This window comes from Acinetobacter shaoyimingii (assembly GCF_011578045.1).
In the GTDB taxonomy this organism is placed as follows: Bacteria; Pseudomonadota; Gammaproteobacteria; order Pseudomonadales; family Moraxellaceae; genus Acinetobacter; species Acinetobacter shaoyimingii.
The window spans coordinates 3,171,926-3,229,596 of sequence record NZ_CP049801.1; the positions used below are offsets into that span (position 1 = coordinate 3,171,926).

The window sequence follows — 57,671 nt, forward strand, 5'->3', positions numbered from 1 at the left end:
AATAAGCTGGTAATGGTCTGTAAATCATTCTGCATTAAATAGGCTTCAATATTTCCCATATTAAAGACGATTTGTGCCGCAATTGGATCCTGATTTACAAAACGTAATCGCTGATCCATCTGTATTTCACTATGCACGAGTATTTTTTCTAAATTATAAGAATGATTTTCAAATTTAATCGTTTTTACTTTTGCTTTTGGTGCAACATCCTTTCCAAAATCTAGTCCAAGTACATCATTTTTTTGAATCCAAGTCTTATCTTTTTGTTGATTTAACTGAGCATCCAAAATTTTGACATGAATCCATTCACTCCCTTGATGAATATTCGGGTCACGCTTCATTCCCTGCTGTATCCAATATTTCGCCTTTACAGAATCACCTTTAAGTTCATATGCCGTCCCTAAATTTGCCGCAGTTTTAGCTAAATTTGGATGTGAGTTTTCGATTGATTTAAAAGTCTGAATTGCTTTGTCGTATTGATGTGCATAGATGAGCAACACTCCATAATCATTTAATTCTTCATGTGTTTTAAATTTTTTAGATCGTTCTTTAATTTTATCTAGCGCCTGTTGTTTAGATAACCCTTCACTACCCAGATCAAAGACATAAGTATTGATACAAGCAGATGCAGAGGAAATATTCATAAACAACAAAAAGGAAATTAATAATGTATTGGTTTTCATATTTTGGATTTATTATGGATAAGTTTTGTCCAATTATAGTTTTAAATCATAAAAAAGCCACCCTCAGGTGGCTTTTTCAAAGATCAATCAATCTTCTTCTTTTTGCTCTGGCAAATCTTTGACCGCCTCAGCAATTAGACCAAACATATAGTTACCATATGCATTGGTTTTATCATAATGGAAACGTAAACGTGGTGTGATGCGTGTCTTAATACGACGGCTCAGCTCGTGACGTAAGAAACCAGATGCTTTATTTAAAACATCCAACGTGTCTTTGTTCGCAGCTTCACTTTGCTCATCACCGAGTTCACGTCCCATAATGGTGACATAAACTTCGGCATAGCCTAAATCAGGGCTAACTTTCACCGCAGAGATGGTCACAAGACCACCTAAGCGTGGATCTTTCAGCTCCTGACGGATCAGTTCAGACAACTCACGTTGTACTGTGTCCGCCATGCGCTTAAGACGTTGACTACCCGCCATTAAAGACTCCGTTTAATCAATTGAACGTCGTATACTTCAATCTTATCAAGTGCTTTGATGTCTTTATAGCCTTTAACTGCAAGACCACATTCCATACCAGCACGAACTTCTTCAACCACTTCTTTATAACGACGAAGAGATTCAAGTTCACCTTGGAACACAACCACGTCATCACGTAATACGCGAATCGGTTTGTTACGATGAAGAACACCCTCAAGAACCATACAGCCTGCAGCCGCACCGAATTTACTTGAGTGGAATACTTCACGAACTTGTGCAACACCAAGAATCGTTTCGCGATGTTCAGGTGCAAGCTTACCGCTCATTGCCGCTTTAACATCATCAATCAATTCATAGATGATTGAGTAGTAACGAATATCGATACCATCAGCATCAGATTTTTGACGGGCAGTAGTATCGGCACGTACGTTGAAACCTAGAAGTACAGCTTCTGAAGATTCAGCAAGCGTTACGTCAGATTCAGTAATCGCACCAACACCAGAACCAATCACACGCACGCCAACTTCGTCTGTAGACAAGCCGTTCAATGCAACTGTAAGTGCTTCCAAAGTACCACGTACGTCAGTTTTAAGAACCACGTTAATTACAGGCACATCTTTCTTGCCCATAGATGCCATCAAGTTCTCTAGACGCATTGCACTTTGACGTTCAAGACGTTGTTCACGTTCACGTGAAAGACGAGCATCAGCAACTTCACGGGCTTTCTTCTCATCATTGACAACAAGAACTTCATCACCTGCCATTGGCGCTTCAGGAAGACCTAAAATTTCAACTGGAATTGAAGGACCTGCAGATTTAATACGTTGACCGTTCTCATCTGTCATCGCACGTACGCGACCATAAGATGCACCAGCAAGGACTAAATCACCAACGTTCAATGTACCGTTTTGAACCAGAATAGACGTTACCGCACCACGGCTATTATCTACACGTGCTTCAATGACTACACCTTGAGCAGCACCTTCTTCAGACGCTTTAAGTTCAAGAAGTTCTGCTTGAATTAAGATCAAATCAAGAAGTTCATCAATACCTTGACCAGAATGCGCTGAAACCATCGCTACTGGAACGTCACCGCCCCATTGTTCAGGTACGATTTCTTTCGTCGTCAATTCATTCAATACGCGATCTGGATCTGCTGACTCTTTGTCCATCTTGTTTATTGCAACAATGATAGGCGTACCCGCAGCACGAGCATGGTCAATTGCTTCAGCAGTTTGTGGCATAACACCATCATCTGCAGCAACAACAAGAACCACGATATCAGTCGCTTTAGCACCACGTGAACGCATTGAAGTAAACGCAGCATGTCCCGGAGTATCAAGGAAAGTGATGATGCCTTTATCCGTTGTTACATGGTAAGCACCAATATGCTGTGTAATACCACCAGCTTCACCCGATGCCACTTTCGTGCGACGAATACGGTCAAGAAGCGATGTTTTACCATGGTCAACGTGACCCATGATTGTTACAACTGGCGCACGTGTTGTTTGTGCTCCACGCGCTTCTTCAGCCGCTACAAGCAAGTTATCTTCAGCTTGTGTATCCGATACAAGAACTGGGTTATGACCCATTTCTTCCACGATCAATGCAGCAATTTCTTGGTCAATGGCTTGGTTTTGAGTAACCAATTCACCCATTTTCATGAGTGATTTAATCACTTCGCGAACTTTAATCGCCATTTTTTGTGCAAGGTCAGCAACCACAATTGTAGAGCCGATTTCAACATCATACACTTGTTTTTTAACTGGTTTTTCAAAACCATGTTTGTTGCCTTGGCTGGTTTTTAAACCACGTTTAGGCTGTTTGCTGAAGCTTTGCTCTTCTTGACCACGACGTCCACCTTTTTTCGGTGCACGTGCAGTTGCTGTATTGGTACCACGTTTGATTTCGCGGTCTTCTTTCGCAAATGAATCTTCGTATGCTTGACCAACCAAACCAGCAGCGAGTGGAGAATCATCAACAACACGAATCGTCGCTGTTGCATCTTCGTTTGAATATTTAGATGCCATTTGACGCATTTGTTCAAGCGTTCGTTGTTGTGCTTCTTCAGCAGCTTTACGACGAGCCGCTTCTTCAACTGCTTTTAATTGTGCAGCTTGAGCTTCACGTGCTTTCTTTTGTTCAGCAGTTTCTGTTGCTTTAACAGTTTGCTTTACAATTGGTTTATTTGTCGATTTACGTTTTACAACCACCGCAGCTTTAGATACTTCTTGCTTTGCAGTTTCTTTGTTTTGAGCTGCACGCATTGCATCCAATGTTGCTTTAGCGTTATTCACGGGTTGTGATTTTTGCTCAGCAGGTGCTGCTTTTACCTCAACTTTAACTTCAGCTTTCGCTTTGTTTTCAGCTGCAGCTTTAGCGAGTGCTTCAGCTTTAATTTGTTCAGGGTCTGGCTTCGTAAATGTATGCTTCTTGCGAACTTCTACATTAATCGTTTTAGCTTTACCTGAAGTACTAGCCACTTTAGCCGTACTTGTAGTTTTACGTTTCAACGTGATTTTTCCTGCGCTGCCGTTGTCTTGTCCATGCACTTTTTTCAAGTGTGAAACTAAACGGTCTTGCTGTTCAACCGAGATTTTGTCTTCTGCCTTCGTTTGCGGCAACCCAGCTTCTCGCACTTGATCTAGTAGTTTTTCAACTGGAAGACCTACGCTGACTGCTAACTCTTTTATTGACTTATCCGTCATGTATTACCTCCTAGTTAAACCATGATTCACGTGCTTTCATGATAAATTGACCTGCTTTTTCAGCACCTAAACCTTCAATATCAGAGATATCGTCAGTCGCTTGATCTGCAAGATCATCTACCGTAATTACACCGCGAGCTGCTAAAGCATGTGCAAACTCAGATGTCATCCCTTCCATTGCGAGAAGTTCAGGACTTGGATCTTGAATATTTTCTTGCTGTTTTAACGCATCAGCTAAAGCAGCTTCTTTGGCACGACTTTGTAGTAACTCAACTAAGTCTGCCTCTAATTCGATTTCATCGAATGTTTCAGCTGGGACATAAGCGATTTCTTCTAAAGAAGTAAAGCCCATTTCCACAAGTGCCATTGCAAGATCTTCTTCAATATCTAAACGACTAACAAACATGTCTAAATATTGTTGAGCTTCATTTTGTTGACGAGCACGATACTCATCTTCAAGCATCATATCGAGTTTAAAACCCGTTAATTCAGATGCTAAACGTACGTTTTGACCTTGAGAGCCAATCGCACGTGCCAATTGATCGCTGGTTGCGAAAATGATATCTGCAGTTTTTGCATCTTCATCAATCACAATACCCGATACATCAGCAGGCTCTAAGGCACTTGCAATGTATTGAGCTGGATCATCTGACCATACAACAACATCAATACGTTCACCGTTCAATTCAGATTGCACTGCTTGGATACGTGTACCACGCATACCAATACATGCACCCACTGGATCAATACGATGGTCGTTTGTTTTCACAGCAATTTTAGCACGAACACCAGGCTGACGAGCAGCAGCTTTAATCTCAATGATTTCTTCAGAAATTTCAGGAATTTCTTTTTTCATTAGAGCGATGAGCATTTCAGGCTTAGCACGTGATAATTGTAATTGTGCGCCACGACCTTCACGGTTTACATTGAATAAAATTGCATTTACACGTTGTTTAGGACGCAAAATTTCTTTTGCAATCATTTCTTCACGTGCAAGATAAGCTTCAGCATTTTCACCTAAGTCAATGATAAAGCCATCTTTGGTTTGCTTTTTCACTTCACCGTAGATCAGTTCGCCAACTTTAGACTCGTAAGCATCAGCAATGAGTGCACGCTCTGCTTCACGAATCTTTTGAACAATCACTTGTTTCGCGATTTGAGCTGCAATACGACCAAATTCGATAGACGGTACTTCAAGCTCACGAATGTCACCGATTGACCACTGTGCTGGGTCAACGTCGCTAATCGCGTCTTGACAAGCTGGCATTTCATGATCTTCATCAGCCACAACAGTCCATTGACGGAATGTACGGTATTCACCAGTTTTACGGTCGATTTCAACACGTAATTGTGCTTCTTCAGAATTTGTGCCTTCGTAGAATTTTTTCTTCGTTGCAGCTACAAGTGCTTGTTCAAGCGCTTCGAAGATCGCTTCACGACTAACACCTTTTTCATTACTAACCGTTTCTGCAACGGTAAGAATTTCACGGCCCATAAGTCACCTACTATTCAAATTCTTTTTCGTTAAAATTAATTTAGTCCTGATAGATCAAATTGGCTTTGTCGATATTGTGACTATCGATTTCAAGCACTTGTTGCTTTTCAACTTCGACCTGAATCAATTCATTTTCTACATCTACAGATACTAATTTCGCTTGAAATTTGCGACGGTTTTCAACCGCAGAAATCAAACGTAGTGCCACTTGCTGACCCACGTATGCTTGCATTTGTTCAAGTTGGAAAAATGGACGATCCCAACCTGGTGATGATACTTCAAGTGCATATTCACCTGAAATAGGATCATGTACATCTAAAATCGCACCGACTTGCTGTGTTACACGTACGCAATCTTGAACACCAACACCACGTCCTAAATCTTCTTCACCCTCAACAAGTTCAGCAGGTTTCGCTGTTTCATCTACAGGTTTGTCAATAAAAATACGTAATAAAGAACGTTTACCTTGAGGTGTGAATTCAATTCCCCAAAGATCAACATTACAGGCTTGCACTGCAGGGGCAATTAACTCTTGGAGTGCTTGTGTTTTATTTGATAACTTCATTTACTCTCATCATTTCTGTGTGATTCAACCGATCATTCGATCGATACAAACTTACTATAGTGATAGCATGATATTTTGACCAAATGATGTCCACACTACACGATAGATAATAAAAAAGGGCGTAATCGCCCCTATTATTGCACAGAAAACCAATGTCCACTGTGCAAAAAGGCCCACCTAGTTGTGAGCCTCTTTTAAGAAACTTGGTAGCGGGAGCTGGATTTGAACCAACGACCTTCGGGTTATGAGCCCGACGAGCTACCAGACTGCTCCATCCCGCATCAACGTGCAAAATTATATCCAAATATGAATCATTTTTCAATCAAAACTCTCATATTTGCTGATTAAGTTGCACCTTAATCAAAATTGGTAGCGGGAGCTGGATTTGAACCAACAACCTTCGCCATATTATGAAGAGTTGAGCCCGACAAGCAAGCCACTAATCAATGAATATAACCACCAATAAAACTTGGTAGCGGGAGCTGGATTTGAACCAACGACCTTCGGGTTATGAGCCCGACGAGCTACCAGACTGCTCCATCCCGCAACAAATGCATTTAGTTTACAAAAAATTTCTTTCTTGTTTTGATAAAGTTGCTTCTTTATCAAATTGGTAGTGGGAGCTGGATTTGAACCAACAACCTTCGCCATATTATGAAGAGTTGAGCCCGACAAGCAAGCCACTAATCAATGAATATAACCACCAATAAAACTTGGTAGCGGGAGCTGGATTTGAACCAACGACCTTCGGGTTATGAGCCCGACGAGCTACCAGACTGCTCCATCCCGCATCAAAAAGCTGCTACACATCAACGACCTGGTTTGTCGTTGGTGCGGAAGGGGGGACTTGAACCCCCACGCCCGAAAGCACTACCACCTCAAGGTAGCGTGTCTACCAATTCCACCACCACCGCAGCTGTGTCGCATTCTAGTAGCATAACCACTAAATTGGAAGGAAAATATTCAATTATTCTGATGTTTTTGGTGCAGTTGTTGAAGTTTCATTCGATTGTTGCTGAACTTGACCTGTTGTGTTGACTGTTTTTAAGCCATAAGCATCAGAAGTTTGTTTTTTTGCAAACACAGCAAGGGTAATACTGGTCACAAAAAACAAAGCAGTCAAAATCGCTGTCACACGTGTTAAGAAGTTTCCAGAACCTGAAGCACCGAAAACAGTCGCCGCACCGCCCCCACCAAATGAAGCACCGGCATCTGCACCTTTACCATGCTGCACAAGAATCAACACAATCATTAAAATCGCTAATATGATATGTACTACCAGCACAAAAGTATGCATGCTGAACTCCTAATTATTTTGTTTGAGCAAATGCATGAGCAATTTGATAAAAAGACTCTGCATTCAATGATGCACCACCAACCAGCGCACCGTTAATATCTGGACAAGCCGCCAACTCTACTGCATTTTCAGGTTTTACACTACCACCATATAAAATTGCCATGCGAGCGCCAGCAGGCGTGATTTGGCTTAAACCTTCACGGATCTTGGCATGCATGTTTTGAGCATCTTCTGGTGAAGCAGTTTTACCTGTGCCAATCGCCCAGATCGGTTCATAAGCTACAGTAATATTGTGCCATTGGTCCGCATTTACAACTGCAGCAATATCACAAATCTGTTGCAATACCACAACTTCAGCCTGACCTTTTTCACGTTGCTCCAAGCTTTCTCCCACACAATAAATAATGTGTAGGCCCGCTGCTAAAGCATTTTTGACTTTTTCAGCAACAACTTGAGCATTATCTGCAAAAATTTCACGGCGTTCAGAATGCCCAATTAATACGTAGTCAATTTGACTGTCTTTTAAAAGATTGGCACTGACTTCACCAGTATAAGCACCTGTTCCAGCAATACGTGAAACATCTTGAGCAACAGTCATCACTTCGACTGATGCATCAGCTAATTGTTGTTGAACCGACAATAAAGCAATAGATATAGGTGCAATACCAATTCTGCAGCGCTCTTTTGAAATATGTTGATCTGCCAAACGTTGCTTCAATTCTTGAATCAATTTTTGAGCGTCAGCTTGCATTGGGTTCATTTTCCAATTGCCTACAACCCAAGGAGTAATTGCCGAACCCGACATACATCTAACCTTACTATCTAAATGCGCACATTCTACACGGATTTTTAATTTTTAAGTATATTTTCGCTAAGATGTTCTTTTGTAAACAATGTTTATGAAGTGCATAAAATGTCAAAAAACCATAAAAACAATCAAACTTTTAGATAAACTCTTCTTTTTATATGAAATCTATTTATATTATGTATTTAAAGTATATTATTTTAGAATGTGAACGTATAATTTTCGTATTCAAATTATAAATGATTTTAAGGCGTATTTGTAATGACCTTACTACAAAGTGGTATTAAATTTTCGGGGTACAATCGACGTCTCGTCGATGAAGGTATTTTAACAGCTGATCAAATGCAATCGGCCATTGAAAGTACCAAAAAAGCTAAAACTAAAATGGTCCCGCATTTGGTTGAACAGCTCAATATCAAACCATTAACACTTGCACAAACGATTGCGCAGGAGTTTGGGGAACCTCTATTTGATCTAGATGCCTACAATACGGACTTAGTTCCAAAAGAAGTTGTCGAAAGTAGCTTGGTCAATAAACACCACATTTTACCTTTGAATATTCGTGGTAGCACCCTCTATGTCGCAATGTGTGATCCAATTGACATGGAAGGTCTTGAAGCCATTCGCCTCAACAGTAAACTCAAAGTCGTTCCAGTTGTTGTTGAATACAACAAATTGGTCAAAATGATTGATAAGATTTTCGCTGAATCAGATAATTTTGATTTCGGTAGCGAAGATTTAGACGTTGATGTTGTTGATGAAGATGCTACTAACAATGATAAAAATGATTCAGAGCCATCGACCGATGACTCCCCTATCGTTAAATACATTAATAAATTATTGGTTGATGCGATTCGCATGGGGGCTTCAGATTTGCACTTTGAACCCTATGAAAAATCATACCGTGTACGTTACCGTGTCGACGGTGTTCTAAGACATATTGCCAATCCACCACTACAAATGGCGAATCGTCTTGCTTCTCGTTTAAAAGTCATGTCACAAATGGACATTTCAGAAAAACGTATGCCACAAGATGGTCGTATTAAATTAAAGCTTTCTAAAACAAAAGCCATCGACTTTCGTGTCAATGCCTTACCAACGCTGTTTGGTGAAAAGCTGGTACTGCGTATTTTAGATCCGTCAAGTGCCATGTTGGGTATTGATGCTTTAGGTTATGAACCAGAACAAAAAGCATTATTTATGGAGGCGCTAGAAAAACCTCAAGGGATGTTACTCATTACGGGTCCTACAGGTTCAGGTAAAACCGTGTCTCTGTATACTGGCTTGAATATTCTCAACACTGAAGACACCAATATTTCAACTGCGGAAGACCCTGTAGAGATTAACTTGGAAGGGATTAATCAGGTCAACGTAAACCCCAAAGTAGGCTTAACCTTCTCTGCCGCGCTAAAAGCATTCCTGCGTCAAGATCCAGATGTGATTATGGTCGGGGAGATTCGTGATTTAGAAACGGCTGAAATTGCGATTAAGGCAGCCCAAACAGGTCATATGGTGATGTCGACGCTACATACCAACAGCGCACCTGAAACATTAACGCGTCTCCGCAATATGGGCGTTCCTTCATTCAACATCGCAACTTCAGTCAATTTAGTCATTGCACAACGTCTGGCACGTCGTTTATGTACACATTGTAAAAGACCTGCCGATGTACCCAAAGAAAGTTTGATTGAGATGGGCTTTACTGAAGAAGATTTGGCCAGCCCAGATTTTCAAATGTTTGAGCCTGTAGGTTGTCCAGAATGTCGGGAAGGATATAAAGGACGTGTGGGGATTTATGAGGTGATGCGGATTACACCTGAAATTTCAAAAATTATTATGCAAGACGGTAATTCCTTAGAAATTGCTGAAGCATCACAGAAAGCAGGTTTTAATGATTTACGTCGTTCAGGATTAGTCAAAGTGATGAGCGGCTTAACTTCTCTACAGGAAGTGAATCGTGTAACCAGTGAATAATTAAAATATTAAATAAGGATAAAATCATGGCCGTAAAGAAAGGGCAAATGATGCCGGTTTATGCTTACGATGGGGTTGATCGTAAAGGGGCTAAAGTTAAAGGTGAAATGCCAGCACGTAATATGCAGTTGGCTAAAGTGACTTTGCGCAAACAAGGGATCACGATTAAATCGATTCGAGAGAAAAAGAAAAACCCTCTCGAGTCATTAATGAAAAAGAAAGTCACAACTTTAGATATCACCATCTTCACACGTCAGCTCGCGACCATGATGAAAGCTGGTGTACCCCTTGTACAAAGCTTTGAAATCGTAGCAGAAGGTTTAGAAAATCCTTCAATGCGAGATGTTGTATTGGGCATTAAAGGGGAAGTTGAAGGCGGTAATACCTTTGCGGGTGCTTTAAAAAAATATCCGCAATATTTTGATAAGCTGTTTTGTTCATTGGTTGAATCTGGTGAACAATCTGGTGCACTTGAGACCATGCTCGATCGTGTGGCGATCTACAAAGAAAAGAGTGAATTACTCAAACAAAAAATTAAGAAGGCACTAAAATATCCAATTTCAGTTATTGTTGTGGCATTCATTGTTACGATTATTTTGATGGTAAAAGTCGTTCCAGTCTTCCAAGAATTATTTAGTTCATTTGGAGCTGACTTACCAGCCTTTACACAATTGGTCGTAAACATGTCGAATTGGACCAAAAAATATTGGTTTGTATTAATTATAGCCATTGTTGCCATTATTTTTACTTTTTTGGAAACAAAGAAACGTAGTAAAAAATTCCGCGACTTGCTTGATAAAGCAGCACTTAAAGCACCTATTTTCGGTGACCTAATCTTTAAAGCGATTATTGCGCGTTATAGCCGTACCTTATCAACCACTTTTGCAGCTGGTGTGCCTTTGATTGATGCTTTAGAGTCAACAGCAGGTGCAACCAATAATGTCGTTTATGAAGAAGCAGTTATGAAGATTCGTGACGATATTGCAACAGGTCAACAACTTCAATTTGCAATGCGTGCTACTAACCTATTCCCCTCTATGGCAGTCCAGATGGTGGCGATCGGTGAAGAATCTGGTGCACTCGATGACATGTTAGATAAAGTTGCAACCTATTATGAAAATGAAGTGGATAACGCAGTCGATGGCTTAACTTCAATGATGGAGCCTTTAATCATGGCAGTACTGGGTGTTTTAGTCGGTGGTCTGGTGATTGCCATGTACCTTCCTATTTTCCAAATGGGTTCCGTGGTCGGTGCTTAAAGCTTAATTATTACCTAAGATAAAGAATTCTTTTATGCATGAACTAACTGCTTTATTTATTGAATACCCAATATATCTCTATATTACAGTCGGTATTATCAGCCTATGTATCGGCAGTTTTCTCAATGTCGTGATTTATCGTACGCCAAAAATGATGGAACAAGAGTGGAAACAAGACTGCCAAATGCTCTTGCATCCAGAACAAGCCATTATTGATGAATCTAAAATTACATTGAGCAAACCAGACTCAAGCTGTCCCAAATGCAAGCAACCGATTCGTTGGTATCAGAATATTCCAGTAATCAGTTGGCTTGCTTTACGTGGTAAATGCGGTTCATGCAAAAATCCGATTAGCATTCGTTATCCTTTGATCGAACTGCTAACTGCTATTTGTTCTTTAATTGTGGTTTGGGTTTACGGTCCTACCTTACAGGCATTTTTTGGTGTCATTTTGACTTGGGTTCTCATCGCATTAACCTTTATCGATTTTGACACTCAACTCCTGCCAGACCGTTATACCTTACCCTTAGCAGCACTGGGTTTAGGCATCAATAGCTATGCTATCTATACCACGCCTACATCAGCTATTTGGGGCTATATTATTGGTTTCTTATGTCTTTGGATTGTCTATTACCTGTTTAAAATCATCACTGGTAAAGAAGGTATGGGCTATGGAGATTTCAAACTCTTAGCGGCATTGGGTGCTTGGATGGGACCCATGCTGTTGCCATTGATCATCTTGCTATCTTCTTGTGTTGGTGCAATGATTGGCATCATCCTGCTCAAGGTTAAAAAAGAAAACCAACCTTTTGCTTTTGGTCCATATATTGCCATTGCAGGATGGATTGCTTTTCTATGGGGCGATCAAATCATGAAAGCCTATTTAGGAGGCTAAATTCAATTGAATCGGTAAGGAATCGACATGACATTCATCTTGGGTCTAACAGGTGGCATTGGAAGTGGAAAATCAGCTGCAAGCCAATGGTTTGAAACCCAAGGAATCACTGTTATCGATGCTGATATTGTGGCACGTGAGATCGTTGAACCTGGTCAACCTGCACTCGCTCAGATTCAAGAATGTTTCGGGGATTGGGTGATTCAGTCCAATGGTGAATTAGACCGACGTGCTTTAAGAGAATACATTTTTAAAGAACCAGAAGCTCGACAACAGTTAGAGGCTATCACCCATCCTGCAATTCGAACATCTATAATTCAACAGCTTTCAGCAGCGACTAGCCCTTATGTCATTTTAGTTTCACCGCTTTTATTTGAAACCAATCAACATCAATTGACACATCGTAACTTACTGATTGATGCATCTGAAGCCTTGCAAATCCAAAGAGCCAGTCACCGTGATGGTCAATCTATTGAGCAAATTCAAAAGATTATTAGTGTGCAAATGCCACGAGAAAAAAAACAGGCATTGGCTGATGATGTAGTTCTCAATGATGGTCATATCGATCATTTATATCATCAGCTTGAAAACTTACATCAGCATTATTTAAACATTGCCAAAGAAAAAAAGCAGTCTTAGATTGACTGCTTTTTTTGTGCTGTTAATTGCTTTTCTAAACTGTCTTTTCTCAACCAGCGCCAAGGCTGCAAAGCTCCTATCCCCATTCCAATCAATCCACACACAATCGCTAGACTCAATGGCTCACCCAATAAAGGTACGGCAATAATTGCCGCAATAAAGGGAGCCAATGTGACAATACTACCTGCTTTAAATGCACCTAATCGTTTAATCGCTTCAACATAAGTAAGCGTGGCAACGATGACCACAAAAATACCGTGAAACATGGTTTGAATGGCCAAATGCTGGATTGTCGGTTCATTTAAATGTTTTGGGAAAAACAGCAAATACAAAGGCACATAAACAATTGCTGACCAAATCGCGACCCCTGCCATGGCATGCCAAGCAGACAGTTTCCACTGTTTAAGAAGAACAGTGAAAATCCCCCACCAAATAGCGCTGATAAAAAACAGTCCATCCCCCAAACTAAAAGCAACACCAGTCGCTTGATACATGAGATAACTCATGGCCAAGATTGAACACAGCATAATGGCAAGACTTGCCCAAATATGCTTATCGAAGGGTTGCTTAAATAACACAAAGGCGGCTATGGCAGTACATAGAGGCAAACAACCATTTAAGAAAATCGCAGCATGTGCAGCTGGTACATAATGAAAGGCGCTGTAGCATGTTAAGCAATATGCGACACCGCCCAGCATGGCTAAAATGAAAGGTTCTTTCTTCCATAAAAAAGCGGTGTCTTTTTTATAAATCAGAATTGGCATCAATATACAGAATGCCAATAAAAATCTGAGTGCAGTAATATCCCAAGGACTGATATGCCAGAGCGCACTTAAACGAGAGCTAATGGTGAAGCCTCCCCAAATACACATGGTGATCGCAACAAATGCGTAACCTTGGTAGCGTGCAGGCATCATGAATTAAATCTCGTTAAGCAATGTTTGAATATCAATGTTTTAACATAAAGTTTCTATTTGAATGTTTATGCTTTGCGTTGACGGCATGCTTCATACAATGCCATACCTGTCGCTACACTCACATTTAAACTTTGCAAATTACCATCCATCGGAATATACACTTTATGGTCACACTGTGATTGTGTGATTGGGCGTAAACCCGTGTCTTCAGCACCCATAATAATCGCAATGGGTCCAGTCAAATCACATTCTTGAATAGGTAAGGCATGTTCGTCAAGCATCGTACCTACAACACGCACATTGAATTCATCTTTGATTTTTGCCAAAGTCCTAGCCAGATTCGTGACTTGAATAAATTTCACTTTTTCAGCACCACCCGCTGCCACTTTACGTGCAGTCGGCGTTAAACTTGCTGAACGGTCACGAGGCACCACAACGGCATGAACACCCATCGCTGCTGCAGTACGAATACATGCACCTAAGTTATGCGGATCAGTAATTTGATCAAGTGCCAACAAAAATACGTCTTTGGTATTTTGGATCAATTTTTCTAGATCATTTTCATTGAGCGTTGGATGTGGACGAACTGCTGCAACAACACCTTGATGGAAAGGTTGTCCTGCCAGTTTTTCTAAACTATCACGACTGGCTTTTTGAATACTAATGCCGAACGGATCAGCCAGTTCGAAAATACGTTTTAAACGCTGGTCTTCACGTCCCTTTAAAGCAAACAAAGTTAAAACACGTTCAGGTTCTAACTCCAATAATGACTCCACAGAATGAATGCCATAATAATATTCGGGCTTCGCCATGAACGACCTCAATTTGCTTAATTTTAAATCAGAAAAGAAAAATCCCGCAAAGCCAACTTTACAGGATTTTATTTAAACATTAGTTTAACCGATTTATAGCCAAATTTCTTTGCCTAATTCAGTCTTAGGTCATTAACCTTCAAAATGACATACATAGTCCAATACGTCATCTGTTTCAATTTTGAACTTACTACCACCTGGTACGTAGAAAGATTGACCTGCACGGAACAACTCATGTTCTTCGTTGTCTGCAATCTTTACACGGCATTCACCTGAAATAATTTCCATACGTTCAGGAACATGCGTTTCAAACGTCAAAGGCTGTTCAGTTGGAAGAATCACCCCTAATGTTTTTTTTGTGCCGTCTTCAAATTGGACAGTATGACTAATACATGTACCACCAAAATAAACATTAGATTTTTTTACAACAGATACATGATCAAATTGTGATTGCATGCGTATTCTCCAAATAATGCGCATTTTATAAATTTTAATGGACGTAGTTTAATTGTGCTGGTTCAACTAATCAATCCGTGTTTTAAGCCAGATAATAATGTCTTTTTGACTATTCTAAATGAATTTTATGACATCTAAATACGACATCTCAACACATCGCCAATACATCCAAAACTTCTGAAGTATAGCAACAAATTATCGTTTTACACCTTTATTCAGATGCTAATCCAGAACTTTTTTATATCGAATGATGCTGATATCCAATTCACTTCTGATTTTTATTGAAAAAGAATATTTTTCATCAAAATAATCACGTCTAATCTGGGATCGTTGTGGTCTCTATGCGAGATTTATGAAGAAATTTGCACAAAACATCTGTTATGGATGCTCAATACTTTGTTATAGCGAATTAAAGTTACACATTTTTATGACTTTTTTCAGTTAAAATGTACATCAATACTTTTAAAATAAAGATGAAGTCTCTTGTGACGAAAACAAAACTTCACTATCTTAGAAAGACACTTTTCGCAGCTTGGATGCGTTTATGCTGACACACTTAAATCTGATTAACTTTGCTTTAGCTGACAATTTAGCCATTGATATTGAACAAGGTTTTAATGTCCTGACAGGTGAAACTGGTGCAGGTAAATCTTTACTTTTAGATGCATTGTCTGCATGTCTAGGTGAAAGAACCGATACCAACTATGTCCGCTATGGCTCAGATAAAGCAGATGTGACAGCCGTCTTTAGCTATCAAGCGCAAAGCCCTGAAGCCGATTGGTTAACAGCACATGAATTGGCGGATGAATCTGGTGAGATTCATTTACGCCGTGTGATTTTTGCCACTGGACGAAGTAAAGCATGGATTAACGGTCGACCAAGCAGCTTATCCGAACTGAAAGAAATTGGACGTTTACTGGTTCAGCTCTATAGTCAACACAGCCAGCAACAATTACTAGAACCCCCTTACCCAAAACATTGGTTAGACCGTTATAGTAATTTTGGTGATCATACACAGGCAGTCAAAGACAGCTACAACACGTGGCAAAAAAATATCCGTCAACATCAAGCTGCTCTCGATGCTCAGACGACACGCTTAAAACGGATTGAAACTTTAGAATCGCAACTTGAAGAACTCGAAGATGTACTACAGGTTGATTATAAAGACATTGAGCAAGAATTTGATCGTTTAAGTCATCATGAGCACATCATGTTGGACTGTGGTTATGCCCTAAATGCCTTAGAAGAATCTGAACAAAATATTAATCAGGAAATCTCTTCCATCATTCGTCGTCTTGAATCACATGCTGGACGTAGCGAGCAACTGTCCACGATTTATAATTCTTTAGTCAATGCACAAAGTGAATTGGATGATGCGAGCTCAAGCTTAAAACAATATATTGATCGTCAAAGTTTTGATCCTGATCGAATGGAAGAACTCAATGCTCAACTGGAAGTTTTCCATCGACTTGCGCGTAAGTATCGTGTTCAACCTGATGAACTAAAACAACAATATGAAACGTGGCAAAATGAGTTACAGCAACTGCATCAGTTAGAAGACCCTGAAGCCTTAGCTGAACAAGTTGAGCAAGCACATCAAGTCTTCATAGAAAAAGCGCAATATCTAGATGATATTCGTCGTGAAGCAGCCACCCCATTAGCAATAAAACTCACTGAACAAGTAAAGCAGTTAGCGCTACCTGAAGCCCATTTCGAATTTAAATTCGAACCCTTAGAACAACCATCTTCTGAAGGCTTTAGCTTTATTCAACTCCTGTTCACTGCCAACAAAGGCATTCCACCACAACCTTTAGGTCGAATCGCATCAGGTGGTGAATTGTCTCGTATAGCCTTAGTGATGCAAGTGATGAATGCAGAAAAAACCGAAGCTGAAGTTTTGGTGTTTGATGAAATTGATGTGGGAATTAGTGGTGGTACGGCGGAGATTGTCGGGCGTTTACTTGCCGGACTTGGTCAACATGTACAAATTCTATGTATCACCCACCAAGCGCAAGTTGCTGCACAGTCTGATCAACATTTGTTGGTGAAAAAATTACAGACCGACCCTGCCAGCAGTACTATTTTTGAATTAGACGAAGATGAGCGGATTCAAGAATTAGCACGCATGACGGGTGGCGTAGAAATTAGTGAAACCACGTTGCAACACGCGAAGCAGTTAAGACAATTGAAGTTTCAGACGACTTAAACTAAGGACGATTTAAGTTTTAATGAACTGATACAGATCACATTGAGCAAGAGCTTATGGGACTGTTCATATTGCAGCCCATGCATTGCGTTATAGGCTCAGACAACATAAATAAAGCAGGAATAGAAGATAGCTATTCTTTTTTCGGCTATTCCTTTTTCGACAATTCCCTTGTCGGCTATTCCTTTGTCATGGTTCAGTGAATCATTTCACAATACCTGAGTAGATAAAACCATTTTGCCTTAAGGTATAACGCAAATATTTATTTTGTGGTTTGCTCTCTTGATTCAACAACATCACATCTACCGTTTTGGGTGTGATTCTAAAAAACTTTGGCAACTTTGAGCGATCAATGTGATTACAGTCGAACTCTACTTCAATCTCATGATTTGTTTTGGATTTAGATTTAAACACATAGGACTTAAGTAGTTGTTTTGAGCCTATCTCTACAGCCCTTAAATGATAAGTCCCATGACAACTGTCACCTTTATAATAACTTTCCACCAGATAAATGGTTTTTTGAGCGATATTTGCTTGGTAAATTTTTAGAATTCTACCTGCTTTAAATGCATCAAGCTTGAGTTGGTTGTCTGTTTGATATTGAACATGGTTAGACCATTGCCCCATGGTTCCACCCCCTGAAACATCAAAAGTGTAAAATTTCAATTTTCGATCGGGTGAATAATCTAGATGGACATAACCTGCATGTTGTAATTTAGAGAATGGATATTGAAAACTTGATGGCATATTTTCGATCTTCAGTCGAATTTCATTTTCAATATCATTGTTCACTTCAAAAAAATTTTGATCTTGATATGTCTGGATCAGTTGGTGTTCAAATTGACTTAGCGATTGAGACTGAGCCACACTCATGTTTGCTGTGCTCAACACCCACCCAATCATCAGAAATTTTATAAGATTGTGTCGCATTTCACATTGACCTGTATGAATATTTTTATCATTGATTTAATATTTAACAAGAATAGAATCTATTCGTACAAAAATAAAAGAATATTTTATAATCAATACATTATAAAAAAATGATTATTCAGCTTTGAAATGCTCTGATCTAGTCAGAATATTCATTTAAACAAATATTCGTTGTTCAAAGTAACTTAGTCTAGTATTTTGATAGATAGCGTATGAAATAAATTTATTATTTTAATAAGGAGAAGCCATTTAGTGAGCAAACAATTTCTGACACATCGCTGTCTTATTGCCCCACCAGATTTGGCAGATGAATTCTTTGCCAATACAGTGGTTTATATTGCTCGACATGATTCAGAAGGCGCTCAAGGCATTATTATTAATCGGCCAACAGGAATTCAAGTCAAAGAATTACTCAACGATTTAGAAATCGAAGCTGACTTTGTTCGACCACACGAAGTATTACAAGGTGGTCCTCTTCGTCCAGAAGCAGGTTTTGTTTTGCACACAGGTCAACCCACTTGGCATGCATCCATTGCGGTAGGTGAAAATCTGTGTATTACCACCAGTAAAGATATTTTAGATGCAATTGCTCATAATGAAGGCGTAGGTTCTTATCAAATTGCGTTAGGCTATACCAGTTGGGGTAAAAACCAACTCGAAGATGAAATGTCACGTGGTGACTGGCTCATCTGCGATTCTGATATGGATTTAATTTTTAACCTACCTTATGACGATCGCTGGGACGCTGCCTATAAAAAAATAGGCATAGATCGTACTTGGTTATCTTCAGAGATTGGACATGCCTGACGCATCACAGCCACAATTGATTATGGCTTTTGATTTTGGAACGCAAAAAACAGGAATGGCTGTGGGGTCATCGATTATTGAAAGTGCCACCCCACTGCCTTTATTGCCCATGAAAGATGGCATCCCGAATTGGGATGAGCTTCTTAGGATCGTGAAACAACATCAACCGAACTTATTTTTAGTCGGCTTACCTTTGAATATGGATGATTCAGAATCTGAATTGTCTACACGTGCACGTAAGTTTGCTCGTCGCTTACGTCACCAAACCAATATTCAAACTTGGATGGTGGATGAACGCCTCACGACCCGTGAAGCTCGTGATGAGTTAGATCATTACCAAGCCCAAGGGCGAGCTAAAAAACTGTCTGCAGATAGTTTAGCCGCCGCACTGTTTATAGAAAGTTGGTATCGCAACCCTCAAGGGATTCAACCTTAACAGGTGGATCATCACAACTATACGTGAGATATCAACAGAGCCTAATAAAAAAGCATCCATAAGTATGCTTTTTTTGAATCGAGGTTGCTATTATTTTTTACCCAGTACACGAACGGTAGCCGTACGACCTGCGACAAAAGCCAACTCATTTTTAGGACGTTCATCAAGCACAATACGGACAGGTACACGTTGTGCTAAACGTACCCAGTTAAATGTTGGGTTAACATTGGCAAGTACCCCGTTGGTAGATGCACGTTCACGGTCTTCAATACCAGGTGCAATACCTTGAACATGGCCTTGAATCACATCAGAATCACCCATTAAACGGATACTGACTTTATCACCAACTTGAATACGATTCAGTTTAGTTTCTTCGAAATATCCTACAACGTAAAGTTTTTTACGATCCAAGATACCTGCAACAGACTGACCCACTTGTACGTAGTTACCAACACGCAATTCAAAGTTTGACAAAGTGCCGTCTTCTGGTGCAACTACTTCAGCACGGTGCTTGTTTAACTCAGCCAAATGTAACTGACTGGTTGCAGCTTTAATTAGTGCTTGCTGTTCAACAATATTCGCTTTGGCTTGTTCAACGGCTGCTACTAATTCGTGATGTTGAGCATGTTCTTCATCACGCGCAGAATTGGCTTGGTCTTGCTCTTGTTTCGAAATCGAACCATCGTTGAATTTAGAATAACGCTCAGCTGTTCGTTCAGCAAACTCACTCGCTACATGTGATTTTTCAACATTTGCTTCGGCTGCAGCCAGTGTCGCTTTAGCCGCTGCTAAAGCAGATTGGGCTTTGGCCAAATCAGATTTTGCATGTTCAACCGCTAAATCTTGACGGGCTAAATCAACCTTGAAAAGCACCTGACCTTTTTTGACCGTTTGGTTATCTTGAACTAGAACTTCAGTCACCAAACCTGCAATATCAGATGAAATTTTCATCACATCACCACGTACTCGGGCATCACGTGTCCAAGGTACAGAGTTGTAATAGTTCCATAAATTAAAGATCGCAAATATTGCAATGAGTGCAGTCACCAGTAAGACCAATGGCCGAATCATTTTACGTGAATCGATAAGTTTCATACTGTTACTCATTCATACTCAAAAATTTACGCGTGGACATGCAACGCATTAGAAACCGCTCCAAACAAACACCCAATGCACCAGCAACAACAGCACAAGGTAAAGACAAAAATTAAACAGCCCTAAGAAGGCATCTGATCCCTGCTCCATCCAACGGTCTGTATAGCGGATGACAAACAGCAGCAATACATATGCAACTAAACCTTGAACCAATAGCGTGGGGATATACACGCCATAAACATTAAATTCACCCATGTTTATACAACTCGAACCTCTTGATTCACAGGTTCATGACCAATTGAACGGTATAAACTGCTACGAATATTGTTTAAGGAGATTTGCAAACGCTGAGAAATGTCAGCATCTGGAAAACTAAGGGACTGTTCTTGGATCAGATTGATCTGATCAATCAAATTGTTTCGTAGCATTTCATGTTCTAAGTGAAGTTGTTTAGAGCGGAAATAATCATCCAATAACTGCTGAAGATGATCTAACTTTTGCGTGAGTGTATTGTCCTGTGGCATTTTGTTCAACAATTCATTGATTCGTGTTAAATCAATCACAGCACTGACTTCGATCAATGCTAAATTAATTTCACGTTTCAATTCAGCAGACTGCACTTGTTTTGTATTCAAAATACCAATTCGATCCAACATACTGCACAGTTGAATTTTAAATTCTAATCCAAATGGCAAATACATTGACTCTCGAACAGACTTGTAATGCAAAGTCAAAATACGTGTTGCTGTAATGTCAGGTGACATCGCTCTCACAAAATAAATCACAATGGCGGCAATGGTTGGACCAATCAAATTCGCTAATGAACCATCTAGTGTTGCAATTTGATCAAGGACATACTTGTTCTGTAAGTTTAATTCCATAATTGAACACATCAACAAGGGCAAAGCCAATGACGACAAAGGTGGATGTGGAAATAAACTTACACAAAAAATAATAAAAGGTGCGAGAACCAAGGCCAATTGCCAAAATTCGGTCACATAAGGCAACACACCAAATGCATAGATAAACACCACGACAGCCGTATAAAACGTAGCGCGAATGAAAATTTTCAATGCTGGAACAGGGTTATCCATCGACGCCATAATACAGACGCAAATAGAGGTTAAAGACGCAACCATATAACCATATTTCCATCCTGTGATAATCCACATCGCACCCGCGATAAAAATCGCCAGAAATGCAGAAATACCACCGCGAACAGCGACACCATAATCGCGATGCAAACTTGGATAAGAAGTACTAAGCGACACAATATGTGGCGGCAAATGCTTTTCACCCTTTTGAATCAAATACCAAATGATTTTGACTGTTTGTACATTTTGAATGAAATGGCGAATATCCATCTTCAAACTATGTAGCATCACCTGCTGTGAAGGTAAGGCACTTTTAAAGACTGCTTCAAAGTCATCATCAAACTGTTGTGGTAACACATTGAGATACTGTTCAGGCAATGTTGTACTTGAAACCAAAAATTGATCGACATCTTTTTGTAAAACTTTTAAAGCTTCACGATAACCCAGATCGATTTCATCTAATTGCGCCAAGCGTTCCGACATTGACACCAGATTGGTGGTCAAAATAGACAGCTGATGCAATAGCTCCTGTAAAGGCTTGGTCGTACCACGAAACTTCGATTTTTCATACCAAAGATGCACAGATAAGGCATGAATTTCAGAGGTATCGTGGTTTACACGTGCCAACAGTTCCATGTAATTGGTTTGATGTGTTTGATCACTTAAGATCACACGAAACAGCGCTTCTGTATCCTGTAAGGTTTTACCTACTCGGCTCTGTAATACAGGTCCTAAATGCACAGGAAAAATCGTTGCGGATACGACCGCACTACACACGACGCCAATCGAGATTTCGATAAAGCGACCCAATGCCATATCAAAAATACTAAACTCGTTAATGTACAAAATGTCGTTAAATGTAATGATGACAACGGTATAACCCGCCAACATAAAGAAATAACTACGTGCTGTACGATCGAGTAAAGAAATATAAAGGCAGAAACCTACCCACGCAGACATGCAGAAGGTAAATAACCACGGCATATGAATCAGTCTGGGTGTCAGTAGCACTGCGACGGCTGAGCCTGTTAAAGTGCCCATAATCCGATAAAAGCTTTTTGATGAAACCATCCCAGAATATGGGTTTGCCAGTAGAAATACGGTTGCCATCGACCAAAGTGGATTTGATAAATCCAACGAAAACGCAATATACAAAGCCATTAGACTGGCAAAGCACGTTTTTGTTGCAAAAATCATGTCCATTTTACGTGGGCGTAATTCTAACAATTGCTTGGTTAACAGCATGGAATCATCTCAGAGCCACAATTTAGGTTTCACCCCAATCACTTTCAACAACGACCAAAAAAACACGATAGGTGCTTTCGACTTATCGTGTGATCTAAGTAATTTAAATTACATGATTAACATGTCATCAGAAATGATCATCATTCAGAATGAATGGGGGAACTTTCTCTACTACCCTTCAAGCTAAAGAAAGCCGATAAATCTTCACCGATACGAGTGAAAGATTCATCAATAGATATTTGATCGAAGCATTTTTTCAAAAAATTATGTAACAGTCAATTAAAATCTCCCATTATGATAATTTATTGTGTTTTGGATAATGATTAACGATAATTTAGTTTAGATTTCTCAATAAAATTCCTCTTACATTAAATATTTCAACGATAAGTCAGTGTCTCTTTGCACTCTCGTCCAATCTGGTTGAATTTTGATATAAACTAGATGTGATTTTAAATTTAATTCCTTTTTAAACGATTGCAGGTAACTATGGCGCTTTCTAGTTTTGGTAAGATTCTCACCGTTTTAGATTTATTTTCGGTAGATCGTCCTATCATAAATGTTGACTTGATTAGCCAAGAGTTAGGACTTTCTACACCCACCAGTTATCGCTATCTCAAAGAACTTGTTTCTGCCGAATTATTACAACGCTTAAGTGGTACATCTGGGGATTACACCTTGGGCTCAAAAATTGCCGTTTTAGATTTTATTTCAAGAACCACCGATCCACTGGTGCAAATTAGCATGCCATTCATGCAGCAAATTGTGGAAAGAACGGAATTCACCTGCTTACTCACCCATTTAAATTATGATTCGTGTATCGACATTCATCACGAATTGTATAAAGACGTCAAACTATCATCTTATGGTCGAGGTTCCCCTCGTCCAGTGTTTACAGGTTCATCGCCAAAAATCATGTTGGCGCATTTACCGAAGCAAAAGTTACTCGATTACTATCACCGCTTTGAATCTGAATTTAGCAGCTATGGTTTTGCCAGTAACGAAGCTGACTTTTTGGCTAGAATGAAGAAAATCAAAAAGCAAGGTTATTATTTTTCCAGTGGTGAACTTGATCCGAATATTGCAGGGCTTTCCATTCCTATCAATTTTTCCAGTAAAGAAGCGCCATTGGCACTGACCTTATTGGCGACTAAGAACCGTTTCGACTTTGTCAATGAAGAGAAGTTGATTGCGATCTTGAAAGAAAATGCTGAACTGATTGAGAAAAAGGTTGCTGAACTGGCACTGCATGAACAAGAGCATTCAATTCAAAATACTCCCTCAGCATAATTTTTTCATTTAGGCTTAGGGTGTGAATGAAATCTCAACAGACCTTATTCTGACGCTGGATAAAAATAACGAAAGGTCAAATTGATTCGAGGTTCAATAATCTTGGTCGATTTGGCAATCGCGTGTTTCCAATACTGCTGTGTTTGACCCCGCATCACAATCAGTTGACCACTGTGTAACAGTAAATCGGCTTTGCTGTCTTTATATTTATGCTTAAATCTAAACTTACGTGTTGCCCCAAGACTAAGTGATGCAATGAGAGTTTCACTTTTTGGTGAAATCAGCGAAGGTTCATCATCACTATGCCAACCGACTGCTTGATGACCATTTTCATATAAATTTGCCAAACAGGAATTAAACTGGTGTCCTGTGATTTGCTCTACTTGATACTTTAATTTCAGTAAATACGGATGCCAAATATGTGCTTGCTTGGCCATGCCTGAATAATGATATTGATAATGCTCATCGCCATACCAAACCACTTTACGATCAGTTTTAAAATATTGACCATGTAAAATCACTTCATCGTGTTGCCAAGCCAAATGCTGAAGAAAATATTGAAAATACGCCTCTGCCTGATCTACATCTAAAATCAGACCATAGTCCTGAACACTGCCATCACAAGGCAATATATTATCGCAGGCTTCAGGGGCAAACAATTCAAGATTCATAAAACAAAATTGATCAACAATGGAACTATATTTTAAAGGATTTCAAACACTCACCATCAAAAACATTGTATATGCTTGTGACAAAATTTATTCAAGCTTAGACTATTGAAAAATCAAGGAATAAAAATAACCAGTTATGAATTTATGGCTTTTGTTTCAAAAAATACGTCCTTTTGTTCGTCCTTATCGATTGTTGGTCATTGCCACACTTATTTTGACCTTGATTGGTTCTTTAACTGCTCAGGTCAATGCACTTACCCTGCAATATGCTGTAGATAGTATCAATAAACTCGTTGAAGCCGGTAAAGGGCTGTCTGACGGTTGGCATATCCTCATCACCATTACCGCAATTTTACTGGGCAAAGAAATATTGAATGCCTTTGTACAATTTGGGCAAAAATTCTATGGCGAGAAGCTTCGCATCATGGTGTCGCAAGATTTAGCTCAAGGTATCATTGAAAAGTTCCTCACCTATCGTCTGGCTTTTTTTAACGAAGACAACAACCAAGCTGGAAAACTGCAAACCCGTATTGACCGTGGAATTGGCTCGCTGACCCGACTGGTTCAAATCTTTTTTATCGATATTTTACCGTTATTCACTAGTGCCTTCGTTGCACTTGGTTTGATGTACTATGCCAATGTTTATGTTGGTTTGGTGGCGACCATTATTGTGCCGATTTACTTTTGGCTGACTTACAAGCAGGCACAAAAACTGGGTGGATGGCGTCGTAATCTACGTGATGGACGTGAAAAAAAGAGTCAAGGCATTCTGGGTATCATCAATTCCATTACGGTGATCAAATCCTTTAACCGTGAATCGATTGAATCCACAAAACAACTCAAACTGCAAAAAGAACTGACTGACAACCAAATGCAAACCCGTCAAATCAGTTTCTTATTTGATGGTTTAAAAACCTTTATTGAGCAGATTGGTATTGTACTGATTATTATCCTCACGGCGTATTTCGTGCTAGATGGCCAAATGAGTATTGGCATGATCATGTATCACGTGTTGTTATTTAATAACGTTTCAGCACCGATTCGCTCGCTCCATCGTATTTATGATGAAGTGAATGATGCCATGATCTATTCCGAAAGCTTCTTTAAAATTTTAGAAGCCGATGATCAAATTGAACCCTGTGGATCATTAAAACCCGAAATCAAAGGCAAATTTAACTTAAAAAATGTCGATTTCTATTACCCAAATGGTCATCACGCTTTAAAAAATATCAACATGGAAATTCGTCCCAACAAGATTACCGCCTTGGTTGGATTGTCTGGTGCGGGGAAATCGACACTCATCAGTTTATTGGATAAATTCTATGATCCACAAAGTGGTGTCATTGAACTCGATGGGGTCAATATCAATGACATTGATACCCAATATTTGCGTGATCATATCGGACTGGTTTTACAGAAAAATCATATTTTCCAAGGCACCATTTTAGACAATATCCGCTATGGCAAAATGGATGCCAGTGAAGATGAAGTCATTCAAGCTGCGCAAAAGGCATCGATTCATGAACAGATTTTGAAAATGCCTGAAGGCTATCAATCTGATGCCTTACAACTCTCTGGTGGTCAACAGCAACGTATAGCTTTGGCACGAATGTTCCTGAAAAATCCACCGATTATTTTCTTGGATGAGCCGACTGCCAGCCTTGATGCAATAGCCTCTGAACAAATCAAACAAAGTTTGGATGAAATTAAGCAAGGGCGTACGGTGATTATGATTTCACACAGTCTTTCACAAATTATTGACGCCGATTACACCTATGTGATGAAAGATGGTGCGATTGCGGAACACGGCGAACATGATCAGCTTTATCATCAAGATGGCGTGTATAAGGAGATTTTCGATGCGATGGCGAAAAGCTTAAATATTGAAAAAATTGCCCGTACCTTTGAAGATGATGCCGAAGAAGAAACGCATAGCTAAGTCTCTTTTTTTATTTTAGTCTTTAAAATGATCGAGAACATCAGCAACATGTTCTCGATATTCTTCTGAATAGGAAATCTCTAAACAGCGCATCAAATACGCTTGCATTGGTGAATTTTTATAGCCACCTAAATGCTCTTCAAGCTGTCGGTCTATATAGGCTCGTACGTGTTGTTGCGCATCAATACCATGCTGACCCAATTGAAAATATCCTCCCATCGCGATACCTGCTTCCTCACGATAGTGTTCTGCCTTGGATAGACAATATGCGATACCATAGTTGTGCAAATATTCTTGAGCTGACTTTTGATGATGATCCATATCATCGGATTCGCTGGCATATGTAGTCATACAGATGAAAAATGCCAAAAACGCTACATATTGGGAAATAGGCATCTCAATCATCCTGTCAATGATCAGATAATTTTCGAGATTAATCTCGCCTCTAAAAGCAAGGTTTCATTGCCCTCTGCATCTAACTCCAGCAAATGCTGACCATTGGAATACAGAATACGCCCATCTTTTAATGCAAAACTCATGACACCTTTTTTCACTGTGACCTGCTCACCAGAAGGCGTCAATTTTATAAGCTTCCATGTTTCAGGAATCACACCAGGGAATTTCTCTCCTGCCTGCTTATTTTTTTCTAAGGTTTGTTGTGCCTTAATGAGATTTCCCTCAACAAAAAGTTCCTCTTCTGTTTTTTGACGGGCTTTGGCAGGATTTGCACCCGAAGTCCGCTTTAAAGATTCCCCTGTATAACGCTGCGTAAAGAAGTCTAGCCAACCGACAATCGCTTTAATGATCTTTACAGGTGCCAGTAATATATTTTTCAAGAAACTAAAGAAATCTTCTTTGTAAAACGCACTATTATAAGGTCGTTGAATAAAAAACAAATTGCCTGCACGATCCATCTGAGGCTTGAAAAAATCAAATTTCGGATCTGAAATAATGGTTTCTAGATCTCCATTTGTCATATTCAGCTTATTGATTTCCTTTGGCCCTAGAGTCACATCATACGTATAAGACAAACCACAAGAGTCATAATAAATTTCATCAGTATTGAGTGGATTGAAAATAGGATTCGAATCTAAACTTTCACCTTCAGTAATGAACTGAGTACGGTTAGCATCAAGGGCTAAAATACATAAATGACGTTCAACTTGATATTCTTGGCTTGCCGATAAAACCAAACGACGATTCACTGAATCAATATGCATTGAATCTACAACAAATTCGTTTTTACGCAATACTAAACCTTCAGGATCATTGAGCTGATCAATCGGTTTCATTTGTATGGCTGTTCCACCTTGTAAATGCGCACTATAGACCACATTTTTGTCATCCAAATACACGACATCTGTCAGTGATATATCGGATAAATCAAGTTCAGCCTCTGCGCCATTTAAACCCATAAACTGGGCACCAGCACCTTGAGATTTCCACTGTTTACGTTGCTTGATTTCAGCAAGATTTTTCTTATATTGATCAATTGCTTGACAAGGTATAGAAATCGATTTTGTTTGATCAAAACAATATAACTGTTGTTGGGATAAGTAAAAAATTCGCGACATTCAGGTTTTTCCTATTTTTATCAATATTTTTGTCTTTAATCAGAACACGTGTTAAGTACGATTGAATTTATATTTTTAATCTTATGCCACATTTTATACGTTTCATGCTGTCTTTAAAACCAACAAATAAAAAAGCTTTTACCCGCAGATAAAAGCTTTTTATTTCAAAAGAACCATTAAAATTTTAAGGTTGTTTTAAATATGGCCATGCTGCTTTTAAATAAATGATCATCGACCATAATGTCAAAATCACAGCCGTATACAGCAGTGCATAAGCCAAAAGTTCGAGTGGTTGCCAGTTTAGCAAGAACACAGAAATCGCAATCATTTGAAAGGCAGTTTTATATTTACCTACAGTCGATACTGCAACATTTGTTCGTGCACCCAATTCTGCCATCCACTCACGCAAAGCCGAAACGGTAATTTCACGTGAAATGATCACAATTGCAGCAAATGCCATTGAAATGCTGGGTTGCCATTGCACTAAAACAATCAATGCAGCTGCAACCATCAATTTATCTGCAACTGGATCTAAAAAACGACCAAAAGCAGACGTTTGATTGAGTGTTCTTGCTAAATACCCATCAAACCAATCCGTTACAGCAGCAATAATAAAAATGGCTGTTAAAATCATATGACGCGTCATACTACCCGTATGACCGCCCACACCAATCGCTGGTGGCCAGTAAGCAATAATTAAAAATACTGGAATTAACGCAATACGAGCTAGCGTCAAGATATTTGGAATATTCAGGATTCGACCTGTTGACATAGACACCGCCAGTTTGTCCCCTATTGCTTACACAGCAATATATAACTTGAGCTTTAATATTTGAATAAGGCTACTTTAAACGATTCAAGGTCGACTGTCGACTAGCCAAAAATAGTCACTGTTTGCCTTGAAATGGCTATGAGTCGGTTATTCTTATCCCAAACATGAGCATATTCAGTTGCATACCCATGTGCTGCATGATCTGTAAAGACTTTGTATTTAAACCAATCTAAACGCCTATAATCGATCTCTTCTAATAAAGTCACATGCCAAGTCAGTGAACTTCCCGGTGCAGGCACTTTCATGATAGAGAATGCACCTGCTGGCCAAATGTCTAAAAGCATAAGAAAATCTTTTGCTTTCATGGCTGAATTGTCATATTGCGATGCATCAAATCTAAACCATCCACCAAAATCAGGGTCTGCACTTCCTGAACAGGGATAGCCACCTTCCGCCCATGCCAACTGAAAGTTTTGATAGCACTGCGGCATCATTTTATTGTGCTCAACAATAAATAAATCTTCAACAGGAGGGTAATCTGGCGCTGGACGTTCTTGATTTACCACCAGTTTAGATTCACGTTCTAAGCCAAAGCTCGCCATTAAAATACTAAGTACTGCATCATCTTGCCAAAGGCGGGCTTCAACCGTAGTCACAGACTTACCTTGACGGAGTATTTCAACAGTCAATTTCACTGGTTTTTCTTGGACTGGTCCAACAAAGGTCACACTAACACTGAGTAATCGTTTAGCAGGATCATTCACTGCAAGTACAGCTTTGTGCAACATCATGGCTGTGCTTAAGCCCCCGTAAATGGTACGCCCTTGTAACCATCCTTTAGGAATATCGACCCATTCTTGATGTTCAATATCATGAAATAATTGTTCTAATGACATGATCTACTCTGATTTTTTAATATGCATAGATCATGAAGGGTTTTTAGATAGGGATAAATGATCGATGACTCATGGGTCAATGATCATTTTGGCAACTCCAATAAACAACACATGTTCAATATAAAAATATTGCTCCTTCTTTTCTAAAGAAGCAAAGAACAATAATGAATATTCTCGGTTAAATAAAGAATCATTCATGTAGCACTTTATAGATGGTTCGCGCCATGACATCACCTAAGCCGGGTACCAGTTTTAAATCATTTTCTGAAGCTTTAAGTACACCTTGAATCCCACCAAAATGTGTTAGCAAATCACGGCGGCGTTTAGGACCTAAGCCCGGTATAGCTTCTAGTACTGACTGCCCACGGCGTTTATCGCGTTTCGCTCGATGTTTAGTAATTGCAAAACGGTGTGCTTCATCTCGTACTTGTTGAATCAGATGTAAGGCCTTATGGTCTTCAGGCAGTTGAATTTTGGTGCCATCAGTAAAGTGTAAGGTTTCTAAACCGGGTTTGCGCCCTTCGCCTTTAGAGACTCCGACCATAAAGGCATCCAGACCCAAATCATTCATAACGTCCATTGCCATATGTAATTGACCTTTACCGCCGTCAATGAGCAACAGATCGGGAAGCATGGCCTTTTTATAACGGCGGGTTAATGCTTGACGCATGGCGGCATAATCATCGCCACCCGTGATATCTTCAATGGCAAATTGGCGATAATCTCGTTTCCGAATACCTCCACTGTCAAAGACCACACAAGAGGCTATGGTCGCTTCCCCCATGGTATGAGAAATATCAAAACATTCGATCCGATCAATCGGACGACCGACCACTTCTTCAAGCTGATGGAAACGCTCATTCAGTTCAAAATGGTTCGCCAACTGTCCTTTAATCGCATGTTGCACATTCATATTGGCGAGTTCGAGCCATTCGGCACGGGTTTCTCGCACCTTGTGTTTAATCTGAACTTTCTTTTCAAACTGCTGATACAAAGCATCTTGTAACTGTTCGGTATCTGGCAATGCCACGTTGATGATTAACTCTGAAGGCACTTCATCGGCAACTTGGAAATAAAAGTTTGCCATAAAGTCAGCGAGCATTTGCCCCAAATCATCCCCTTGCATATCGGGGAAATAACTTTTGCCACCGAGCATTTTGCCATTACGCACATGCATAATCTGCACACAAGTGACCCCAGCCTGATGTGCAATGGCGAGAATATCCGCCTCACCTTTGACTTTATAAATGGCTTGTTGGGTTTGCACATCACGAAGTAATGCCATGCGGTCACGGAAAAATACCGCTTTTTCAAACTCCAAAGCTTCTGCCGCAGCTTCCATTTTGGCAATCAGCTCTTGATTCAACTCTTTGGTATCGCCTTGTAGAAAACGAATCGAGTTATCCACATCTTCTTTATAGTCCTGTGGAGAAATCAAACCGACACAGGGAGCTGAACATCGTTTAATTTGATATTGCAAACACGGTCTTTTGCGTTGTGAAAAATAACTGTTTTCACATTGGCGCACATTAAATAGCTTTTGTAAGACCAACAACGTATCACGGGCGTTATAGGCACTTGGGTAAGGACCAAAAAACTTACCTGCCTGATGTTTGCCCTTGCCTCGACCACTGGCAATACGTGGATAAGGTTTATCTGCGGAAACAAAGATATAGACGTAGGATTTATCATCCCGCAGCATAATGTTATACGGCGGACGATGAAGTTTAATCAGGTTTTGTTCAAGCAATAAGGCTTCGGTTTCCGAGCGTACCACCAAGGTTTCGATGTCATAAATCCGTGCCACCAGAGCTTGTGTTTTAGGATGCTCAATGGTTTTCACAAAATAACTCGACACACGATTTTTCAGATTTTTAGCTTTACCCACATACAGTAGCTCACCCTCTTTACCCAACATACGGTATACACCGGGTAAAGTGGTCATATTGGCTAAGATCTTTTCAATATTTTCTCGTGCGTTTTCGTTCACTGGTTGCCTTGGTCATACTGATACCTGAGTCTTAGCATAATGTGATGGTTATTCATGCATTTTCAAGCAATTTAATGGGTTTATTCGCATCAAAATATTCCAACGATCAAATCATTGCTAAAAGCTATAAATCATTTTGCCAGTTTTTGTTATGCTCAGATGAGCAATCTCTAAAAGCATATAAGAGCGAAACGGATGACCAGCAACCCAGCGATTCATATTGTGAAACCCAGTACATCGACACACTCTGCATCAGAAAAAGATCGTTTGATTGGCAAATCCCGTTTTCATTTCGACCCCGCTCAAGTCATGGATTTACTGCGTGAACGTATAATTGGACAAGACAAAGCATTGGCTGAAATTGAAAAAATGCTGAATGTGGTGAAAGCCGATTTTTCCAGTCCAGATCGTCCCCTCTCTGTGACTTTAATGCTTGGCCCTACAGGTGTTGGAAAAACTGAAACTGTACGTTTAATTTCAGAAGCGATCTATGGTCGTACGGATGCCTTTTGCCGTATCGATATGAATACTTTGGCACAAGAACATTATGCCGCAGCAATTACAGGCGCACCTCCGGGTTATGTCGGTTCAAAAGAAGGTCATAGCCTGTTTGATGAAACCGCCATTGCAGGAACGCATACTCGTCCAGGCATTGTGCTTTTTGATGAATTGGAGAAAGCCTCAACTGAAGTGATTCGAGGACTGATGAATGTCTTAGATACTGGAAAACTCACGCTAACATCAGGAACAAAAACCATCGACTTCACCAATTGCATGATTTTTATGACCAGTAATGTCGGTGCGCAAGCGGCTCAGCAATATTTAGATAAATTGAATTTTCTACCGAAGAGAATGCAAGATTTGTGTCTAAAACGTGTGCCGACCAAAACCATTATTGAAAAAGTCATGCATCGCAAATTTGATCCTGAGTTTTTAAACCGTATTGATCGAACACTGCATTATAAGGCGGTGCAGGATGATGCCTTACCAAGATTGGTTGAGATTGAACTGACTAAATTAAATCAACGCTTACAACATCAAAAACGTAGCGTGCACTTGACCGATGCAGCCAAAGCCCATTTTTACCAAGACCATGATATTCGTTTTGGCGCACGTCATTTGGCGAGAAAAATGCGAACTGAATTAGAGCCGATTATTGCTGTTTATTTTCTACAAAATCCCGATCTAAGTAACCTACAGCTCGATTACTTTGGCAATGAATTTGTCGTAAAATAAGGCATTGATACAAAAGAATAATGAAAAATGTACTATTGGAATCAAGATAACTTTACTGGACTTAAACACATTTACGATCATTTTAAAAATGATGCATATTTTGCTTTATATGCAGAATATTGTCATTTTAGAGAATCAGGATTAAGAAAAGTTGCTTTTCAAAAGCTCAAACAGTTTATTCAACACTGTGAAAGCTTAGATATGAAGGTTCAGCAACATATCGTGATCACGTTAATTGAGCTGATTTACAATCACAGTGCTATACATCAACTTATTTCAGATCCCTTAAAGCATTATTTGATCAAAGTATTCTCAGAATGGCAAGCAACTGAGCCTCATGATGTTTTGACTTACCAATGGTTGGGTTATTTGTGTTACGAAATAGAATATTACCAAAAGGCATTAGAGCTGGATCCGAATAACCAATTTTGTTTAATCAAACTGGCACAATTTCATTTAGATAAAATTGATTGGCAGACGCATCACTTGCATGAATCTTTTTTGATTGGCGAACTTGAACACGCTTATGAACATTTAGGCCTTGCTCAATCTTTATTAGAAAAAATTAAACCATCAGACCAAAAACAGAAACTTGAAATTGATTATCGCTACTATGACACTTTACTACATACTTGGGAAAACTATAAAAACAACAATGCTAAAATTTCATTTAGTGATTGGTGTGATCAATATCAAATTGATTTTCATGAATATATGACTTTTTATTATTCAAAATAGATTCACTATCAATAAGTCTCTTTTGAACGTCATATCTTCAATGATCTTAGCTATAAATAAATTCTTAAGAGAATCATATATAACGATAAATTTTAACTTTTATAAGAAGTCTAATTTAAAATAAACTTACTGTATAAAAGGTTCCATTAACCATTTTATCACTTTTTGTTTTTCTGTTTTTTTCCTTAATCCAGTAATTTTGATGCTTTCCCAATCAAAGCAATAACCTGATTTTTCTAAAATTTTCAACCAAACAGGAAATTTAAGTACTCCAAAATCAGAAAAAATAGGAAGTTCGAAATCATTTTTTAAATAATGATACGCAAGGCGTTCATGATAAAGATGGTTGAATTGCTTATGAGATAAACTCACTTCCCAATTAAATTGGTGATCATCTTGTAATTCTAAATACGCATATCCTGCATTTTCTGCAAGATCGATCCAAATCGTCACTCCCCAATCATTCATAGGCAAGTCGATATCTAAGTGCGTTTTCCACGCAAAACTTTCACTACTTCTACGTTTTTCATTTATATTTTCAACGAGTTGATTAACTAGGGAACGAGCATCTAATGAAAATATATCTTCACCGTATTGATTTATCATTTTTTCACAAAACAAACAAAAGATTCTGGAATCACTTGATTGGAAAACTGCATATTGTTGATTTAATAGTTTTTCCAAGAAAATGGCTTGATGTGCAGGATTAAACAATGCAAGCAATCCCATCGCCCAAACTTTTAAGCCAATAATGTGATTATCGAGACAATAAAATTCATGTTTACTCATATAATCTAAATATTCTAAAGCATATTTTGAAAAATCTTGATTTTCTTTAAAAAAATCTAATTTTTTAAAATATCCTCTTATAGAGGTAAAGTTATTGAATCTATTGTAAAGCTTACTCAACGCATGATATTCAGAATACGAGTTTTCTTTTTTATCTATTGAAAACTGATCAAAACCATAAATGAATAATTTTTCTAATGCTTTTAATTGCGAATAATCATCACTAATTTCACTAAGTGATTTGCGATAAGCTTCTACGCATAAAGCATAGTTTTTCTGTGTGACTTTGGCTAAAGGGTCTAAGTTTTCTCGATTATTTTTAGTCATTATTTTTCTCTTTAAAAAATTAGAAAACGCCTTTTCAGGCGCTTTTAAATTTAGAACAGTTTTTGAAAGAAAGCGATGATTTGTGGCATATACGGACGAATAAAAATCAGGAAGAAAATGCCCAACATCAAGAACCACTTTAAGAAATAATACAGTGGGCGATTGGATGCTTTGAGTGCCTTCGCTTTAATACGGATTTTATACACATAACCAAAGACTTTGTTTAAACCACCCGTCTGATCACCTGCTTCATTCGGTGAGCTTGCAGCCGTCATCACATTTTTACCAAACCAATGATTAAAACGTTGCATGATTTTTGATTTTAAAGGACGTTCTACATCGGCAAAGAAAATAATACGGTTTTGCTCTGTAGTATTTTCAGCATAGTGAATATAAGTTTCATCAAACACCACACTTTCCCCATCACGCCAAGAATATTTCTTTCCATCGACATCAATAAAACAACGATCATCATTCGGTGTCATGAGACCTAAGTGATAACGTAATGATCCTGCATAGGGATCCCGATGACGAACCAAACGGCTATTTGGCGCAAGCTCAGTAAACATGGCTGCTTTAATACTAGGTAAGGTTTTTAACAATGCTGTTGTTTTTGGACAAAGTTCTGCCGCAGATGGATGTGCCGAGTCATACCATTTCAGATAAAATCGTTTCCAACCTGTTTTAAAAAATGAGTTAAATCCTAGGTCATCATAAGTGCTCGATGCCTTAATGCCACCTTGAGCATACAAAGCTTGAGCTTCATCACGAATCATTTCCCAATGTTCATCAAGCACTTTTAAATCTTGAAATGCTTGCGTTTCGATATAAGGCTGATTTGGTACTTTAGAGAACAAATACATCAAAAAATTGATGGGAGCAAGGAGTGTTGAATGGTCAAAAAATTGACGGTAAAACGAATGTCTAACTTTACCACGATGCTGAATATATACTGCCGAAACTACAAATATCGCTAAAACAATCCACTTAAACATGTCGGAACTCTAAATTTCAGACGTTTATAAGCCGCTATAAACGAGTTAAATTAAAAAGACTATGTAGAAAATTTTAGCAAAAAATGTCTTAAAAATAAGCTACCCACAGGCTTAAAGTCGATTATTTAATGAATAAATTCGTTAGAAAAACCATGAATAATAGACCAATTGACTTTGGTGACAAAAAAATCTCTTTGGTCTAGCTTGTAATTGCACCTATTTTTCCCCTATAACTGAATATCGGATTTTATAGAATCTCAATTGAAACAAAAACTTCATTAAAATTTTATCCGATACAAGATTCTCAATATTGCGATTGCTTTTGGTCATCGAGAAAAAAATAGATGACCCTTGCGTCACGGCTTGATACAACTTGTTATGTTCTTTTTGGATATAGTTATCGTAAGATTAGCGAAGCATTAGTGTGCGCGGGAAATGCGTACTCGCTTCACAACATCAACTTAGAAGTCCTCCAAAAAAAGGAGATCAGGGCATGATCCACGCTGGCAATGCCATTACCGTCCAAATGCTTTCGGACGGAATTGCAGAATTCCGCTTTGACTTACAAGGTGAGTCGGTTAATAAATTCAACCGTGCAACGATTGAAGACTTTAAAGCTGCAATTGAGGCTGTAAAAGCTGACAATTCTGTAAAAGGTTTAATCGTAACATCGGGCAAATCAACATTTATTGTTGGTGCAGATATTACTGAATTCGGTGAAAACTTCACTCAAGGTGAAAAGGCGATTGTAGATTGGGCAATGCCTGTTCATGACATCTTCAATGCGTTCGAAGATTTAGAAATCCCTAAAGTTGCTGCGATCAATGGTATTGCATTGGGCGGTGGCTTTGAAATGTGTATGGTTTGTGACTACCGTGTGATGTCAGAAGCTGCAGTTGTTGGTCTACCAGAAGTGAAGCTTGGGATCATCCCTGGTTTCGGTGGTACGGTTCGTTTAAGTCGTGTCATTGGTATCGACAATGCGGTTGAATGGATTGCGACATCTGCAAACAAAAAACCTGCTGCTGCATTAAAAGATGGTGCTGTAGATGCAGTTGTTCCTGCTGACAAACTCAATGATGCAGCGATTGACCTTGTAAAACAAGCAATCTCTGGTCGTTTGGACTGGAAAGCAAAACGTCAAGAAAAATTAGAGCCTGTTAAACTCGACATGCTTGAACAAATGATGGCGTTTAACTCATCTAAAGGTGTGGTTCTTGCGAAAGCAAATCCAGCGCAATATCCTGCGCCAAAATTATTGCTTGATTCGATGCAAGCAGGTGCAAGTTTAGACCGTGCTGGCGCACTTCGCCAAGAAGCTGAACACTTTGCAAAAGCTGCGATTACACCACAATCTGGTGCATTGATCGGTTTATTCTTAAACGATCAAGTGGTGAAGAAAACCACCAAGAAATATGAAAAAGGTGCTCATCCTGTCAACCAAGCTGCTGTACTTGGTGCAGGCATCATGGGTGGTGGTATTGCTTACCAAGCGGCAAGCAAAGGCACACCAATTATCATGAAAGATATTGGTAACCCTCAATTGGCATTGGGTATGTCTGAAGCGAACACCTTGTTGACCAAACAAGTTGAACGCAAAAAGATGAAGCCTGCGCAAATGGGTGAAACACTTGCTCGTATCCGTCCTACTTTAAGCTATGACGAATTTAGAGAAGTAGACATCGTGATTGAAGCGGTGACTGAAAATCCTAAGATCAAAGAAGCGGTTCTTGCGGACACTGAAAAAGCAGTTCGTGACAATACGATCATTGCATCGAACACATCGACCATTTCAATCACACGTTTAGCGAAAGCATTACAACGTCCTGAGAACTTTGTCGGTATGCACTTCTTTAACCCAGTTCACATGATGCCATTGGTAGAAGTGATTCGTGGTGAAAAGACTTCTGATGAAGCGATTGCAACCACTGTTGTTCTTGCTCAAAAAATGGGTAAAACACCAATCGTTGTAAACGACTGCCCAGGATTCTTGGTCAACCGTGTATTGTTCCCTTACTTCGGTGCGTTCGACCTTCTACTTAAAGATGGTGCGGATTTCCAACAAATCGATAAAGTCATGGAACGTTTCGGCTGGCCGATGGGTCCTGCTTACTTGATGGACGTTGTGGGTATTGATACTGGCGTTCACGGTGCAGAAGTGATGGCTGAAGGTTTCCCTGACCGTATGAAGCCTGATTACAAAGGTTCTATTCAAACCATGTATGAAGCAAAACGTTTGGGTCAAAAGAACGACGTTGGTTTCTACAAGTATGTCTTGGACAAAAAAGGCAAGAAAGCCAAAACTGTTGATCCAACAGCTTATGACGTGATTGCTCCAGTTGTAACTGGCGAAAAACGCGAATTTGATGCTCAAGAAATCATTGATCGTATGATGCTTGCATTCTGTAACGAGACTGTTCGTTGCTTAGAAGACAACATCGTAGCGACTGCTGCTGAAGCAGATATGGCAATGATTATGGGTGTTGGCTTCCCTCCATTCCGTGGTGGTCCAGCGCGTTATATCGACCAAACAGGTGTTGCTGAATACGTTGCGCTTTGCAACAAATATGCACACTTAGGTAAAGCATACGAAGCGCCACAATTGTTGAAAGACATGGCTGCTAACAACAAAAAATTCTACGGTTAAGGAGCAACGTGAATGGCTAATTTAAATCCACGTGACGTTGTCATCGTTGATGGCGTACGTTCAGCAATGGGTAAAACCAAAAACGGTATGTTCCGTAACGTCCGTGCCGACAATTTATCTGCTGAACTCGTTCGTGCATTGGTTGCTCGTAACCAGTTTGATACGAATGAAGTTGAAGATGTCATCTGGGGTTGTGTAAACCAAACTCTAGAGCAAGGAATGAACATTGGTCGTAACATTGTGTTATTGGCCGATTTACCAAAAACTGTTGCAGGTCAAACGGTAAACCGTCTTTGTGGTTCGTCTATGCAAGCAATTCATACTGCTGCGGCGCAAATTGCGACCAACCAAGGTGATGTGTTCATCATCGGTGGTGTTGAGCATATGGGTCACGTTGGCATGATGCATGGTATTGATCTCAACCCGCAAGCGTCTAAGCATTATGCTAAAGCATCTAACATGATGGGCTTAACGGCTGAAATGCTCGGTCGTATGAACGGTATTACCCGTGAAGAGCAAGATGCGTTTGGTGTTGAATCTCACCGTCGTGCTTGGGCTGCAACTGAAGCAGGTCGTTTCAAAAACGAAATCATTGGCGTTGAAGGTCATGATGCTGAAGGTAAACTGCAACTTTGCGATATCGATGAAGTGATTCGTCCAGATGCTAACCTTGAAGCATTTAAAGCTTTACGTCCTGTGTTTGATCCTAAAGGTGGTTCAGTAACTGCTGCAACATCATCTGCTTTGTCTGATGGTGCTTCTGCAATGCTCTTGATGTCTGCTGAACGTGCTCAAGCTTTAGGTCTTAAGCCACGTGCTGTGATTCGCTCTATGGCGGTTGCAGGTTGTGATGCTGCGATCATGGGTTATGGTCCTGTACCTGCAACTCAAAAAGCGCTTAAACGTGCTGGCTTAACGATTAATGACATTCAAACGATCGAGTTAAATGAAGCGTTTGCTGCTCAGGGTCTTTCAGTTATGAAAGGTTTGGGCATCTATGACAAGCAAGACATCATTAACTTGAACGGTGGTGCAATTGCACTGGGTCACCCATTGGGTTGTTCAGGTGCGCGTATCACAACAACCTTGTTGAATGTGATGGAACAACAAGATACTCAAATTGGTCTTGCGACCATGTGTATTGGTTTGGGTCAAGGTATTGCAACAATCATCGAACGTGTTTAATTCTTAAATACTTCGATAAAAAGAAACCCCGCTTATTGCGGGGTTTTTTATTAAATTTCAATAATATATTGCTAAAAATAGGTATTTTTTATATATTTAAAATGCTCATGTAAATGTACATGAGGAAGGTAATTTGTTGTCAAGTATTCATGAGCCGAATCCTCAGTCAAAGATGATCGCCAAAAAGAAGCATGGGGAGAAATAAAAAGCAACTTCAAATAGACTACAACAATCACATAAATCCTTCATTAGCACTCAGACAAGCGGTTTAGCCACCTCAAACACATAACAATCACGACCTGCGTCTTTCGCCTCATACAAACACTTATCTGCCAGCTGAATCAGCGCTTCATAAGTCTCTAAATTAAAACGCTCAAATACCGTTGCCCCAATACTGACTGTAATCACCATTTCACGTCCATTTAAACGAAACGGCATTTCATGACAACGAGCCAAAATCGCATCACACATTTGCCGACATTCTGCTTCGGTGCCATGCGGTATCACCAATAAAAACTCTTCACCGCCCCATCGGGTCAATGCACTGCCCTGCACAGGACAGCAATGTCTAACAATATTGGTAATATGTTGAATGGCGAGGTCACCTACATGATGTCCATACACATCATTCACATTTTTAAATTTGTCGATATCCAGCAGCAGAATAAAACCCTGATGAAACTGTGGATCTTTTAAAACTTTTTCACGTACAAAACGACGGTTTTTCAAACCTGTTAGTTCATCTCGAAACATCATCCGTTCAAAAGCTAAATTTAAACGTCTATTCTTCAGATAAATCTCACAAATAAACAATGAAATAATCAAATAACAACTCAGTGCCAAACGATACGCACTTAAACGCGAAAGCATATGTGTATGATCTGCACTCCAATATTCTCCAGCCAAAGGAATCGACAAATACATACTACAAATCAGCGTTAATGTTCCTAGCAATAGACTAACTTCACGAATTTGATATTTCAAAGCGAAATAACACATCAAAAATGGGAAGATAAAACAGGCATAGAAAATCGGATCGGTTGAAATCAGATATTGGAAAATAAGCGCCAGTGCCACCAAAGCATAATCTTTAAAAAGAATATTCTTGGCATGATGAGCACCATACAAAATACAAAAAACGCTTAAGCCCGTTGTAAACTGCTCTAAGAAATAATCCAAAAACTCATAGCTGTTTAGTCCCAAATCGAAGACCAACATAAACAACAAGCCACCAAAGATCGTACTGATCAAATTTGGAAGCGTAGTGATAATGGTTTGGACGTATTTGAGTTGCAGTATGCGAGCTTTCAACCAATAAAAAAGCAACGTAAAGCTCAAGACTTGAGTGGCACAAATCAGGCTTAAGAGTATTTTAGTATTTAAGGTTTTAATCGGATCAAAGAGAACTGACGCTAAAAAAATGATGCTAAATGTATAAATAAACGTGAATAAGGGATGATTCACTTCTTTTCTAAATTGAATGAGGTAATACGCTATTACAGGATTTACCACCCATATAGGGCTAACCATCCAGTCATGAGTATATGAAATAGATAAGGCACATAGCGCAAATATGATTAACCATAATAACGTAAGTTTTTTCATTCAATATTGAGTCTGTGTATTGGACAAATGAAGCGCAAAGATTTTTTAACCATGCCGTAATTTTTTATTATATAGCCAATTTTATATTTTGCTCATTTTTAATACATGTATTAATTCATTTTATTTCACACAAATAATAAAAATCGAAACGCAGCGCATGTTTTCTATATCTAAAAAATTTCCCTACATCAATTGCAATGAGGAATTTGCACGCATAGATTGCTATAGGCATTTTTACCAATGAGATAAGTATTTACAAAGCGCTTTGCTCAATGATTGTGTCAATTTGATCGCTATTTGCATAAAAGTATCTTCATGCTCGGATATAGAGTGAAAATTTTTCTTGATCTTATTACAAAATCATACTATTGATTATACTTAACCTAATGATCAATATGATCATTTTTTATTTAAAGATAAAAATGAAAATCCATTGCATTCAAGTACAACACCATAATTATTGAATGTAAACTTAAATAAAGCATGAGTATATGAAAAATAAAAATCAGATTTTTTTGTTATTTGTGATGTTGATGGTTATCGGTATGATGACAGGATATTTTATCAATATCGCCAAACAGTATGCTTTGCCTTTCTTTAGCAATACCTTCAGTGATGCGTTGTATTATTTTATTATTCTTATAGCTTTTATACTGGCGCTATTGATTACTGATCATTTTTTTCTAACACGCCATTCATCTGCACCCAAATTCCATCAACAACAAAATAATCAGCGCATCATGCGCTTTGTCAATCTGGGGATCGCTTTTATCACCTTCTCAGGATTATTTTATTTATTCTATCTGGCAAATCATCATGCTATTCAAGGCGTGTATTTCAAAACCAATGAATTGATGGGTAAACCCGTAATTAAAGAATTTGGCGTCAAATTTGAACCCACTAAAAATCCAACCTATAAACAAAAGATCAATATCGGAACAGCTCAACGCGTACATTACATCATGGATTCCAGCGCCTACTTAATTCATATCACGCTGTATGATAATCAGCGCGAATATCCACTAGACGCTTATTGTTCAATAGATGAAATGCCACCTAAATTGAAACAGCCCATTATTCGCATACGCGGATTTCACTCATTTTTGGGTTTTCATTGTGAAAAATCACAGTGCAATTTAAGTGATTTTTTTGAAAATGCTTCACAGGATGTGCTTTACCCTGAACAGTTTGCAAATTGCGACGTGATTCAAAAGCACATGCCTGAAGTGTTATAAAATTTTAAAAAATTGCTATAAATTTACTTTTTTATAATTCCATTTTAAAGAATTCTTATCTGGTTTATTGATCAAAATTTTTGATCATTTTTTTTAATTCTTTCATGTTAAATTTCATAAAAAAACAATATAAATTTGAACCGTTTTAATCTCCATTTAAAATGGATTTTTAAACAAAAAACATAATCAATAACATTAAAAAGAAGCCTGATGCATTTTGAATAGATGATGTTTTGTCCTATAAATTGGAACGTTGCTCTATATTTTTTATACATCATAATCACGGAATTATAATCGACACATTTCGCCAAAAAATAATGACATGCATATCCCATGTTTAAGGATTAATCAGCAAATTATAATCCTGTTATAAGTTTGTAAATATAGTTGATATTTCCAACAAATAAATCGATTTAAAATGATAATTTTCAAATTATTATATTAAACGGCGTACCATATTCACTTCAAATGTTTCATCTCGTTTTTAGGAATAACTCATGAAAGCTCTTCAAACTGCTATCGCAATTGCTTTAGTTGCAGGAACTACTTCGGCAATGGCAACAACAACTGTTGAAGCAAATGAAGTTAATCAAATGGCAAATTTGGCTGTTGCAACGCAAGTTAACTCAGCTGAAGCTGTTGCAAATGTGAAAGCAAATGCAACTGCTGTTGAAAAAGCAGTGATGAGCCAAGCGGCTGAAGTTAAACAAACTGCTGTAAATGCTGTAGCACAAGCAAAAGACATCACCGCAACTCAAACTGCAGCAATCAAACAAACTGCGGTAGCAACTGCTAACACTGTAAACGAAACTGCTGTTGAAAAGGTTGCTGAAGTTAAAGATGCTTTAAATACGCAAACTGCTGAAGCAAAAGAGTCTGTAGAGACTAAAGTGGCTGAAGTTAAAGACGCAGCTGCAATTGAAGCACCAGAAGCTTGCGCTAAAAAAGTTGAAGCAGAAGTGGTAACAAAAGCAGAGAAAAAAGGTTTCTTCTCTTGGTTTAAAAAGAAAGCTTAAGTCTCAAATTTGAGTAATTGAAACTCAAAGCTTGATGAGTGAAATGTATCACTGAATCATAAAATATTCAGATACATTTCATATAACAAAAAATCCTCGCCAATCGCGAGGATTTTTTATATAAGAATGTCGATAAAAAATCAAAACTGTACCAATAATGAAAATTCGATATCTTTTTTTGTCTGTGTCATTGCTTTGCATTACACAATCAAGTTTTTCAGCAATGGAAGACTTATCTGAAATCACGCCTTTAGCCAAGTCACAATTGTCCGACAAAATTTTGAGTCCAGATGAAATCAATCATGGTGCAGATGAAACACAAAAGACTTATATCGCTTGTTTGTCTCAAACCAATGAAAAGGTTCAAGAACACTTCCCCAATGCAAATCAAGATATCCTGATGGGTATTTTGGCAAGCAACTGCTCTTCCCCTGAAGATTTATTTAATATTTATAATATTTTATTGGCATCTTCCAATGATCAAACGCCCATGTCAGAGTTACAAGCTGCGAGCTATTTAGAAAACTCCTATAAAACCTATGGACGTGAAATTTCCAACAGCACCATTCGTCTAAAAATTCTAAAGCTGTTAAATATTATCCAAAATTAATTCATCATATGGATTGAGTATCTTAAAAACTTGATGAGATTTTAAAACTTAGAATTCCATACAGCTAACTAGACCTTAGTGTTGTAAATTTCATCAGACAATCAACCATCTACAACTTAAAACAGAGCGTTTTATTTTTTGTACTTTAAATCTTTCTCAATCGCCTTCACTATATAAGGCAGATAAATTTGATAGATAGAGAATTCCCATGCGTGTAGATGTTTGGTCAGATGTGGTTTGTCCATTTTGCTATATTGGTAAAAAACGTTTAGAAAAAGCTGCTGCTGAATCTGGTGTTGAACTTGAAATTTTCTGGCATAGTTTTCAACTTGATCCAGATGCACCAATAAGCCAAGAAACCTCAAATTCAGAACGTTTGGCCCAGAAATATAATCGTAGTATTGCTGAAGTTGAAGAAATGCAACGCAACATTGCTGAAATGGCTAAACAAGAAGGAATCGAGTTCAATTGGGAAAAAGCCAATTCTGGCAATACTTTCAATGCACATCGAATTATTCATTTGGCTCAAAGTCAAGGCTTGGGAAATGAGGCTGAAGAAGCATTTTTCTATAGCTATATGACCCAAGGTTTAGCCATTGGTGAGCGTGAAACGATTGAAGACGTGGCCGCTCGTATTGGTTTAAATCCAGTTCAAGTCGATGATGTACTTGATTCTGATGAATTTGCAGATTTCGTCAAATACGATGAAGAAGTTGCGCGTGATCAGCTTAAAGTGACTGGCGTACCTTTCTTTGTCTTTGATCAGCGTGTTGCGCTTGCTGGTGCACAACCTGTTCAAGTGTTCCAAGATGTGATTGCAAAAGCCATTGCAAACAGTGAAGCCAAAGCAGACGACGCTACACAGGACGATGCTGCCGTATGTAATGATGAATCTTGTGAAGTTCCAAAAAGCTAAATGAAAAAACCCACTTCAAAGTGGGTTTTTAATCTTTGATTGATTGATTGATTGATTGAGGATATATGCCTGAACACAACCAAGATCTGTATAAAATTTAAACATAAATAGAATGCTGTGTTCCAAAAATTGAACTTATCAATTGTTCTTCCTTTACATATAATACTTGTCGAAGCGAGTATTCTCCCTGCTACATGATTTTTTTGAAATTCGCGCGCTGTAGTTTTCTTTTTAAATATTTGATTTTATAAATATTTAATGCAAACCGCCATTGAGTCTAATGGCGGTTTTTTTTGGGCTAAAATCGATGATTGCGAATCAGTCAGTTTAAAATTTGAGCTATGCTTATGCATACTTTTTAAAATTACGCAAAGACCTTCTAATTTAACAGCCCTCGTACACAGCTGAAGTGTATTGAGGTTTAGGCTAAATGACGCAATACTTTTCTTATCAATTTTTAAATGTTTCTCTAGGCTTTATATGTATAGGTTTTCTTATATGTATATGTTTTTAAAATGATCATTTTATACAAAATATAAGTCTCTAAACTTATATATTCTTCAAGTGTTAAATTCACAGTCTTATGTATTCTCAATCGTTCAGATTTTGAAATACATGCATTGATTCAACTTAAACACAATGAGGTCATGATATGGCAAATACAGCAGATCTAAAAAATGATGTAAGTGCGCAATATGTCGCAAGTGACGAAACTACACCTCAAAAGAAATCTAGATTTTCACCCACAGTGAAAGGCGTATTGATTGGTGCTGTTGCGGGGAGCATTTTACCCGTATTTGGTACTTTCAGCGGTGCAATTATTGGGGGTATTTCTGGAAAGATTTATGAAAAACGTTGCAAAACTCAGACAGCTTAACTGAACAGCTTGTCTATTGAGATTTTTTATTGATGAACCAACAGCAACTTTTATAACAACGAGCACTTTAGCTTTATTGCATACAGTTAAAGTGCTTTTTGTTAGATGTAACCCAACTTATTGATATTACTTTTATTATTTTAAAACAGAGATAAAGAATTACAAATAAAAACACTTTTTTTAGAATAAATGCACAATACAGCGCACTTTTTTGATACAACATTGATATATAGAAGATATATAGAAAACATCTTGATCTAGAAAGAGTAGAGCCTTCGTAATTTGAACATGGATGATGTGTAGTTATTAAAATTTAGAATAAGAATTAAGTTTATGAACACAATTTATAAGAAATCTCGCTATCTCCCACCCCTATTTATGCTCTTGTGTAGTATTCAATCGAGTGTTGTCTTTGCTAAATCTGAATCAGAAACTCAATTACAACTACCATCCTATGATGATCATTCATCTAGAATACTTGCTGAAAATGAACAAGATAAAAAATCTGTTCATGAAAATGAATACAACCAAGAATATCACTGGCTTAACTTTATTCCTCGGGTTATTGACTCGACTCCAACGTTATTACCCGATCAATCTAATTCTAAGATTGTGCCTGAAACAGCGCAGACTGAAAATATGACCTGGATGGATCGATCTCAAAAATCCATACGAAATTGGGCAGATCGAACAGCACATAAAATTGATGGCTGGTTTGGTAAAACCAATCCAGATAAACCTGCATCAGCCAAGCTCCGTGTGATTATCGATAACGATTGGGATAAACATGATGGCTACGAAGTTAAACCCCGTATTCGAGGCTCTATTAAGCTACCGACTTTAGAACAAAAACTAAGTGTCGTGTTTGGTGATGACTCTCTGGATAACGAAAGTCGACATAATGTCGCCATTACCAACGAAAACCCTGCAGGTGTTGCAAATAAAAAATTTGATTCAAAACAAATTCGCGATGACAACAGCTCAATTGCATTGCGTTGGTCAGAATTTTCCAAAAAACTACCTTTCGACTTAGATGCCGATCTAGGCTTACGTTCTGGAGACGATTTGTATGCTCGTCTGAAAGCAACCAAAGAGTGGCAACTTCCCAACGATTTTTCAGTGTATGCCGAACAAATTTACCGTTATGGTATCGACAGTAAAAATTATTTGAGAACCAACTTAGAACTCACCCACGCTCGCCCTAACGAAGCATTTTTTTCCAATCAATTGTATTTGACCTATGCCGATGAACAAGATGAAGATCTGACTTGGGATAACCGTACCTATAGACAGCATCAATTTTTTGAGGGAAATCGTTTTAACTATGGGATTTATACAGGTGGCTATTATGATAATGATGATCTGCGCCTAAACAGCTGGGGACCTTTCATTTCTTGGCGCCAACCGCTGTGGCGTGAATGGTTCTATGTCCAAGGCGACTTAAACTATTTCAATGACCAGCGTGAAGACAGATCGCATTACCCACGGGCTTTAATTCGTTTAGAAGCGCTTTTTTAAACTCATAACCTAAATGATGTATGAATATCTAGAGCACTAAGCCTATAAATTTATAAAAATTTTAATAATAATAACTTCGATTGAAGTGATATTGTTTTAATTAATGAATGTAATTTTATATGGCTCACATGAAAAAAAAGCCCATCATCATAATGGGCTTTGCACATTCCATGCTTAAGATTATTTATAAACAATCACATGGTCATTGCGAATCATACGTTTCTTTTTAACAACCGCAGTCTGAGTAGATTCAACCTTTGGCTGGGTATAAGCAACATGATCATTACGTACAACACGTTTGCTATCCGTTAGCGGGTTAATGTCATAGTCCAATTTTGACATATTCACAGACACTCGATCATTGCGTGCAATCTTATTGGTCGTTGTATCTGCCATTGCGGATGACATACATACACTTAGAACAATAGAACTGACAACAATCGAAAGCAAACTTCTCATTTCACTACATTCCGAACATTTATCAGTCTTTATTATATGCTTATTAGTAAAACAAAAATGGAACAAATGGTCAAAAGTTATACGGTAATTCTTATTGTAAACATTGGAATTTTTAATGAAAAAACCTCCCGAAGGAGGTTTAATCGTATAGACTAATTGATCAATGCATTATTTTAACAACAAGCTATTGATACGTTTCAAGTAGGCTGCTGGATCTTCTGGAGTTCCACCTTCAGCAATCACAGCTTGGTCAAAAATGACATTGGCCAAATCATCAAACTGTTCAGAGCTTTCAAGCTTTTTCACTAAAGCGTGTTCAGGGTTAATCTCTAGAACAGGTTTGCTTTCAGGTACAGCTTGCCCTGCTTGTTTTAACATACGAATCAACTGTGGCGAAAGCTCACCTTCCCCAGTCACTAAACACGCTGGAGAGTCAACCAAACGTGTAGTCACACGAACTTCTTTAGTTTTGTCTTTTAATGATTCAGTAAGCTTATCGACCACCGGTTTAAACTGTTCCGCGGCAGCTTCCAATGCTTTCTTCTCTTCAGCATCTTGCAAATCGCCTAAATCGACAGCGCCCTTAGACACATTTTGCATTGGCGTACCATCAAATGAATGTACAAATTCCATTGCCCATTCATCTACGCGATCCGTCATTAAAATAACTTCAATGCCCTTTTTCTTAAACAATTCAAGTTGAGGCGAGTTTTTCGCAGCAGCTAAGCTATCAGCAGTCACATAGTAAATCGCTTTTTGCCCTTCTTTCATATTGGCTTTATAGGCTTCTAAAGAAGTGCTCACTTCATCATTGGCTGATGTCGCAAAACGAAGAAGTTTTAAGATACGATCGCGATTCGACATATCTTCGCCAAGACCTTCTTTTAACACTGCACCAAACTCAGCGTAGAAAGTTTTGAATTTTTCTTGGTCCGCTGCATCTTCAGATTTTGCTAAAGCGTCAAGGGTTGTTAACACTCGGCGAGTGTTACCTTCACGAATGGTTTTAACATCACGGCTTTCTTGCAACAATTCACGACTGACATTCAATGGCAAATCTGCACTATCCACCACACCTTGAACAAAGCGTAAATAATTTGGAATCAAATTATCTGCATCATCCATAATGAACACACGTTTCACATATAACTTGATACCAGCTTTGGCTTCACGTGTGAAAATGTTGTGTGGTGCTTTACTTGGGATATAAAGCAATTGAGTATATTCAGTGCTTCCTTCAACACGGTTATGTGCCCAAGCCAATGGTGCATCGAAATCATGGGTTAAATTTTTATAAAATTCGGTGTACTGCTCTTCCGTAATTTCTGATTTATTGCGTGTCCACAACGCACTTGCAGAGTTAATGGCTTCCCATTCATCAGTCGTCACATATTGACCGGGCTTTGCTTCCTCACCTTCTGCTGCTTCTTCTTGTTGCCAAACTTCTTTTTGCATTTCAATTGGCAAACTAATGTGATCAGAGTATTTATTAATAATCTGCTTCACTTTATAAGATTGCAAATAGTCTAGAGCATCTTCTCTTAAGTGCAGAATGATATCTGTTCCACGTGAAGCCTTTTCAATCTGTTCAACTTCAAAGTCACCCGTACCACCACTGATCCAACGTACCCCTTCAGATGCATCAGCGCCTGCACGACGTGATTCAACCGTAATTTTATCTGCTACGATAAAGCCAGAATAAAAACCGACCCCAAACTGACCAATCAACTGTGCATCTGCTTTTTGATCCCCAGACAACTTAGACATAAAGTCTTTGGTACCCGACTTAGCAATGGTACCTAAGTTATCAATCGCCTCTTGTTGGCTTAGACCAATGCCGTTATCTGAAATCGTAATGGTTTTATTGTCTTTATTTAAGGTAACTCGAACATGAAGTTCTGGATCGTTTTCGTAATATTCAGGATGATTAATGCCTTCAAAACGCAATTTGTCACATGCATCTGACGCATTTGAAATCAGCTCTCTTAAGAAAATTTCTGGGTTCGAATAAAGTGAATGCGTTACCAAATGTAATAATTGAGCTACTTCTGCTTGGAAACTATGCTTTTGTGTATTCTCACTCATAAATCACTCCTTCAATTTAGTGCAACAATTTTCTTTGAATGCATTATGAATGGTGCGTCTTAGAAATTTTTCAATAGAAAATTTTAAAAAAAAATTAAAATGGTCCTAGCGCATAAATTCTTTGCATATGCTGATCCAGCTTTTGCTGACGTTCTTGATAACGTTGACTTAAACATGTAATTTTTGCACCACACAGATTTCGCTGTTTTAACCATGCAGCTTGTTCATCTTGAATTGCACCACGTGTTCCCATAGGCACGAGATGACGAATAATGTTGTATGTCGTGCTCATTTTAACATCCGCATCATTCAAACTTAGGGTTTTACAAACCTGCTTTTCCGTCGAAGTTTTTGCACTTTTACAGTTAAAACTGGCTGCTTGCGCATGAATATTAAATCCAAACATGCAAATAAAAATGGTAAAAATCATTCTACTCATAGCATTCATATGCAAAACTCTTTTTTAGAATATTGAATTTTAAAAAATTTAAATCACATTTAGTTTAAACATTAGTTTCTTATTTTAATGTTTATTTTCTAGATAATATTGAAAGTAAAATTTTTGGATTATAAAACTACTCCAAATAATAAAACCCATCATTTGATGGGTTTTAGGTAACGATTAATTATTTACAATCAACTTAGAATTTATAACTATAACCAATCGTATAAACGAGTGGATCGATATCTAAATCGAATTTTTGCCCACCAGCTGCTGGTGTAAGCGTCACTTTAGGACTTAAATCAGCATAACGTACGTCAAAGAATACACCCCAGTTTTTAGCATCAGCAGGTTGGTAGTTAAAACCTAATTGACCAGCAACACCAAACTCTTCTTTTACATCTTTCGCTACACCTTCCTCATCCCAAGCAATAAATGCTGTACCACCCACACCAATATACGGCGTGAAGCGTGTTGAATTTTTCAGATGATATTTTAAAGTTACTGTTGGTGGTAAGTGTTTAATGGTTGCAACTGAATTACCATCAAGTAATACATCATGACGAATTGGCGTTGCCAATAATAATTCCGCAGAAAAATTATCATTAAAGAAATATTCAACAGATGGTGTAAATGCAAATTCATTATCTGCTTTTACAATAGAAGCACCTAAATTTGAATCCTCAGTTGGTGACAATAAAGAGGCACCAACTTTAACTTGAAACTGACCAGCCATTGCAGAGGCAGACATCCCCAATAATGAAATAATTGCAATTTGTTTTAACATATTATACGACCCTCGACTTATTTTTAGACATATTAATATTAGATTATATATAGATGCAATAGATATTATTTGCATTTTTATGAAATATTTACAACTATATAATTAATAAATGAATTTATTAATTCTTATCAATTAGGTTGGTTTTAAATACCAACCTAATTAATATACTTTATTATTTTATTTATTATTAGAATAATTTTTCATATATATTAAACTTTTAGTTTACAAAACCATCGCTGCAATCCAACCAAACACGATTAGTGGGATGTTGTAGTGGACAAAAGTCGGAATGACACTATCTTTCATGTGATCGTGCTGTCCATCCATATTTAAACCTGAAGTTGGACCTAAAGTGGAGTCGGATGCAGGAGATCCAGCATCACCCAATGCCGCCGCAGTTCCAATAATTGCGATGGTCGCTGTAGGACTGAAACCAAATTGAATGCATAATGGGACATAGATAATGGCAAGAATAGGCACAGTAGAAAATGAAGAACCAATGCCCAGCGTAATCAACAAGCCAATGATCAACATCAAAAATGCCGCCAAAGCTTTGCTGTTTCCAATCCATTCCACTGATGCTTGAACCAAAGCAGGCACTTGATTGGTCGCTTCAATGACTGCTGCAAAACCTTGTGCAGAAATCATAATGAAACCGACCAAGGCCATCATTCGCATACCACTAATGATGACATCATCTGCTTCTTTCCATTTAAAGATGCCTGCACAACTTAAAATCGCAACACCCACTAAACCAGCCAAAATCATTGAGTCTGAATAGAGCTGCACGCTCAATGTCGCCAGTACAGCAAATGCCGCCATATACAGCGTGAATTTGGCAATTTGTGGCGCTGCATCTTGATCCGGATTGACCATCTCACCAGAAATGCTTTGTACAGGTTTCTCTATTTGAATATCTTGATATTCACGTGGTTTACGATATGAAATAAAGACAGCGATCAATAAACCTACAAACATACCAAACACAGGTATTGCCATGGCATGTGGAATATCAGCATAGTTAATTTGGAGCCCATACGGCTTACCAAAGGTATTGATGTTTTGACCTAAGATATCATTGAGAAAGATGGCCCCAAAACCGACTGGAATCAGCATATAGGTTGCACATAAGCCAAATGTCAGTAGACATGCAACTAAACGACGATCTAGTTTTAAATGGTTAAAGACAGTAAGTAATGGCGGAATCAAAACAGGAATAAAGGCAATATGAACAGGAATCACGTTTTGTGATGCCACCGCAGCTAAAGCAATGGTTGCAAAAATAATGTATTTGACTTTATTTTGCGATTTCTGATCGGCATCTCCTTTCAAAGCTTTGATCAGTTTATATGCCAAAAGATCGGGTAAGCCTGAGCGGGCTAAAGCCAATGCAAATGCACCCAACACACCATAAGCGAGCGCGATTTTGGCACCGCCACCGAGTCCATTGTTAAAGGCCTCAAGCGTACCTTGAAGACCTAGACCTGCCAATAATCCACCAGTGACTGCACCAATAATCAGCGCAAAAACAACAGGAACACGGGCTAAAGATAGTCCGAACATGACTACGATAGCAGCGATAATTGCAATCATAAGAGTATGAGATTTTGAAAAAAACGCATTTTAACAGAGATTAATCTTTAAAATGACTTCACTGATCTAATTATTTTTTATTCAAAATCTCATTTTTTGTTTTATTTAGACATTCTTTCTAAATAATCAAGCGTTATGCTTCAAGGCATATGCCTTAATATAACTTGCGATTTCTTCAGGTCGACTGAGCACCGCCCAGTGGTTCGCATCGACATCTACACGCTCAAAATTCGATGCCCATTTCGGAATTTCATCAATCAGTTCTGGGCTCACAAATTTGTCTCGCTTAAGCACTACGGCTTGAACTGGACATACCGCATGACGCTGGCGTGGCATACTTAAACGTGGAATAAAATTGGCACGATACAGCGCAACACCGTGTTCCCCATCTGCAGAAATATTTTGATTGAGTGGCAAACCTTTCTGACCTTCCATTTGAGCTAAAACTTTCGCCCAACGTTCTGGATTAAATAAGTGCCAAACTGTCGGAGCCAAGATTGGAAGCTGAAAAGCAACAATGTACCAAGACTTAAATAACTGCTTAAAGAATTTCGATTTTTGATGTTTAAATTGTTCTCGCATCCAAAAAGCCGCATGGTCTAAACATGGACCCGAAATGGTGGTATAGGACAAAATACGCCCTTTGAACTTAGGTTCAGTCACCGATTCCCATGTTTGAATCGAGCCCCAGTCATGCGCAGCCAAATGGAACGGTCGATTTGCCAGTAGTTTATTCACGACGCACTCAAGGTCAAGTGACAGGCGTGGTAAAGCATAAGCGCGGATTTTCTTTGGGATGGTCGATTGACCAGCACCACGAACATCGTAAGTCACAATATAAAAGTCTGAGATTAAATTCGAAATAATGGGTTCCCACACTTCCTGATTATCTGGATAACCATGCACCAATACCAAAGCTGGTTTTGATTCATCACCCCATGTTTTAGCATAGAGTTGTTGTTGATCTTGGGTAGCAATCCAGTGAGTATTCGCACGCATTTCATCACCATTATTATTTATATTGTTGACCATTTATTCATCATTGTTGGCACTAAGATCAATGCCAGAGCATTTATAGTACTTTAGTATGATGTCACAGCTATTAAAAAAACAATTGACCTAAATGAGCTTTTTAAAAAAACTAGCGACAATTCCAATACTCTCAAAATATATGATTAACCACTTTGCGCCTTATAAAGGTGCAGGGATTGAGGTTGAAAAATTCGATATGGACAAGTTCCATATTCGTGTCAAGATGCCACTTACTCGTAACAATAAGAACATCGTAGGTGTTCACTTTGGTGGTAGCTTATATTCAATGGTGGACCCATTTTATATGAGCCTACTGATGTATCACTTAGGTTCAGAATATATTGTTTGGGACAAAGCTGCATCGATTGAGTTTTTGACCCCAGGACGTAGTACGGTTTATGCCGATATTCGTATAGATGCGCATGAAGTTAAAACCATCAAAGAATTAGCAGATAACTACGCGCCTATTTATCGTAACTATAATGTCAGCATTATTGATGAATCGGGTTTACGTATCGCTGAAGTATTTAAAACGGTTTATATCCGACGGAAAAAACCCCATGCAAATCGTTTAAAATAGCGATTTAAAATAAAAAAAAGGCGCCTCTTAAAGAAGCGCCTTTTCAATGTATGACATTAACGATTTTTATATTCAATCGCAGAGCCAGCACCGCCACCAAGTGCTCCACCTACAGCAGCACCGACATTACCACCGAAGATCCCTTTACCTAGCGCAGAACCAACAGCACCACCTACACCACTATACGTTGCATTACGGTTTGAACCATTTTGGACTTTACTACCCGCAGCTGCGCCAGCACCGCCACCAATTGCAGAACCCACTCCGCCACCGACATGATTACCCAAACCGCCACCAACAGCACCACCAAGGGCTGCTGCACCTATACGCTGATCTTTAGTTGACATATTTTCACAACCAGCAAGGAAAAAACCAGACAATGTTGCAACGGCTAAAACAGTTGTAAATTTTTTCATGGCATCACACCTTTCTCAGAATTTATTTAAGCATAGCCTTACTACAAGGAGTGAATAAAAGCTTATTGTTAAGAATTGGGTGTAATTTGCTTTAATTTGTAAAAATAGTGTCCAATATTTTTTTCACAATCAACATAATGGTCTTAGTTAATCATTATTGATCTTCACTAAAAACCACTACATCTTTAATTTGCACACCATTTTCATGCACAACTGCATGTGTGACTTTTTCATTCGCTTCTGGGTTTCTGATTTGTTCCAACTTGAGTTGGCGCTGAACTGGCGCTTCACCTCGACGAAACTCAACTCCAGCCGCATCAATATGTTTACTTTCTGCTATCACATCATGATCTTGTTTAACGGTCGTTTTCACTTCAATTTTTGAAGTTGGTACAATAACACCACCCTGCTGAACCACGGGAATTGACATTTTTTTGTCTGAAAATTCCTTTTCATTGTCTTGTAAAACCACTTCACGCGCGATAATATCTTGTCCTTTGTTGCTCACTTCGAAAATAGTTGCTTCTACAGTCCGTACTGGTTGTTGGCCTTCAACTCTTCTAATAATTTGGGTTTTGAGCACTGGAACAACAGCTTTATCATCGACAATAATCGTATTTGGCATAGGTTGAGCCACGACTGCCATTGAACCCAGTACCAGTAAAGCGCTCATCGATATTTGTATGCTCTTATGCATTTTCCACTTTCCCCATTCAAGTTAATTTTTAGACACGAATTATTTTCTTTTTCCACTATATTGAAAATTAGTCTTTAAATAAAGTATTCATTTTTCAAAAAGTTAAACATAAAAAAAGCCACCCGAAGGTGGCTTTTTTATCAAGGATTAAACTTAGAATTGATCTTCGTTTAACGCTTGTGAGAATGCTTGGTCAACTTCAGAGAAGTCATTTACAAGCTCAAACTCAGCAGCTTCTGCTTCTTGACGACGACGTTCTAAGTGGTAAGCCAAACCTGTACCCGCTGGGATCAAGCGACCTACAACCACGTTTTCTTTCAAGCCACGTAACTCATCTTCTTTACCTGTTACAGCCGCTTCAGTTAACACACGAGTGGTTTCCTGGAACGATGCAGCAGAGATGAACGAGTCAGTAGAAAGCGATGCTTTCGTGATACCCATCAATTGACGTTCAAACTTCGCAGGGAATTTGTTCTGAGCAAGCAATGCTTGGTTTTCTCCAACAACGCGGATGTAATCCACTTGTTCGCCTTTGATGAAGCTTGAATCACCACCATCAGTGATTTCAACTTTACGCAACATTTGACGTACGATAACTTCAATGTGCTTATCGTTGATTTTTACACCTTGGAGACGGTATACGTCTTGAACTTCGTTCACGATGTAGTTTGTAAGTGCAACTTCGCCTTTCAAACGTAAGATGTCATGTGGATTTTGTGGACCGTCAGAAACAGTTTCACCACGGTTCACATGCTCACCTTCGAACACGTTAATGCTACGCCATTTTGGAATAAGCTCTTCATAGATCTCAGAGCCATCATCAGGTGTAATCACTAAACGGTTCTTACCTTTCGTCTCTTTACCGAAGCTTACAACACCAGACACTTCTGCCAAGATTGCATGTTCTTTCGGCTTACGCGCTTCGAACAAGTCAGCTACGCGTGGAAGACCACCGGTAATATCACGTGTACGTGAAGTTTCTTGTGGTACACGACCGATGACATCACCCACACCAATTGTTTCGCCATCACGGACGGTCACAATTGTGCTTTGTGGTAAGAAGTAGAACTGTTCACCACCATCAACTGTGTCTAACACAATTGCTGGACGTAAATCTTTACCAGAAGCAGGACGAGCTGTTACAGGCAAGATTTCAACAGTGGTCATACCTGTTGCATCATCAGTTTTCGATGTTGCAGTTACACCATCAGCGATTTGGCTGAAACGTGCTTTACCAGCAACTTCTGTTACCAATGGATGTGTATGCGGATCCCAAGTTGCCACAATACCGCCAGCTTCTACAGTTTCGCCATCTTTAATTAAGATAGACGCACCGTAAGGAAGTTTGTAACGTTCGCGCTCACGACCGATGTCATCAGCAATACCGATTTCACCAGAACGAGAAACAGACACCAAGTGACCTTTCGCGTGTTGTACAGTTTTCACATTGTGGAAACGTACTGTACCTTTATTACGTACTTGAACGCTGTTTGCAGCAGAAGTTCGGCTTGCAGCACCACCCACGTGGAACGTACGCATGGTTAACTGTGTACCTGGCTCACCAATTGATTGAGCAGCCATTACACCCACAGATTCACCTGGGTTCACCAAGTGACCGCGAGCAAGGTCACGACCGTAACATTTCGCACAAACACCGAAAGTAGACGCACAGTTAACAACTGAACGAACTTTCACTTCATCGACACCTTGCTCTTCTAAATAGTTTGCAAGTTTTTCGTCGATTAATGTGTTACGAGGAAGGATGACATCATCCGAACCTGGTTTCTTCGCATCTTCAGCAAGTACACGACCCAATACTCGAGTACCTAAGTTCTCGATGACATCGCCACCTTGAATGAACGGAGTCATCACAAGACCGTCTAAAGTACCGCAATCAGGCTCAGTAATCACTAAATCCTGCGCTACGTCTACAAGACGACGAGTCAAGTAACCAGA

The 57,671-nt window shown here is 38.8% G+C and carries 53 protein-coding genes and 4 tRNA genes (2 of these 57 running past the window's edge); 20 read left to right on the forward strand and 37 right to left on the reverse strand.

The features are described 5' to 3' along the window. The 11 genes from G8E00_RS14400 to tpiA all read right to left on the reverse strand — a co-directional run. Window positions 1–644, reverse strand: partial view of a tetratricopeptide repeat protein gene (locus tag G8E00_RS14400; protein ID WP_227591375.1) — the 5' portion only. The gene continues 136 nt to the left of window position 1, outside the view; 644 of the gene's 780 nt are visible here — the first part of the coding sequence; its start codon is at window positions 642–644; its stop codon lies off the left edge, out of view. A 126-nt stretch (window positions 645–770) separates the two neighbouring features. Continuing rightward, the gene (locus tag G8E00_RS14405) at window positions 771–1,166 is read right to left on the reverse strand and encodes a ribosome-binding factor A (RefSeq protein WP_166011208.1); all 396 of its coding nucleotides are present in this window, start codon (window positions 1,164–1,166) and stop codon (window positions 771–773) included. Further along, on the reverse strand, window positions 1,166–3,874 hold the full coding sequence (gene infB, locus G8E00_RS14410; RefSeq protein WP_166011210.1) for a translation initiation factor IF-2: 2,709 nt from the start codon (window positions 3,872–3,874) through the stop codon (window positions 1,166–1,168). Before infB ends, G8E00_RS14405 begins: the two co-directional genes overlap by 1 nt. A 10-nt stretch (window positions 3,875–3,884) precedes the next feature. After that, the gene (gene nusA, locus G8E00_RS14415) at window positions 3,885–5,369 is read right to left on the reverse strand and encodes a transcription termination factor NusA (RefSeq protein ID WP_166011212.1); all 1,485 of its coding nucleotides are present in this window, start codon (window positions 5,367–5,369) and stop codon (window positions 3,885–3,887) included. A 40-nt stretch (window positions 5,370–5,409) separates the two neighbouring features. Further along, window positions 5,410–5,934 (reverse strand): ribosome maturation factor RimP, encoded by a 525-nt coding sequence (gene rimP, locus G8E00_RS14420; RefSeq protein WP_166011214.1) that lies wholly within the window; start codon window positions 5,932–5,934, stop codon window positions 5,410–5,412. A gap of 204 nt (window positions 5,935–6,138) precedes the next feature. Further along, window positions 6,139–6,215, reverse strand: a tRNA-Met gene (locus G8E00_RS14425). Window positions 6,216–6,404: 189 nt separating this feature from the next. Further along, a tRNA-Met gene (locus tag G8E00_RS14430) sits at window positions 6,405–6,481 on the reverse strand. Window positions 6,482–6,648: 167 nt separating this feature from the next. Further along, window positions 6,649–6,725: transfer RNA gene (locus tag G8E00_RS14435), tRNA-Met, on the reverse strand. Window positions 6,726–6,763: 38 nt separating this feature from the next. Then, window positions 6,764–6,848 (reverse strand) — tRNA-Leu (locus G8E00_RS14440). 53 nt (window positions 6,849–6,901) lie between these two features. Continuing rightward, window positions 6,902–7,231 (reverse strand): preprotein translocase subunit SecG, encoded by a 330-nt coding sequence (secG, locus tag G8E00_RS14445; protein WP_166225718.1) that lies wholly within the window; start codon window positions 7,229–7,231, stop codon window positions 6,902–6,904. Window positions 7,232–7,244: 13 nt separating this feature from the next. Continuing rightward, window positions 7,245–8,036, reverse strand: coding sequence for a triose-phosphate isomerase (tpiA, locus tag G8E00_RS14450; protein ID WP_166011218.1), 792 nt, complete (start codon window positions 8,034–8,036; stop codon window positions 7,245–7,247). A 261-nt stretch (window positions 8,037–8,297) separates the two neighbouring features. On the opposite strand from tpiA, the gene pilB reads away from it, so the two are divergent. From pilB to coaE, 4 genes are read left to right on the forward strand one after another with little or no spacing between them, the layout of a single operon-like run. Then, window positions 8,298–10,010 carry a type IV-A pilus assembly ATPase PilB gene (pilB, locus tag G8E00_RS14455; RefSeq protein WP_166225722.1) on the forward strand — a complete coding sequence of 571 codons (1,713 nt, stop codon included), beginning with the start codon at window positions 8,298–8,300 and terminating at the stop codon, window positions 10,008–10,010. Window positions 10,011–10,036: 26 nt separating this feature from the next. Next, on the forward strand, window positions 10,037–11,269 hold the full coding sequence (locus G8E00_RS14460; RefSeq protein ID WP_166225725.1) for a type II secretion system F family protein: 1,233 nt from the start codon (window positions 10,037–10,039) through the stop codon (window positions 11,267–11,269). A gap of 34 nt (window positions 11,270–11,303) precedes the next feature. Next, entirely contained in the window at window positions 11,304–12,164 is an 861-nt protein-coding gene (locus tag G8E00_RS14465) for a prepilin peptidase (RefSeq protein WP_166225728.1), read from the forward strand. 27 nt (window positions 12,165–12,191) lie between these two features. Next, window positions 12,192–12,803 carry a dephospho-CoA kinase gene (gene coaE / locus G8E00_RS14470; protein ID WP_166225731.1) on the forward strand — a complete coding sequence of 204 codons (612 nt, stop codon included), beginning with the start codon at window positions 12,192–12,194 and terminating at the stop codon, window positions 12,801–12,803. Here coaE and G8E00_RS14475 read toward each other — a convergent pair. The 3 genes from G8E00_RS14475 to ppnP all read right to left on the reverse strand — a co-directional run bounded on the left by G8E00_RS14475 (window position 12,800) and on the right by ppnP (window position 14,988). Further along, window positions 12,800–13,720: a DMT family transporter gene (locus G8E00_RS14475; RefSeq protein WP_166011229.1), complete on the reverse strand. Its 921-nt coding sequence runs from the start codon at window positions 13,718–13,720 to the stop codon at window positions 12,800–12,802. The two genes, coaE and G8E00_RS14475, sit on opposite strands and share 4 nt — an antisense overlap. Before the next feature lie 65 nt (window positions 13,721–13,785). Next, window positions 13,786–14,532, reverse strand: coding sequence for a 23S rRNA (guanosine(2251)-2'-O)-methyltransferase RlmB (gene rlmB, locus G8E00_RS14480; RefSeq protein WP_166011231.1), 747 nt, complete (start codon window positions 14,530–14,532; stop codon window positions 13,786–13,788). Between the two features lie 132 nt (window positions 14,533–14,664). Further along, complete coding sequence (gene ppnP, locus G8E00_RS14485; protein ID WP_166011233.1) at window positions 14,665–14,988, reverse strand: pyrimidine/purine nucleoside phosphorylase; 324 nt, start codon at window positions 14,986–14,988, stop codon at window positions 14,665–14,667. A 544-nt stretch (window positions 14,989–15,532) separates the two neighbouring features. Here ppnP and recN point away from each other — a divergent pair. Beyond that, window positions 15,533–17,194, forward strand: coding sequence for a DNA repair protein RecN (gene recN, locus G8E00_RS14490; protein ID WP_166225735.1), 1,662 nt, complete (start codon window positions 15,533–15,535; stop codon window positions 17,192–17,194). A gap of 204 nt (window positions 17,195–17,398) precedes the next feature. Here recN and G8E00_RS14495 read toward each other — a convergent pair whose 3' ends face one another. Beyond that, window positions 17,399–18,082, reverse strand: a complete 684-nt coding sequence (locus tag G8E00_RS14495) for a hypothetical protein (protein ID WP_166225739.1) — start codon at window positions 18,080–18,082, stop codon at window positions 17,399–17,401. 294 nt (window positions 18,083–18,376) lie between these two features. On the opposite strand from G8E00_RS14495, the gene G8E00_RS14500 reads away from it, so the two are divergent. Both G8E00_RS14500 and ruvX read left to right on the forward strand, forming a co-directional pair. Further along, entirely contained in the window at window positions 18,377–18,931 is a 555-nt protein-coding gene (locus G8E00_RS14500) for a YqgE/AlgH family protein (protein ID WP_166011238.1), read from the forward strand. Continuing rightward, on the forward strand, window positions 18,924–19,367 hold the full coding sequence (gene ruvX, locus G8E00_RS14505; RefSeq protein ID WP_166011240.1) for a Holliday junction resolvase RuvX: 444 nt from the start codon (window positions 18,924–18,926) through the stop codon (window positions 19,365–19,367). Before G8E00_RS14500 ends, ruvX begins: the two co-directional genes overlap by 8 nt. 90 nt (window positions 19,368–19,457) lie before the next feature. On the opposite strand, the gene G8E00_RS14510 is transcribed toward ruvX, so the two are convergent. From G8E00_RS14510 to G8E00_RS14520, 3 genes are read right to left on the reverse strand one after another with little or no spacing between them, the layout of a single operon-like run. After that, window positions 19,458–20,462 (reverse strand): HlyD family secretion protein, encoded by a 1,005-nt coding sequence (locus G8E00_RS14510; RefSeq protein ID WP_166011242.1) that lies wholly within the window; start codon window positions 20,460–20,462, stop codon window positions 19,458–19,460. Window positions 20,463–20,510: 48 nt separating this feature from the next. Further along, window positions 20,511–20,717 carry a DUF1656 domain-containing protein gene (locus G8E00_RS14515; RefSeq protein ID WP_166011244.1) on the reverse strand — a complete coding sequence of 69 codons (207 nt, stop codon included), beginning with the start codon at window positions 20,715–20,717 and terminating at the stop codon, window positions 20,511–20,513. A gap of 2 nt (window positions 20,718–20,719) precedes the next feature. Beyond that, window positions 20,720–22,801 (reverse strand): FUSC family protein, encoded by a 2,082-nt coding sequence (locus G8E00_RS14520; protein ID WP_166011246.1) that lies wholly within the window; start codon window positions 22,799–22,801, stop codon window positions 20,720–20,722. Between the two features lie 486 nt (window positions 22,802–23,287). Between G8E00_RS14520 and G8E00_RS14525 the strand changes: the two genes are divergently transcribed. Then, a complete protein-coding gene (locus G8E00_RS14525; RefSeq protein WP_166011248.1) occupies window positions 23,288–24,088 on the forward strand; it encodes an IclR family transcriptional regulator in 801 nt (266 codons plus the stop codon). A 44-nt stretch (window positions 24,089–24,132) separates the two neighbouring features. Here G8E00_RS14525 and G8E00_RS14530 read toward each other — a convergent pair whose 3' ends face one another. Further along, window positions 24,133–24,759 (reverse strand): alpha-ketoglutarate-dependent dioxygenase AlkB family protein, encoded by a 627-nt coding sequence (locus G8E00_RS14530; RefSeq protein ID WP_166225742.1) that lies wholly within the window; start codon window positions 24,757–24,759, stop codon window positions 24,133–24,135. 136 nt (window positions 24,760–24,895) lie between these two features. Between G8E00_RS14530 and G8E00_RS14535 the strand changes: the two genes are divergently transcribed. Further along, window positions 24,896–26,698: an ABC transporter ATP-binding protein gene (locus G8E00_RS14535; protein ID WP_166225745.1), complete on the forward strand. Its 1,803-nt coding sequence runs from the start codon at window positions 24,896–24,898 to the stop codon at window positions 26,696–26,698. Window positions 26,699–26,713: 15 nt separating this feature from the next. Here the strand turns inward: G8E00_RS14535 and G8E00_RS14540 are convergent, their stop codons facing one another. The 6 genes from G8E00_RS14540 to uvrC all read right to left on the reverse strand — a co-directional run bounded on the left by G8E00_RS14540 (window position 26,714) and on the right by uvrC (window position 31,930). Next, entirely contained in the window at window positions 26,714–27,094 is a 381-nt protein-coding gene (locus G8E00_RS14540; protein WP_166225748.1) for a hypothetical protein, read from the reverse strand. A 20-nt stretch (window positions 27,095–27,114) separates the two neighbouring features. Next, window positions 27,115–28,272 (reverse strand): hypothetical protein, encoded by a 1,158-nt coding sequence (locus G8E00_RS14545; RefSeq protein ID WP_166225751.1) that lies wholly within the window; start codon window positions 28,270–28,272, stop codon window positions 27,115–27,117. A gap of 184 nt (window positions 28,273–28,456) precedes the next feature. Further along, entirely contained in the window at window positions 28,457–29,044 is a 588-nt protein-coding gene (gene pgsA / locus G8E00_RS14550) for a CDP-diacylglycerol--glycerol-3-phosphate 3-phosphatidyltransferase (RefSeq protein ID WP_166011260.1), read from the reverse strand. Window positions 29,045–29,145: 101 nt separating this feature from the next. Continuing rightward, window positions 29,146–29,940 (reverse strand): thioesterase family protein, encoded by a 795-nt coding sequence (locus G8E00_RS14555; RefSeq protein WP_166225754.1) that lies wholly within the window; start codon window positions 29,938–29,940, stop codon window positions 29,146–29,148. 69 nt (window positions 29,941–30,009) lie between these two features. Further along, window positions 30,010–30,138 carry a hypothetical protein gene (locus G8E00_RS16490; protein WP_264821249.1) on the reverse strand — a complete coding sequence of 43 codons (129 nt, stop codon included), beginning with the start codon at window positions 30,136–30,138 and terminating at the stop codon, window positions 30,010–30,012. Beyond that, window positions 30,131–31,930 (reverse strand): excinuclease ABC subunit UvrC, encoded by a 1,800-nt coding sequence (uvrC, locus tag G8E00_RS14560; protein ID WP_166225756.1) that lies wholly within the window; start codon window positions 31,928–31,930, stop codon window positions 30,131–30,133. Before uvrC ends, G8E00_RS16490 begins: the two co-directional genes overlap by 8 nt. Before the next feature lie 195 nt (window positions 31,931–32,125). On the opposite strand from uvrC, the gene G8E00_RS14565 reads away from it, so the two are divergent. Both G8E00_RS14565 and G8E00_RS14570 read left to right on the forward strand, forming a co-directional pair. Further along, window positions 32,126–33,166: an AAA family ATPase gene (locus G8E00_RS14565; RefSeq protein ID WP_166225758.1), complete on the forward strand. Its 1,041-nt coding sequence runs from the start codon at window positions 32,126–32,128 to the stop codon at window positions 33,164–33,166. Between the two features lie 27 nt (window positions 33,167–33,193). Next, window positions 33,194–33,904, forward strand: coding sequence for a hypothetical protein (locus tag G8E00_RS14570; protein ID WP_166225761.1), 711 nt, complete (start codon window positions 33,194–33,196; stop codon window positions 33,902–33,904). Window positions 33,905–34,030: 126 nt separating this feature from the next. Here the strand turns inward: G8E00_RS14570 and G8E00_RS14575 are convergent, their stop codons facing one another. Together G8E00_RS14575 and lpxO are read right to left on the reverse strand one after the other, a co-directional pair. Beyond that, the gene (locus G8E00_RS14575; protein ID WP_166225764.1) at window positions 34,031–35,020 is read right to left on the reverse strand and encodes a hypothetical protein; all 990 of its coding nucleotides are present in this window, start codon (window positions 35,018–35,020) and stop codon (window positions 34,031–34,033) included. Window positions 35,021–35,070: 50 nt separating this feature from the next. Next, window positions 35,071–36,015: a lipid A hydroxylase LpxO gene (gene lpxO, locus G8E00_RS14580; RefSeq protein ID WP_166225767.1), complete on the reverse strand. Its 945-nt coding sequence runs from the start codon at window positions 36,013–36,015 to the stop codon at window positions 35,071–35,073. A gap of 493 nt (window positions 36,016–36,508) precedes the next feature. Here lpxO and fadB point away from each other — a divergent pair, with 493 nt between their 5' ends. Further along, entirely contained in the window at window positions 36,509–38,662 is a 2,154-nt protein-coding gene (gene fadB, locus G8E00_RS14585) for a fatty acid oxidation complex subunit alpha FadB (RefSeq protein ID WP_166225770.1), read from the forward strand. 12 nt (window positions 38,663–38,674) lie between these two features. Then, window positions 38,675–39,847: an acetyl-CoA C-acyltransferase FadA gene (gene fadA, locus G8E00_RS14590; RefSeq protein WP_166225773.1), complete on the forward strand. Its 1,173-nt coding sequence runs from the start codon at window positions 38,675–38,677 to the stop codon at window positions 39,845–39,847. Window positions 39,848–40,102: 255 nt separating this feature from the next. Here the strand turns inward: fadA and G8E00_RS14595 are convergent, their stop codons facing one another. Continuing rightward, entirely contained in the window at window positions 40,103–41,311 is a 1,209-nt protein-coding gene (locus G8E00_RS14595; protein WP_166225776.1) for a GGDEF domain-containing protein, read from the reverse strand. A 632-nt stretch (window positions 41,312–41,943) separates the two neighbouring features. Here G8E00_RS14595 and G8E00_RS14600 point away from each other — a divergent pair. The 6 genes from G8E00_RS14600 to G8E00_RS14625 all read left to right on the forward strand — a co-directional run bounded on the left by G8E00_RS14600 (window position 41,944) and on the right by G8E00_RS14625 (window position 47,624). Then, complete coding sequence (locus tag G8E00_RS14600; RefSeq protein ID WP_166225779.1) at window positions 41,944–42,687, forward strand: hypothetical protein; 744 nt, start codon at window positions 41,944–41,946, stop codon at window positions 42,685–42,687. A 497-nt stretch (window positions 42,688–43,184) separates the two neighbouring features. Then, complete coding sequence (locus G8E00_RS14605) at window positions 43,185–43,703, forward strand: hypothetical protein (RefSeq protein WP_166225782.1); 519 nt, start codon at window positions 43,185–43,187, stop codon at window positions 43,701–43,703. 223 nt (window positions 43,704–43,926) lie between these two features. After that, the gene (locus G8E00_RS14610) at window positions 43,927–44,313 is read left to right on the forward strand and encodes a hypothetical protein (protein WP_166225785.1); all 387 of its coding nucleotides are present in this window, start codon (window positions 43,927–43,929) and stop codon (window positions 44,311–44,313) included. A gap of 208 nt (window positions 44,314–44,521) precedes the next feature. Further along, window positions 44,522–45,229 carry a DsbA family oxidoreductase gene (locus G8E00_RS14615; protein ID WP_166011283.1) on the forward strand — a complete coding sequence of 236 codons (708 nt, stop codon included), beginning with the start codon at window positions 44,522–44,524 and terminating at the stop codon, window positions 45,227–45,229. 652 nt (window positions 45,230–45,881) lie between these two features. Then, complete coding sequence (locus tag G8E00_RS14620; RefSeq protein WP_166011285.1) at window positions 45,882–46,106, forward strand: hypothetical protein; 225 nt, start codon at window positions 45,882–45,884, stop codon at window positions 46,104–46,106. A 333-nt stretch (window positions 46,107–46,439) separates the two neighbouring features. Next, window positions 46,440–47,624, forward strand: coding sequence for a hypothetical protein (locus tag G8E00_RS14625; RefSeq protein WP_406741442.1), 1,185 nt, complete (start codon window positions 46,440–46,442; stop codon window positions 47,622–47,624). 180 nt (window positions 47,625–47,804) lie between these two features. Here the strand turns inward: G8E00_RS14625 and G8E00_RS14630 are convergent, their stop codons facing one another. From G8E00_RS14630 to G8E00_RS14655, 6 genes are all read right to left on the reverse strand, one after another. Next, window positions 47,805–48,083: a hypothetical protein gene (locus G8E00_RS14630; RefSeq protein WP_166011287.1), complete on the reverse strand. Its 279-nt coding sequence runs from the start codon at window positions 48,081–48,083 to the stop codon at window positions 47,805–47,807. A 168-nt stretch (window positions 48,084–48,251) separates the two neighbouring features. Further along, window positions 48,252–50,168 (reverse strand): molecular chaperone HtpG, encoded by a 1,917-nt coding sequence (htpG, locus tag G8E00_RS14635; protein ID WP_166225788.1) that lies wholly within the window; start codon window positions 50,166–50,168, stop codon window positions 48,252–48,254. Between the two features lie 94 nt (window positions 50,169–50,262). Further along, complete coding sequence (locus G8E00_RS14640) at window positions 50,263–50,607, reverse strand: lysozyme inhibitor LprI family protein (protein ID WP_166226577.1); 345 nt, start codon at window positions 50,605–50,607, stop codon at window positions 50,263–50,265. 202 nt (window positions 50,608–50,809) lie between these two features. Further along, the gene (locus G8E00_RS14645) at window positions 50,810–51,397 is read right to left on the reverse strand and encodes an OmpW/AlkL family protein (RefSeq protein ID WP_166225791.1); all 588 of its coding nucleotides are present in this window, start codon (window positions 51,395–51,397) and stop codon (window positions 50,810–50,812) included. Window positions 51,398–51,619: 222 nt separating this feature from the next. After that, window positions 51,620–52,990, reverse strand: coding sequence for a Na+/H+ antiporter family protein (locus G8E00_RS14650; protein ID WP_166225795.1), 1,371 nt, complete (start codon window positions 52,988–52,990; stop codon window positions 51,620–51,622). Between the two features lie 126 nt (window positions 52,991–53,116). After that, window positions 53,117–53,989, reverse strand: a complete 873-nt coding sequence (locus tag G8E00_RS14655; protein WP_166011296.1) for an alpha/beta fold hydrolase — start codon at window positions 53,987–53,989, stop codon at window positions 53,117–53,119. Window positions 53,990–54,113: 124 nt separating this feature from the next. On the opposite strand from G8E00_RS14655, the gene G8E00_RS14660 reads away from it, so the two are divergent. Continuing rightward, window positions 54,114–54,602 (forward strand): PaaI family thioesterase, encoded by a 489-nt coding sequence (locus G8E00_RS14660; protein ID WP_166011298.1) that lies wholly within the window; start codon window positions 54,114–54,116, stop codon window positions 54,600–54,602. Window positions 54,603–54,658: 56 nt separating this feature from the next. On the opposite strand, the gene G8E00_RS14665 is transcribed toward G8E00_RS14660, so the two are convergent. The 3 genes from G8E00_RS14665 to rpoC all read right to left on the reverse strand — a co-directional run. Continuing rightward, window positions 54,659–55,018: a DNA transfer protein p32 gene (locus tag G8E00_RS14665; protein WP_166011300.1), complete on the reverse strand. Its 360-nt coding sequence runs from the start codon at window positions 55,016–55,018 to the stop codon at window positions 54,659–54,661. 154 nt (window positions 55,019–55,172) lie between these two features. Beyond that, a complete protein-coding gene (locus G8E00_RS14670; RefSeq protein WP_166225799.1) occupies window positions 55,173–55,715 on the reverse strand; it encodes a hypothetical protein in 543 nt (180 codons plus the stop codon). Between the two features lie 153 nt (window positions 55,716–55,868). Next, window positions 55,869–57,671, reverse strand: the 3' portion of a protein-coding gene (rpoC, locus tag G8E00_RS14675; RefSeq protein ID WP_166011304.1) for a DNA-directed RNA polymerase subunit beta'. It continues 2,391 nt past the right edge of the window; only the last 1,803 of its 4,194 coding nucleotides appear in the window; the start codon falls outside the window, past its right edge; it ends in the stop codon at window positions 55,869–55,871.

Coding starts and splice junctions, on each gene's coding strand:
- G8E00_RS14405 (WP_166011208.1), bottom strand. CDS start 1,166: ATGGCGGGTAGTCAACGTCTTAAGCGCATGGCGGACACAGTACAACGT.
- infB (WP_166011210.1), bottom strand. CDS start 3,874: ATGACGGATAAGTCAATAAAAGAGTTAGCAGTCAGCGTAGGTCTTCCA.
- nusA (WP_166011212.1), bottom strand. CDS start 5,369: ATGGGCCGTGAAATTCTTACCGTTGCAGAAACGGTTAGTAATGAAAAA.
- rimP (WP_166011214.1), bottom strand. CDS start 5,934: ATGAAGTTATCAAATAAAACACAAGCACTCCAAGAGTTAATTGCCCCT.
- secG (WP_166225718.1), bottom strand. CDS start 7,231: ATGCATACTTTTGTGCTGGTAGTACATATCATATTAGCGATTTTAATG.
- tpiA (WP_166011218.1), bottom strand. CDS start 8,036: ATGTCGGGTTCGGCAATTACTCCTTGGGTTGTAGGCAATTGGAAAATG.
- pilB (WP_166225722.1), top strand. CDS start 8,298: ATGACCTTACTACAAAGTGGTATTAAATTTTCGGGGTACAATCGACGT.
- G8E00_RS14460 (WP_166225725.1), top strand. CDS start 10,037: ATGGCCGTAAAGAAAGGGCAAATGATGCCGGTTTATGCTTACGATGGG.
- G8E00_RS14465 (WP_166225728.1), top strand. CDS start 11,304: ATGCATGAACTAACTGCTTTATTTATTGAATACCCAATATATCTCTAT.
- coaE (WP_166225731.1), top strand. CDS start 12,192: ATGACATTCATCTTGGGTCTAACAGGTGGCATTGGAAGTGGAAAATCA.
- G8E00_RS14475 (WP_166011229.1), bottom strand. CDS start 13,720: ATGATGCCTGCACGCTACCAAGGTTACGCATTTGTTGCGATCACCATG.
- rlmB (WP_166011231.1), bottom strand. CDS start 14,532: ATGGCGAAGCCCGAATATTATTATGGCATTCATTCTGTGGAGTCATTA.
- ppnP (WP_166011233.1), bottom strand. CDS start 14,988: ATGCAATCACAATTTGATCATGTATCTGTTGTAAAAAAATCTAATGTT.
- recN (WP_166225735.1), top strand. CDS start 15,533: ATGCTGACACACTTAAATCTGATTAACTTTGCTTTAGCTGACAATTTA.
- ruvX (WP_166011240.1), top strand. CDS start 18,924: ATGCCTGACGCATCACAGCCACAATTGATTATGGCTTTTGATTTTGGA.
- G8E00_RS14510 (WP_166011242.1), bottom strand. CDS start 20,462: ATGAAACTTATCGATTCACGTAAAATGATTCGGCCATTGGTCTTACTG.
- G8E00_RS14515 (WP_166011244.1), bottom strand. CDS start 20,717: ATGGGTGAATTTAATGTTTATGGCGTGTATATCCCCACGCTATTGGTT.
- G8E00_RS14520 (WP_166011246.1), bottom strand. CDS start 22,801: ATGCTGTTAACCAAGCAATTGTTAGAATTACGCCCACGTAAAATGGAC.
- G8E00_RS14525 (WP_166011248.1), top strand. CDS start 23,288: ATGGCGCTTTCTAGTTTTGGTAAGATTCTCACCGTTTTAGATTTATTT.
- G8E00_RS14530 (WP_166225742.1), bottom strand. CDS start 24,759: ATGAATCTTGAATTGTTTGCCCCTGAAGCCTGCGATAATATATTGCCT.
- G8E00_RS14535 (WP_166225745.1), top strand. CDS start 24,896: ATGAATTTATGGCTTTTGTTTCAAAAAATACGTCCTTTTGTTCGTCCT.
- G8E00_RS14540 (WP_166225748.1), bottom strand. CDS start 27,094: ATGCCTATTTCCCAATATGTAGCGTTTTTGGCATTTTTCATCTGTATG.
- G8E00_RS14545 (WP_166225751.1), bottom strand. CDS start 28,272: ATGTCGCGAATTTTTTACTTATCCCAACAACAGTTATATTGTTTTGAT.
- pgsA (WP_166011260.1), bottom strand. CDS start 29,044: ATGTCAACAGGTCGAATCCTGAATATTCCAAATATCTTGACGCTAGCT.
- G8E00_RS14555 (WP_166225754.1), bottom strand. CDS start 29,940: ATGTCATTAGAACAATTATTTCATGATATTGAACATCAAGAATGGGTC.
- G8E00_RS16490 (WP_264821249.1), bottom strand. CDS start 30,138: ATGAATGATTCTTTATTTAACCGAGAATATTCATTATTGTTCTTTGCT.
- G8E00_RS14565 (WP_166225758.1), top strand. CDS start 32,126: ATGACCAGCAACCCAGCGATTCATATTGTGAAACCCAGTACATCGACA.
- G8E00_RS14570 (WP_166225761.1), top strand. CDS start 33,194: ATGTACTATTGGAATCAAGATAACTTTACTGGACTTAAACACATTTAC.
- G8E00_RS14575 (WP_166225764.1), bottom strand. CDS start 35,020: ATGACTAAAAATAATCGAGAAAACTTAGACCCTTTAGCCAAAGTCACA.
- lpxO (WP_166225767.1), bottom strand. CDS start 36,015: ATGTTTAAGTGGATTGTTTTAGCGATATTTGTAGTTTCGGCAGTATAT.
- fadB (WP_166225770.1), top strand. CDS start 36,509: ATGATCCACGCTGGCAATGCCATTACCGTCCAAATGCTTTCGGACGGA.
- fadA (WP_166225773.1), top strand. CDS start 38,675: ATGGCTAATTTAAATCCACGTGACGTTGTCATCGTTGATGGCGTACGT.
- G8E00_RS14600 (WP_166225779.1), top strand. CDS start 41,944: ATGAAAAATAAAAATCAGATTTTTTTGTTATTTGTGATGTTGATGGTT.
- G8E00_RS14605 (WP_166225782.1), top strand. CDS start 43,185: ATGAAAGCTCTTCAAACTGCTATCGCAATTGCTTTAGTTGCAGGAACT.
- G8E00_RS14610 (WP_166225785.1), top strand. CDS start 43,927: ATGGAAGACTTATCTGAAATCACGCCTTTAGCCAAGTCACAATTGTCC.
- G8E00_RS14615 (WP_166011283.1), top strand. CDS start 44,522: ATGCGTGTAGATGTTTGGTCAGATGTGGTTTGTCCATTTTGCTATATT.
- G8E00_RS14620 (WP_166011285.1), top strand. CDS start 45,882: ATGGCAAATACAGCAGATCTAAAAAATGATGTAAGTGCGCAATATGTC.
- G8E00_RS14625 (WP_406741442.1), top strand. CDS start 46,440: ATGAACACAATTTATAAGAAATCTCGCTATCTCCCACCCCTATTTATG.
- G8E00_RS14630 (WP_166011287.1), bottom strand. CDS start 48,083: ATGAGAAGTTTGCTTTCGATTGTTGTCAGTTCTATTGTTCTAAGTGTA.
- htpG (WP_166225788.1), bottom strand. CDS start 50,168: ATGAGTGAGAATACACAAAAGCATAGTTTCCAAGCAGAAGTAGCTCAA.
- G8E00_RS14640 (WP_166226577.1), bottom strand. CDS start 50,607: ATGAGTAGAATGATTTTTACCATTTTTATTTGCATGTTTGGATTTAAT.
- G8E00_RS14645 (WP_166225791.1), bottom strand. CDS start 51,397: ATGTTAAAACAAATTGCAATTATTTCATTATTGGGGATGTCTGCCTCT.
- G8E00_RS14650 (WP_166225795.1), bottom strand. CDS start 52,990: ATGATTGCAATTATCGCTGCTATCGTAGTCATGTTCGGACTATCTTTA.
- G8E00_RS14655 (WP_166011296.1), bottom strand. CDS start 53,989: ATGCGTGCGAATACTCACTGGATTGCTACCCAAGATCAACAACAACTC.
- G8E00_RS14660 (WP_166011298.1), top strand. CDS start 54,114: ATGAGCTTTTTAAAAAAACTAGCGACAATTCCAATACTCTCAAAATAT.
- G8E00_RS14665 (WP_166011300.1), bottom strand. CDS start 55,018: ATGAAAAAATTTACAACTGTTTTAGCCGTTGCAACATTGTCTGGTTTT.
- G8E00_RS14670 (WP_166225799.1), bottom strand. CDS start 55,715: ATGCATAAGAGCATACAAATATCGATGAGCGCTTTACTGGTACTGGGT.